At 69.1% G+C, this 50,449-nt stretch carries 42 protein-coding genes and 3 pseudogenes; 22 read left to right on the plus strand and 23 right to left on the minus strand.

Annotated elements, in window-relative coordinates; translation table 11 throughout:
• Positions 1-45: 45 nt before the first annotated feature.
• The 4 genes from ABZ807_RS27095 to ABZ807_RS27110 form a co-directional block, all read right to left on the minus strand.
• Positions 46-507 carry a transposase family protein gene (locus tag ABZ807_RS27095; RefSeq protein WP_357163729.1) on the minus strand — a complete coding sequence of 154 codons (462 nt, stop codon included), beginning with the start codon at positions 505-507 and terminating at the stop codon, positions 46-48.
• Positions 508-637: 130 nt separating this feature from the next.
• Positions 638-922 carry a hypothetical protein gene (locus ABZ807_RS27100; RefSeq protein ID WP_357163732.1) on the minus strand — a complete coding sequence of 95 codons (285 nt, stop codon included), beginning with the start codon at positions 920-922 and terminating at the stop codon, positions 638-640.
• On the minus strand, positions 919-1,347 hold the full coding sequence (locus ABZ807_RS27105) for a hypothetical protein (protein WP_357163735.1): 429 nt from the start codon (positions 1,345-1,347) through the stop codon (positions 919-921). Before ABZ807_RS27105 ends, ABZ807_RS27100 begins: the two co-directional genes overlap by 4 nt.
• A 32-nt stretch (positions 1,348-1,379) precedes the next feature.
• Positions 1,380-1,763 carry a hypothetical protein gene (locus ABZ807_RS27110; protein WP_357163738.1) on the minus strand — a complete coding sequence of 128 codons (384 nt, stop codon included), beginning with the start codon at positions 1,761-1,763 and terminating at the stop codon, positions 1,380-1,382.
• A 164-nt stretch (positions 1,764-1,927) separates the two neighbouring features.
• Here ABZ807_RS27110 and ABZ807_RS27115 point away from each other — a divergent pair, with 164 nt between their 5' ends.
• Positions 1,928-2,326, plus strand: coding sequence for a hypothetical protein (locus ABZ807_RS27115; protein WP_357163741.1), 399 nt, complete (start codon positions 1,928-1,930; stop codon positions 2,324-2,326).
• 376 nt (positions 2,327-2,702) lie between these two features.
• On the opposite strand, the gene ABZ807_RS27120 is transcribed toward ABZ807_RS27115, so the two are convergent.
• Entirely contained in the window at positions 2,703-3,884 is a 1,182-nt protein-coding gene (locus tag ABZ807_RS27120; RefSeq protein ID WP_357163744.1) for a hypothetical protein, read from the minus strand.
• A 207-nt stretch (positions 3,885-4,091) separates the two neighbouring features.
• On the opposite strand from ABZ807_RS27120, the gene ABZ807_RS27125 reads away from it, so the two are divergent.
• The 5 genes and pseudogenes from ABZ807_RS27125 (at position 4,092) to ABZ807_RS27145 (ending at position 9,668) form a co-directional block, all read left to right on the plus strand.
• Complete coding sequence (locus ABZ807_RS27125; protein WP_357163747.1) at positions 4,092-4,556, plus strand: hypothetical protein; 465 nt, start codon at positions 4,092-4,094, stop codon at positions 4,554-4,556.
• Between the two features lie 561 nt (positions 4,557-5,117).
• Positions 5,118-6,628 (plus strand): annotated as a pseudogene (istA, locus tag ABZ807_RS27130) (IS21 family transposase); the annotation flags it as partial.
• Positions 6,629-6,861: 233 nt separating this feature from the next.
• Positions 6,862-7,632, plus strand: coding sequence for an IS21-like element helper ATPase IstB (gene istB, locus ABZ807_RS27135; protein ID WP_357163750.1), 771 nt, complete (start codon positions 6,862-6,864; stop codon positions 7,630-7,632).
• 234 nt (positions 7,633-7,866) lie between these two features.
• Positions 7,867-8,454 (plus strand): YcxB family protein, encoded by a 588-nt coding sequence (locus ABZ807_RS27140; protein ID WP_357163753.1) that lies wholly within the window; start codon positions 7,867-7,869, stop codon positions 8,452-8,454.
• A gap of 647 nt (positions 8,455-9,101) precedes the next feature.
• Positions 9,102-9,668, plus strand: a complete 567-nt coding sequence (locus ABZ807_RS27145) for an NUDIX hydrolase (protein ID WP_357163756.1) — start codon at positions 9,102-9,104, stop codon at positions 9,666-9,668.
• A gap of 3 nt (positions 9,669-9,671) precedes the next feature.
• Here the strand turns inward: ABZ807_RS27145 and ABZ807_RS27150 are convergent, their stop codons facing one another.
• Entirely contained in the window at positions 9,672-11,099 is a 1,428-nt protein-coding gene (locus ABZ807_RS27150; protein WP_357163848.1) for a helix-turn-helix domain-containing protein, read from the minus strand.
• A gap of 114 nt (positions 11,100-11,213) precedes the next feature.
• Here ABZ807_RS27150 and ABZ807_RS27155 point away from each other — a divergent pair, with 114 nt between their 5' ends.
• Entirely contained in the window at positions 11,214-11,588 is a 375-nt protein-coding gene (locus ABZ807_RS27155; protein WP_357163759.1) for a hypothetical protein, read from the plus strand.
• Positions 11,589-11,937: 349 nt separating this feature from the next.
• On the opposite strand, the gene ABZ807_RS27160 is transcribed toward ABZ807_RS27155, so the two are convergent.
• The gene (locus ABZ807_RS27160) at positions 11,938-13,185 is read right to left on the minus strand and encodes a MalY/PatB family protein (protein WP_357163762.1); all 1,248 of its coding nucleotides are present in this window, start codon (positions 13,183-13,185) and stop codon (positions 11,938-11,940) included.
• 741 nt (positions 13,186-13,926) lie between these two features.
• Between ABZ807_RS27160 and ABZ807_RS27165 the strand changes: the two genes are divergently transcribed.
• On the plus strand, positions 13,927-15,111 hold the full coding sequence (locus ABZ807_RS27165; protein WP_357163765.1) for a hypothetical protein: 1,185 nt from the start codon (positions 13,927-13,929) through the stop codon (positions 15,109-15,111).
• A 115-nt stretch (positions 15,112-15,226) separates the two neighbouring features.
• Here ABZ807_RS27165 and ABZ807_RS27170 read toward each other — a convergent pair whose 3' ends face one another.
• Entirely contained in the window at positions 15,227-16,408 is a 1,182-nt protein-coding gene (locus ABZ807_RS27170) for a low temperature requirement protein A (protein WP_357163768.1), read from the minus strand.
• An 844-nt stretch (positions 16,409-17,252) separates the two neighbouring features.
• On the opposite strand from ABZ807_RS27170, the gene ABZ807_RS27175 reads away from it, so the two are divergent.
• Together ABZ807_RS27175 and ABZ807_RS27180 are read left to right on the plus strand one after the other, a co-directional pair.
• Positions 17,253-19,739 (plus strand): M14 family zinc carboxypeptidase, encoded by a 2,487-nt coding sequence (locus ABZ807_RS27175; protein WP_357163771.1) that lies wholly within the window; start codon positions 17,253-17,255, stop codon positions 19,737-19,739.
• A 583-nt stretch (positions 19,740-20,322) separates the two neighbouring features.
• Entirely contained in the window at positions 20,323-22,476 is a 2,154-nt protein-coding gene (locus tag ABZ807_RS27180) for an MMPL family transporter (RefSeq protein WP_357163774.1), read from the plus strand.
• A 120-nt stretch (positions 22,477-22,596) separates the two neighbouring features.
• On the opposite strand, the gene ABZ807_RS27185 is transcribed toward ABZ807_RS27180, so the two are convergent.
• Positions 22,597-24,129, minus strand: a complete 1,533-nt coding sequence (locus tag ABZ807_RS27185) for a hypothetical protein (protein WP_357163777.1) — start codon at positions 24,127-24,129, stop codon at positions 22,597-22,599.
• Positions 24,130-24,307: 178 nt separating this feature from the next.
• Between ABZ807_RS27185 and ABZ807_RS27190 the strand changes: the two genes are divergently transcribed.
• Complete coding sequence (locus ABZ807_RS27190; protein WP_357163780.1) at positions 24,308-24,886, plus strand: LemA family protein; 579 nt, start codon at positions 24,308-24,310, stop codon at positions 24,884-24,886.
• A gap of 27 nt (positions 24,887-24,913) precedes the next feature.
• Positions 24,914-26,362: a hypothetical protein gene (locus ABZ807_RS27195; RefSeq protein ID WP_357163783.1), complete on the plus strand. Its 1,449-nt coding sequence runs from the start codon at positions 24,914-24,916 to the stop codon at positions 26,360-26,362.
• A gap of 76 nt (positions 26,363-26,438) precedes the next feature.
• On the opposite strand, the gene ABZ807_RS27200 is transcribed toward ABZ807_RS27195, so the two are convergent.
• From ABZ807_RS27200 to ABZ807_RS27220, 5 genes and pseudogenes are all read right to left on the minus strand, one after another.
• Positions 26,439-27,071 carry an ElyC/SanA/YdcF family protein gene (locus ABZ807_RS27200; protein ID WP_357163786.1) on the minus strand — a complete coding sequence of 211 codons (633 nt, stop codon included), beginning with the start codon at positions 27,069-27,071 and terminating at the stop codon, positions 26,439-26,441.
• Between the two features lie 343 nt (positions 27,072-27,414).
• A complete protein-coding gene (locus ABZ807_RS27205; RefSeq protein ID WP_357163789.1) occupies positions 27,415-28,041 on the minus strand; it encodes an ATP-binding cassette domain-containing protein in 627 nt (208 codons plus the stop codon).
• A gap of 462 nt (positions 28,042-28,503) precedes the next feature.
• Entirely contained in the window at positions 28,504-30,240 is a 1,737-nt protein-coding gene (locus ABZ807_RS27210; RefSeq protein ID WP_357163851.1) for an N-acetylmuramoyl-L-alanine amidase, read from the minus strand.
• 87 nt (positions 30,241-30,327) lie between these two features.
• A pseudogene (locus ABZ807_RS27215) lies at positions 30,328-30,432 on the minus strand (GNAT family N-acetyltransferase); the annotation flags it as partial.
• 214 nt (positions 30,433-30,646) lie between these two features.
• Entirely contained in the window at positions 30,647-31,327 is a 681-nt protein-coding gene (locus ABZ807_RS27220) for a DUF305 domain-containing protein (RefSeq protein WP_357163792.1), read from the minus strand.
• A 298-nt stretch (positions 31,328-31,625) separates the two neighbouring features.
• Between ABZ807_RS27220 and ABZ807_RS27225 the strand changes: the two genes are divergently transcribed.
• Positions 31,626-33,398, plus strand: a complete 1,773-nt coding sequence (locus tag ABZ807_RS27225; RefSeq protein WP_357163795.1) for a hypothetical protein — start codon at positions 31,626-31,628, stop codon at positions 33,396-33,398.
• 62 nt (positions 33,399-33,460) lie between these two features.
• Here the strand turns inward: ABZ807_RS27225 and ABZ807_RS27230 are convergent, their stop codons facing one another.
• The 3 genes from ABZ807_RS27230 to ABZ807_RS27240 form a co-directional block, all read right to left on the minus strand.
• Complete coding sequence (locus ABZ807_RS27230; RefSeq protein ID WP_357163798.1) at positions 33,461-33,922, minus strand: zinc-binding dehydrogenase; 462 nt, start codon at positions 33,920-33,922, stop codon at positions 33,461-33,463.
• Positions 33,808-34,113: an alcohol dehydrogenase catalytic domain-containing protein gene (locus ABZ807_RS27235; protein WP_357163801.1), complete on the minus strand. Its 306-nt coding sequence runs from the start codon at positions 34,111-34,113 to the stop codon at positions 33,808-33,810. The genes ABZ807_RS27230 and ABZ807_RS27235 overlap by 115 nt, the downstream gene beginning before the upstream one ends.
• A 151-nt stretch (positions 34,114-34,264) precedes the next feature.
• Positions 34,265-35,467 (minus strand): serine hydrolase, encoded by a 1,203-nt coding sequence (locus tag ABZ807_RS27240; RefSeq protein ID WP_357163804.1) that lies wholly within the window; start codon positions 35,465-35,467, stop codon positions 34,265-34,267.
• 151 nt (positions 35,468-35,618) lie between these two features.
• Here ABZ807_RS27240 and ABZ807_RS27245 point away from each other — a divergent pair, with 151 nt between their 5' ends.
• The 3 genes from ABZ807_RS27245 (at position 35,619) to ABZ807_RS27255 (ending at position 39,109) form a co-directional block, all read left to right on the plus strand.
• Positions 35,619-36,200: an IS607 family transposase gene (locus ABZ807_RS27245; RefSeq protein WP_357163807.1), complete on the plus strand. Its 582-nt coding sequence runs from the start codon at positions 35,619-35,621 to the stop codon at positions 36,198-36,200.
• Complete coding sequence (gene tnpB / locus ABZ807_RS27250; protein ID WP_357163810.1) at positions 36,197-37,576, plus strand: IS607 family element RNA-guided endonuclease TnpB; 1,380 nt, start codon at positions 36,197-36,199, stop codon at positions 37,574-37,576. Before ABZ807_RS27245 ends, tnpB begins: the two co-directional genes overlap by 4 nt.
• 126 nt (positions 37,577-37,702) lie before the next feature.
• Positions 37,703-39,109: an acyltransferase gene (locus tag ABZ807_RS27255; RefSeq protein ID WP_357163813.1), complete on the plus strand. Its 1,407-nt coding sequence runs from the start codon at positions 37,703-37,705 to the stop codon at positions 39,107-39,109.
• On the opposite strand, the gene ABZ807_RS27260 is transcribed toward ABZ807_RS27255, so the two are convergent.
• The 6 genes and pseudogenes from ABZ807_RS27260 to ABZ807_RS27285 all read right to left on the minus strand — a co-directional run bounded on the left by ABZ807_RS27260 (position 39,101) and on the right by ABZ807_RS27285 (position 42,733).
• Entirely contained in the window at positions 39,101-39,268 is a 168-nt protein-coding gene (locus ABZ807_RS27260) for a hypothetical protein (RefSeq protein ID WP_357163815.1), read from the minus strand. The genes ABZ807_RS27255 and ABZ807_RS27260 overlap by 9 nt on opposite strands.
• A gap of 120 nt (positions 39,269-39,388) precedes the next feature.
• Positions 39,389-39,619: pseudogene (locus ABZ807_RS27265) on the minus strand (MFS transporter); the annotation flags it as partial.
• Positions 39,620-39,775: 156 nt separating this feature from the next.
• A complete protein-coding gene (locus ABZ807_RS27270; RefSeq protein ID WP_357163818.1) occupies positions 39,776-40,969 on the minus strand; it encodes a molybdopterin molybdotransferase MoeA in 1,194 nt (397 codons plus the stop codon).
• The gene (locus tag ABZ807_RS27275) at positions 40,966-41,223 is read right to left on the minus strand and encodes a DUF6457 domain-containing protein (protein ID WP_357163821.1); all 258 of its coding nucleotides are present in this window, start codon (positions 41,221-41,223) and stop codon (positions 40,966-40,968) included. Before ABZ807_RS27275 ends, ABZ807_RS27270 begins: the two co-directional genes overlap by 4 nt.
• A 127-nt stretch (positions 41,224-41,350) precedes the next feature.
• A complete protein-coding gene (locus ABZ807_RS27280; protein ID WP_357163824.1) occupies positions 41,351-41,791 on the minus strand; it encodes a hemerythrin domain-containing protein in 441 nt (146 codons plus the stop codon).
• 135 nt (positions 41,792-41,926) lie between these two features.
• Complete coding sequence (locus tag ABZ807_RS27285) at positions 41,927-42,733, minus strand: DUF2249 domain-containing protein (RefSeq protein ID WP_357163827.1); 807 nt, start codon at positions 42,731-42,733, stop codon at positions 41,927-41,929.
• A 22-nt stretch (positions 42,734-42,755) separates the two neighbouring features.
• Between ABZ807_RS27285 and ABZ807_RS27290 the strand changes: the two genes are divergently transcribed.
• The 6 genes from ABZ807_RS27290 (at position 42,756) to ABZ807_RS27315 (ending at position 50,023) form a co-directional block, all read left to right on the plus strand.
• Positions 42,756-43,484, plus strand: a complete 729-nt coding sequence (locus ABZ807_RS27290; RefSeq protein ID WP_357163830.1) for a helix-turn-helix domain-containing protein — start codon at positions 42,756-42,758, stop codon at positions 43,482-43,484.
• Positions 43,481-44,608 carry a hypothetical protein gene (locus ABZ807_RS27295; protein ID WP_357163833.1) on the plus strand — a complete coding sequence of 376 codons (1,128 nt, stop codon included), beginning with the start codon at positions 43,481-43,483 and terminating at the stop codon, positions 44,606-44,608. The genes ABZ807_RS27290 and ABZ807_RS27295 overlap by 4 nt, the downstream gene beginning before the upstream one ends.
• Positions 44,608-45,888, plus strand: a complete 1,281-nt coding sequence (locus ABZ807_RS27300; protein WP_357163836.1) for a hypothetical protein — start codon at positions 44,608-44,610, stop codon at positions 45,886-45,888. Before ABZ807_RS27295 ends, ABZ807_RS27300 begins: the two co-directional genes overlap by 1 nt.
• A gap of 2 nt (positions 45,889-45,890) precedes the next feature.
• Positions 45,891-47,237, plus strand: coding sequence for a multicopper oxidase domain-containing protein (locus ABZ807_RS27305; protein WP_357163839.1), 1,347 nt, complete (start codon positions 45,891-45,893; stop codon positions 47,235-47,237).
• A 4-nt stretch (positions 47,238-47,241) separates the two neighbouring features.
• Positions 47,242-47,997 carry a YwiC-like family protein gene (locus ABZ807_RS27310; protein WP_357163842.1) on the plus strand — a complete coding sequence of 252 codons (756 nt, stop codon included), beginning with the start codon at positions 47,242-47,244 and terminating at the stop codon, positions 47,995-47,997.
• Between the two features lie 142 nt (positions 47,998-48,139).
• Positions 48,140-50,023 (plus strand): Xaa-Pro dipeptidyl-peptidase, encoded by a 1,884-nt coding sequence (locus tag ABZ807_RS27315; protein WP_357163845.1) that lies wholly within the window; start codon positions 48,140-48,142, stop codon positions 50,021-50,023.
• Positions 50,024-50,449: the final 426 nt, after the last annotated feature.

Consider the following 50,449-nt stretch of genomic DNA (forward strand, 5'->3'; position numbering starts at 1 on the left):
GCAGACCGCGTGAAACGTTGAACTGGCTCAAACCGATCGAAGTGTTCAGCGATTTGGTAAGGAACGCAGTGTCGCCATGATCACTTGAATCCGCCCCCGGTGCTTGCCGGAATACCACGCGTCAATCGTGTCGCCCTTGACGCTGATGGTGGTCTCGGCCACCCGGTCGCAGTCGAACAGCTTCCCGTCCAGGATCACGTACGACCAGCCGTCGGCGGCGACCCGCCGCAGCGCGGTGTGCAGATCCTGCGCTTGGCCGGCGAGCACGGTGATGCCTTCGTGCAGGTAGCGGTAGGCGGTGGCCCGGGAGATCCCGAACCCGGCGCCGAGCAGGGCCACGTCCTCGCCCTTGCGGAACCAGATCAACACCAGCAACGCCTGCTTGAAGCAGGTCAACGCCCGGGTCCCGGTCCGAGTGCCGCGGGCGCGACGTTCAGCGGCGAGCAGCCGGCCGAGGTGCTGCACGAGTTCCCTGGGAACGTCGACCATGGCACGATATGCGATCACGTGGAGTCCTCGGGTTGATGGATCTTGTGGTGAGAACTCATCTACCGTGGGCTCCACGCCCATTTCCAGCAGCACCCGGATCGTCCGGCTCGTCCGTGTCGCACCAATCAACACTTTTGCGTTGCTGAGATCACCTCAGTGCTGCGGCACGTCGAATAGCTAGGACGAAAGGAGAATCCTCATCCTGGGTTTCTTCGTCGAGGTCATCGAATGGGATCGAGGAATCATGGGAAACTCCTCGAATGTGCATCCAGGCCACCCAAGCATCGTGAACATCCGGCGCTGTCACGGTTTCACCCTTGGCCCGCAAGAGAACGGCATATATCAAGAACAGGTCGCTGGAGTCGGGGGGAACTAGCGATTCGTCAACTTGCGACCGTATCAACAAGGCGTCATTGCTCAAGTAATCCGTCATCCGGCAATTCTCCCGACGACTAGGAGCAGGTATAGGCAGGAGAAGAGCCAAGGAACCGTTCGTTCGATGGCGCCTAGCTCTGCATACCTTGGGCGCCATTTCTTGATGGGGTCCTGCTTCAGAATTTCCCACTCATCCGCGAAAACCCTCACGGGTAGCTGTTCTTCAAGGGTACTGATGACGCGAAATTTGGCTGAGTTTAGTTCGCGGTAACTGCGGAGCTGAAGCCACCAGGATGCAGACAGGATGAGCCCGGCAGCACCTATCGCCACGACTATCCATAGCGGGGCTGCCGATAGGGAGGGCATGGCGATCCCTAGAACCGCCACGAATGTCGTCTGCGCCGTCAAGAAGAAGGCATTGGAGGTGGCACGCCGTACAGAAATGCGATCCGCCATTTCGGCCGCCATCTTGTAGAGATCCACAACTATCGGATCAGTTACACGATGTGGCTCCGTCAACGAGCCCCGCCGATAAGTCGCTTCAAGTTATCCCAAGTCCACTTGTAGATCTTATCCGTCGACTCGGCAGCCCTTGGCTTCTTGGCAGCACCGTCCTTGTAGCCCTGAAGCAGGAAGTAGGGGATACCTTCGTCGCGCGCAATCTGGACCTCTTTGGAGACGCCGACAGCCGTGTCGGTGTGGAGGCCGCAAATTACTGGAACCACGTCGCTCGCTCGTATCCGCTTCCGCGCCCTCTCCTCCCAATCGGCTGATGCAATCTTGATTGACCAGTCGTGAATCTCGAAGGGCGAATCGGGCAACTTTGCCTGGCCGACGAGAAACTCCTTCAGAGTGACGTCGTGATCATAGTCGAAGCTGATAAACGCGCGCTTTGCCACTTCCGCTCCAAAAGCCACACATTGTTCCATCACGGACTTGCTGGTTATCGGCCTAAGGCCGACCGAAGTACCGTACCGGACCATGGCCGACGTCCAGGCGATGCTGTCGGGTGCCGGACAGAGGCCCGTAACGCTGGGCTTCCACTCCACTACGTTCGACGCTCATGAAGGGTCTGGGACGATACTGGGGCTATCTGGCGTTCGTCATCCTCATCACGGCTTGGTGGACACGCGCCGCCGGCCCGGTGGCGCTGCTTGTGTTGTCGTTGTTGGTGACGGCGTTCTTCCTGTTTCAAGCCCCGGTTTGGTGCTGCGCAGTCAACCGTGACGGGTCCCTGTGCCGGAACAACTCTTCTGGCCTCTTGCTCGGATGCAGCAAGCGGCAGCGCAAGTGGCAGAAGCTCAGGATGACCATCGTTCCGCATGCCTGGCGGCAGATGAACCGCGGGCTCTGGGCGTCGCCGAGAGAGGCATTGACGACTCTCGGCGCTGTCGTGGCTATCGTGTCCGCACTTGCCGCAACGGCTATCAGTGTTGCCGGGCAGGTGTCTGGTAAAGCGTGAGTGGTTCGACCGCCGCCGGTGCCTCACCGTGCGCGAAGATGAGACGGCGTAGGCCGCACTGCTATCGCCCGAGGCGGATGCGGTCGGCGGGGTACAGCTCGCGGGAGCCGTCGACGCGCGCTGGTGGCGGGCTAGCGGCTCTAAGTTTCGCTTCAACGTCTGACCCTCGGGCTGGGTGACCAACTGGGTGACGACCGGGGCGGCCGACGCCGGACGCCCACGGACGACGGTGGACTGTTCCGGCAGCTCACCCCGGCTACTCGCCCAGCTCGTCGACGGCTGATCATTCTTTCGGGACGAAACAGTCGTACTCCGCCAGCGTGAGAGCCGGTTGACATCCATAGGAGCATCAGTGATGGCTACAAGTAGGTTCTTGTTATCCGTCCTCGTTTCCGCTAAATGCATTGTTGACGGCGTGTCTCAGTGCATTGTTGTCCCCGAACCCATACCAGGTGACGAGCTCCGTGGGATGTTTCACGTATCTGGCGTCTTCCTCAAAAAATGCTGCGGCGTTGGAGAACGGAATATTCGTCACAATTACGCAGCCCGAGTCGAACGATTTCGCAGCGTCAAGCGCCTCCGCTATATCTGTGATCGTAAACTTCCCGCGCTCGCGATACTTGACAATGATGCCCGCACGACCCTCGGGCGACGCCACAAGTAGATCTACACCAGAGTCCGCGCGAGGTCGGCCTACCTCGAACCTTAGATATGTGAGCATGTCGGCAACCATCGCCTCATAGATAGTTGCCGGATGTAAAAGGGTAAGGACGGTACTCGAAAGGACCGCGAGGTAGTCCTGGGCGTCCAGAGAACTTATCTCATTTGGAGAGTGCAGGGCGGAGTTTCTTAGATGGCGCAACCTATCGATTGCAACTGTGACACCTGAGCCAATCAGACCCTTACTTGCAAGTTGGCGTGTAATTGCAAGGACCGAATTGCCGCCAGCTTCAAGTGGACGAACTCGGGCTGCATAGGCGAAGTCTTCCAGCGTCTGTTCGAGAAGGGAGAAACCCATCAATACTGCGCTTTGGGGGGAGGTCTTCGATACCTTCTTGAACTCATTCAGTAGCTCAGACGCGTGTTGCCTGAGTTTGCCCGAGGAGGTCATCAGCATGCCGAATTCGCGAGGGCGGCCTCGCCGATGAGCGGGCTCGGGTTTTCGTTCGGTGACGACCTCTGGCTTGCCCTCTTGTCGGGGCTCAGGCTCAGGCTCCGGCTCCCGTTCAGGCTCCGGCTCAGGCTCAGGCTCAGGCTCCGGCTCCCGTTCAGGCTCCGGCTCCCGTTCAGGCTCCGGCTCAGGCTCCGGCTCCGGCACCCGTTCAGGCTCCGGCTCTCGCGCTGCGCCAAGGTCAGCCGGCTGCTCCGGGGCGATCGCCTCCTGGGCTTCTCGGATGCCGATATCCCACTCAGCCTCAACCGGCCCAGCCCTTAGCTTCGTGAGCGGCTGGTTAAGCAGCGTATTGATCTTGCTGCGAAACAGGAGGACGATGATGATGGCGGTCAGGGGCCATACCAACGTTTGGATGAGGGCCGCTATAAATTGACGCCAGTTCACGGGTGGGATCGTATCCCCCGGCGACCCGCTGCGGCGCGCCCGCTCTGCCGCGCAGCGAGTACCAAGACGTTCAGCCGCGCGAGCCCCCAGCGTTGGCATCCGACCGCCACGGGTACCTAAGTCGGCGTGCCCGAACGTGCGGGGAAATTCACCGGGCCGTCGCTGGGCCGTCTGGGCCGCCGTCGGGCCGTCAAATGACGACCAAAGATGACCGACGACGACCAGCAGCACCCGAAGAACCAGCAGGCCAGCCACCACTTGTTGGCGGCTGACCTGGTGGGCGACGGACGAGTCGACCTGTACGCCGGATTCTGGGTCTTGGATCTCGGGCACGGTGCTGCAACGATGCGACGGTCGGGAGGCGGCCGTGGTTGGACGTCTCTTGGGCCAGTGACGAAGGAGCCGGAGTTGCGTCTGCCCCGTAAGCCTCACCCAGTTGACCGGCCGAGCCTCTTGATCGTCATGATCATATGTGCCGCCCTCGGAGTACTCGCGGTGAGCGGATGGAACGGCGATGGGGGGCGGTTCCAGCCGATCGCGGCGGTCCTCGCCATCGTGCTGTTCGCGTGCTTCCTGATCCTGTTCGCTGTCTTCTGGGCTGGGTGGCTGATGCGGGGACACGAGTTGTGGCGCGAGGAGCGGCAAGAAACGAGAGGCGGCGACAGCGACTGAGAGTGGTCAGGCAGGCGAGCGGGCGCATCCGGCTGTGCTCCGGCGGGTTGCTGCGCAGGCGGAAGCTCATGCTCGATCCGCGCCCACACCTGCAAAGGTTGCGGCGACAGCACCCGAGGCGTGTTGCCCCAGCCACAGACTGGACTCGGCCGTCACGACAGCCAGGGCGACACGAAGACGGCCATCCCTCGTTGTGTGCCTCTTAATCCGCTGGTCCAGGGGATGCCCGGTGTAGCAGCGCCTGTAGCAACGTCGACGGACGACGGCGCACGATCACGTGCTCTTGGCGGGTTGGACCGGGAAGGGCCGGCCGGGGATGGACGCGGTCGGCAGGCTGCCCAGAACTTACAAACGAGGGGTCGGAGGTGCTAGCGGACACTGAAAAATCCTTGTTGACGGACAGTTGAGTCCCTGCTCGCGGACAGCAGAATTCCTGCTGGGCGGTCAGGTGATCTCCGTCTCGGCCACGTGAAAGTGGATCTCTCCGGCCGGTTGGCTGCGGGTTGCTGACCTTGCAACCGACCGACCGGAGAGACCGTGACCAAGTCTGACAGGGAGATCATGGAGATCCTGGAGTCGTACGACCTGACCAGGTGTCCGCATTCCGCGGCGCAGCTGGCGGGGTGTGATGCGAAGACGGTGCGCCGGTATGTGGCGCTGCGCGATGCCGGCGGCGGAGATCCATTGCTGGTCCGGACGGCGCCGCGGCCGAAGCTGATCGACGTGTTCATGCCGAAAGTGGAAGAGCTCGTGGAGGCGTCGAAGGCGAAGATCCGCGCGGACAAGGTGCATGAACGCCTGCTGGCGATGGGGTTCACCGGCACGGAACGCACGACCCGGCGGGCGGTGCGTCAGGTCAAGGTCGCGTGGCGGGCCGGGCGGCGGCGTGCGTATCGGCCCTGGCTGGCCGAGCCTGGGCTCTGGCTGCAGTTCGACTGGGGTGACGGGCCCCGGGTCGCCGGCCGCAAGACGTATCTGTTCTGCGCCTGGCTGGCGTGGTCACGGTTCCGGGTGGTGATCCCGGTTTACGACCAGACGATGGGCTCGTTGATCGCCTGCCTGGATGCGACCCTGCGCCAGGTCGGGGGTGTGCCGGCGTATCTGCTGGGCGACAACGCGAAGACGGTCACCGTCGAGCACGTCGCCGGGGTGGCGGTCAGACACCCGACGGTCGTCGCGGCCGCACGGCACTACGGCACGACGGTCCAGTCGTGCGAGCCGTTCGACCCCGAGTCCAAGGGCGGGGTCGAGGCCACGGTGAAGATCGCCAAGGCGGATCTGGTGCCCACGGACGCGAACCTGCGCGGCGCGTATGCGACGTTCGCCGAGCTGAGCGCCGCATGCGAGCAGTGGTGCGAGCACATCAACGCCCGCGTTCATCGTGAGACCGGCGCCGCGCCGGTGGATCGGCTCGCGGTCGAACGCGGCCATCTGCACGTGCTGCCCGCCGACCCGCACACGGCGGCGCTGGGCGAGGAACGCCTGGTCAGCGAGGATCAGACGGTCCGGTTCGGGTCGGTGCGGTACTCCACGCCGCCCGGACATGTCGGCACGAGGGTGTGGTGCCGTGCCGTGGGCACCGAACTGGTGATCGTCGCCATGACTGCGACGGGCACGGCCGAGATCGCCCGGCATCAGCTGTCCACGCCGGGTAATCCGCGCATCATCGATGCGCACTACCCGCACCACCCGGGCGGCAACCACCCGCGTCCGCCTCGCCCACGGGCCCGCACGAAAGCCGAGGCCGATTTCCTGGCCATCGGCGACGGCGCCCACGCCTGGCTGATCGAGGCCGCCGCGACCGGCACCAGCCGGGTCCGGGCGAAGATGGCCCGCGCCGTCGAGTTCGCCACCATCCTCGGCACCGGCACGGTCGACCAGGCCCTCGGCCTGGCCGCGGCGGCCGGCCGGTTCGACGAACACGACCTCGGCTCGATCCTGGACCACCTCGCCACCCGAGGCGAGCCCGGTGACCTGGTCCGCGTCGACGAGACCTACTCCGCGCAACCCGGCACCGCCTCCTGGGAAAGGTTCGGCCGATGACCCCCACACCCCCCACCCCGGCCCAGTCCACCCCGACATCCGCCGACGCGGGCGTGGTCCTCGACCTCGACGAGGCCGCAGACCTGGCCCGGCTGCTCGACCTGATCGAGGACTGGCTACGTCACGCCGACGACGACGCCCACGCGGACCTGGCCGGCTTCCTCGACGGCAGCGGCCACGGCCACCTCGCCGCGGCCGGCCTGGCCGCCACCGTCGAACAGAGCGCCCTGTCCCTTCACCGCCGACTCAGAAAGGCCCACCGGTGACCCGCCCCGCCCCGGCCCTGCCCGACGACCTGGACAAACTTCTGCGCCGGATGCGGCTGCCCTACCTGCGCGCCGCCGCGCCCGACGTGATCGCCACCGCCAAGGCCCAACGGTGGGACCCCGCCGAAGTCCTCCGGGTGCTGATCAACGAAGAGGTCATCGGCCGCGACGCCGCCACCCGACGGATGCGCCGCAAGACCGCGAACTTCCCCACCGGCAAAACATTCGGCACCTGGCGGCCCGACGAGTCGTCCATCCCCACGCCCACCCAGCAAGCGTTGTCCACCCTGGAATGGATCAGCCGAGCCGAAAACCTGGCCGTGGCCGGCCCGTCGGGCACCGGCAAGTCCCACTTCGTCGAAGCCCTCGCACAGCAGGCGATCGAGGCCGACCTACGCGTCGCCTGGTTCACCCTCGAAACACTCACCGCCACGATCGGCCGGGCCAAAGCCGACGGCTCGACCGCCCGCACCATCACCCGGATCTGCCGCAGCGACCTGATCGTGGTCGACGACATCGGAATGCTGCCCGCCGGTCAGGACGCCGCCGAAGCGTTCTACCGCATCGTCGACGCCGCCTACGAACGCCGCTCGATCGCCGTGACCAGCAACATCCACCCATCCGGCTTCGACACGATCATGCCCAAGACCCTCGCGACCGCAACGGTGGACCGGCTCCTGCACCACGCCCACCTGATCACCACCGAAGGCGACTCACACCGCCTCCAGCAAGCCCTCACCGGCAAGGGAGTGAAAGCCTTGACCTAACCCCCACCGGAGATCACCTGACCGTCAGCACGGAATTCTGCTGTCCGCCCACAAGGAAAACCTAAGGCCATCGGACAGGACTTCGTCCTGACCCTTGACAGGAGGTGGGGTGGAGCTGCCTCACCGCGCATCGACGATGAGGACCAGGTCCAGGCCGTCACCAGCCCGTCAAGGCAGACCGAGGCGACCAATGATGACCACAGGGATGCGCGGCGGTGAGTACGCTTCTCGGTCATGCCCTCGGAGAACGTCACGGCTCATCCCGTGCAGCTGCACTACACCCTCACGTCGGACGATCTACTGGACGGCTTTGCCGCCCAGAACCGCAGCATTCCGCGTCCCTGGTATCTGCGGTGGCTGAGCGCCCTACTGACGGTCGGCTTGCTCGCTGTCGTCTTCGTTTCCTCTGCGGTGTCTGGGAATGTGGCGGCGGGCACCGCTGTGGTAGGTGCCGTCGTCGTGTTCGTCGTGGTGGTGCCCGTCGTCGTCGGGTTCAGCCTGCTGCTGCGCCGGCTCTTCGGCGGCTCCCGCTGGATCTACCGGCTTCCTGTTCGGCAGATCATGCGCGGCAATCCTGCGCTGTCCCAGCCCATGCAGGCCACGGTTACCGACACCGGGGTGTATCTCAGCAGCGCCGCCGGACAATCGACGACAAGTTGGGCTCAGTACCCGCTGCACGTGGAGACGGATCGATCGTTCGTCCTGCTTGCGTCGGAGCGGCGCGGCGGGGCAGTGCTCGTACTGCCGAAGCGGGGGCTTGATGCGGCGGGCCTGGCACCGCTGCGGTCGTTGCTCTCCGCCCACTCCCGCCGGCTTTCCTGACCCGGACAGCGCCGTATCTGGGCGGACCTGTTGAGCAGGACCGGCGAGGCTGACCGCTCCTGTGCCGACTCCTGCCGGTGTGGGCTGCCGAAGAGGTCGTTGGTGCCGCGCGACCCGTAGGACGTGCCAGACCTGTGCCAGGTCGACAGGTCATGCCAGGGATTGACGGGCACTGACGGAGAGAGTGGTTGGCTGGCCGCAGGTCAGCGCCACGCCAGAGCAGGAAAGTTCGAGAGATCCCCCTGGCATTGTGGGGGTCACGCTTTGCCTGACATCCGCAGCTGACATCAACGGAGCCGACCGCCGGCGAACACTAGCGGACGGATGAGGGGGAGGTCGCGGACGTCCCGAACGACGGCGGACGCCGTGACGATCGCCGGACGCGCCTTGTAAGCGAGGCGTCAGGCAGCGAGGCAGCAAGAAGGCAGCGAGAGCATCGGTGCGGGTCGACCCCGAACGTGAACAGACGACGCCCGGCACTTGCTCGTCGACGCGGGTCGTCACCAGCTGGCACCAGCCGACAGCTTGAGTCCGCATCCCCCCGACGGGGATCGGCGTCGGGTGTTCGTCTGGGGCCTCGCATCGGGAGATGCGCCCAAGAGGTGCCGCCTACGGCGTGGTGTGGGTTCGGCGCGGATACTGGCGGGGTGGTGGAGAAGCAGGCGACGGAGTTGACCCGGTGGACTGTTCACGGCGAGCGGGTGGTGGACGACACCAGGCGGGCGCGGCTGAGCATCGCCGAGGTGGAGTTGCCGGACGGGGTGCGTTTCGAGCAGTACGTGATCCGGGCTCCCCGGTCGGCCATGGTTGCCGTACTCGATGATCGGGAGCGGCTGTTGTTGATGCGGCGGCATCGGTTCGTGTTCGACCGGTGGGTGTGGGAGTTGCCCGGTGGCTACGTCGATGGCGAGGAGCTTCCGGCGGTGTGTGCGGTGCGGGAGGTCGAGGAGGAGACGGGCTGGCGGCCTCAGGGGGTGGAGCCGTTGCTGTCCTTCCAACCGTGGGTCGGTACTGCCGACGCTGAGAACTTGCTCTTCCTGGCCCGGCAGGCTGAGCACATTGGTACGCCCGTGGACGTGAACGAGGCAGAGCAGGTCGCCTGGATTCCGCTCGACGAGGCGTACGGGCTGGTGTCCCGGGGTGAGATCGTCGGTGCTGGCACGGTGATTGCGGTGCTGGAGCTGGTGGCGCGGAGGGTTCGGGGGGAGCTGTGATGGTCAGCGTCGGGGGCCGAGGGTGGCGTCGATGCGGCCGGTGAAGTGCTGGACGGTGGGTAGTCGCCGGTGTGGGGCGAGTTGGGTTTGCAGGTCGCGGAGGTAGCGGACGGCTCTGGCGGATCGTAGTTGGGTGGTGAGGGTCAGGGCTTCTGCGCCGATGGTGCAGGCCTGGTCGGGTTCGCCCTGTTGGGCGTGGACGCTGGCGAGTAGTGCGAGGTTGAAGGCTTTGCCGCGTACGTAGCGGTTGTCCATGCGTAGGGATCGGGCGGCGAAGCGTTCGGCGTGGGTGTTGCGGCCGAGGGCGTGGAAGCAGTGTCCGAACTTGGCCGACAGGTATGCCTCGTCGAAGTAGCTGAGCCATTGTGGGTCGGTGCTGCGGTCGGCCCGGTCGAGGGCTTGTTCTGCCTGGTGCAGGGCGGCGGCGCAGGCCCGTTCGTCGTTGGCTTTGGCCAGGGCGTGGGCTTCCATGACGTGGGCTTCGGCGGTCAGGACGGTAATCCCGGCGCGGCGGGCGGTCTGGCCGGCGGCGCGGGCTAGGTCGAGGCCGGTGGTGGTGTGGCCGAGGTAGGTGGCCTGGTGGCTCATCGCGGCGAGGATCTCCGCGCCGAGGCCGTCGTCTCCGGCGGCGTGGGCGAAGTCTAGGGCGAGGGTGAGGTACCGCTGGGCGATGCCGTGTTCGGCCGTGTCGTATGCCTGCCATCCGGCGAGTTGGGCCAGTTCGGCGGCGGCGCTGAGCAGCCGTTGACCGGTGGGGTGGTCGTACCGGCCGTCGGTGAGCAGCGGGGTCACCTCCTGGTGGAGGTAGCGGGCGACGGTGTCGCGGGCGTGCCCGCCGCCGTACTGGTTGTCTAGCCGGCGGTAGGTAGCGGTCATCGCGCGGATGGTGTCAATCTCCGGTTGACCGACCGTGCTGCGTCCGGGTTGGGTGACCGGGGCCGGGTCGGGTGCGGTAAACCAGCGCAGCGCCGGCAGGGTGTAGCCGGCGGAGCTGAAGGCCACCTGCCGGAGTACGTCTCGACGGTTCACGTCACCTCGCCAAAGCTCTGCGGCACTACGTACGTCGTCTTGCCAGGTCCGGTTGACCGGCAGCTCGCTGGGTCGACTGGGGGTGAGCCGGCCGGGGTCGGCCGGCGGCGCGGCCTGTCGGGGTGCCAGGCCCATCGTGATCCGCGCCTGGTCGGGCATCCGGCATCCGTCGGCGATTCGCTCCAGGACGTCGATCGAGGTGACCTTGCGTCCGGCCATGATCCGGCTGACGTAGCCCTGTTCCAGCCCGACGGCGGCCCCGATCCGGCTCTGACTCGCTCCGGTGAGACGGGTGATCCAGCGGAACAGGCCGCCGATGTCGCGGGCGGCCAAGGCGGTCAGTACCTCGCCGTGCGACCACGCATCCTCCGGTATTCGCAGTGGATCGAGCGGATCGAGCAGCACGGCGGCTCCCAGCGTCGCGTTCCGACTACTCAAGGTGTTCAGGCCGACAGCCTAGGGCGACCGTTTGCGCTGGTCGAGCCGTCCCATGTCACCGTGACATGACTGCTGGCCATGGAGCGGCCCGTCGACGGACGGGATGGTCGGCGCATGTCCTTCGATGTCGAGAACCCGCCCGTGGAGCCGCCCGCCGAGTGCCAGCACCGCCTGCTGTGGCGACTGGCCCGCGCCCTCTGGGAGGCCCACCGGCCCGACAGCGCCGGCTTCTGCGTGGTCGCTGGCTGCTGGCACACGAACCAACGCGACCCCTGCCGGCTGGCCCAGCTCGCCCAGGAAGGGATGCGAACCGCCTGCGGCGAAGCCACCCCCGCCTCGCCGCCCTGGATCGCCGTCACCCGCGAGCGCCTGGCGGCCGGGGACATCGACCCCGCGGACGCCGTCGCCGAAGCCCTCTGGCATCGCCGCCACACCCCCAGGACGGGGCGGTGACCGATGGGAGCCCTCTACACCTCAGCAGCCTTCCGCGAGTACGCCAAGGCGCAGGTGGCCCATGCGGACATCCTGCTGGCCAAACACGCCGAGTCGGCCCTAAGCCTGTGCCGGTGCGGCCGACTCCACCCCTGTGACGACCGCCAGCACTGGCTACGGATGCGAGCCCACTTCGGGCGGTTCCTCGTCGAGCAGCGGTACAGCAGCGAAGTACAGCAACCCCACCCACCGAACCCGACTCGAAGCGACCCCAGCAGGCCGGACGACCTCGCATGACACCCGATCCGACCGCCCTGCCGAGAGTTCACACCGAAGAGGTCACTGGTTCGCGGCACCTGGGACCGAGGGCTCATCCCGCCGACGGGCGATGCGTGTCGACTGCCCGGCCCATGCGGGCGACGGCGTCGGTGAGGATCGCGGGCGAGGTGGCGAAGTTGAGCCGGACGAAGCCCGCCCCGCCGGTGCCGAAGACGTGCCCGGAGCTGAGAGCGACCCGTGCGCGATCCAGGAACATCTTTGCGGGCCCGTCGACGTCGCTGGCCACGCCGGGTTCGCCGTCCGACTGTCCGGTGTCGATGCCCAGCGCCGTGCAGTCCAGCCAGGCGAGGTAGGTGCCCTCGGGCCGGTGGTACCTGACGGACGGCAGGTGCTTTGCCAGCAGCGTTTCCAGCAGCGAGCGGTTGGTGTCGAGGCCGTCGAGGAGGAGGTCGAGCCACTGCCCGCCGGCGCGGAACGCGGCGGTGTGCGCGATGACGCCCAGGTGGCTGGGCCCGTGGCTGACCTCTTCCGGCATGCGGTTGAGGTCGACGGCGGCCTGCGGCCCGGCGACCGCGAGGGCCGCCTTGAGGCCGGCGAGGTTCCACGCCTTCGAGGCGGAGATCAGGGCGAACGCGTTCTCGGCGCCGGCCACCGTGAGGTACGGGGTGAAGTGCGCCCCGGGGAGCACCAGGGGGGCGTGGATCTCGTCGGAGATCACCCGCAGGCCGTGCCGGCACGCCAGTTCGGCGACGGCCTCGAGCTCGTCACGGCGGTGGACGACGCCGGTCGGGTTGTGCGGGTTGCATATCAGGAACGCCGGCCGGCGGCCGCAGGCCCGGGCCCGGCGGAAGGCCTCGTCGAGAGCGGCGAGGTCCATGCGCTGGTCGGGTCCGAGTGGGGCCTCGATCACCTGCCGGTCGGCATGGCTGACGAAGGCGTAGAAGGGCGGGTAGACGGGGGAGCAGACCACCACCGCGTCTCCGGGGTCGGTCACGAGCCGGAGTACCTCGACGACGCCCATCATCACGTCGGGTACGACCGTGGCGTGGTCGACACGGAAGTTGTGCCAGCCCCAGCGCCGGGCGGCGAAGTCGCTGAGCGCCTCGGCGTACGCCGTCCCGTGCGCGTATCCGGTGTCACCGAGGTCGATCGCGCGGCGGAGCGCGTCGGCCACGGAGGGAGCGAGGGGTACGTCCATCTCCGCGACCCAGAGGGGGAGCACGTCGGGCGGGTGCATGCGCCACTTCACGCTGGTGCGCTGCCGGAGTTCGTCCAGCGTGAGCAGGGTGAGCGGATTCTGGGCCGCGGAGCCGTCGGCGACGGGGGCAGGGCTTGCCATGCCGCCCACCCTAGGCCGTATGTCGACATCGCCGTCCGGCCCGGTGCCGACGAGCGCGCGGCCCGGTGCTGTCGCTGTCGCTGCGCCGGCCACTGACCCTCCGGTCAGCGATGTCGGGACGGGCGGACACGTAGCCGGCTCTGATCGTGAAACTGCGTCCGTACCGGCGGCCCTCACGTTGACCGCGCTTCCGGCTGTAGGCCTGGACGAGGTGGCCAGCGCGCCAGGCAGCCATGACGACCCTCCACGGCGAGGCGGGAAGGAACCGGGCGAGCGCGGCGGCGACCGGTTGCCGCGTTAGCTTCGAGGAGGGGTGCATTTCGATGGCCGGTGCGCAGACCTTGGTGTTGGGGGCGACCGACGGTCAGGGCGGCGCCGCCACCGAGGCGTGCGGCCAGGAAAGCCTGCGACAGCGCGGCGTGGTCGGGCAGGAGCGCGGTCAGAACGGGCAGTTTGCACCTCCATGCTGGCTACCCGCTCACCTTTGAGGGTCGCTGACTGCTTTACCCGGGTTGCGGGCCATACCTCAACACCTGCTTCCGCCTGCCGATTTTGCACAAATTGAATCGCCGTTTGGACGTGCCTGCGTGAAATGGCGCGGTCGCAGTTTTGGGCGTATGAGCACTATGCTGCCGCCATACCGGAAGGCCGACGGCCGGCGCGAAAACGACGGATGGAAGCGCTGGCCTTGACCCGGTCGTCCGAGAATGCCCCCATACGTCCGAAGCGACGTGGAGAGACATGACCAAGAAGATGCGAGGTTTGGCCGCTGTCCTGCTCATTGCCCTTTCTGCTGCGATGATCATAGGACGAATCACCGGTGCGAGCCCGTTCGACATCAACTTCGGGGCGGCGTGGCCCAAACTTGAAGCCATGTCCGACCCGGATCTGACGAACAACGGGCAGACGGCCGCGGCGGCCGATCTATTCAGCGGGACCGCAACCCTCGCCCAGCCGAGTGGGTCCCCGTTTCCCGACGCCATCGGCGGTCACGCCGAGAGCACCTCGGTCATCTGGAACGGCCAGTACCTCATGTATTACCGGACCTTCATCAGCCCGGCGGGGACCACCTGCTCCATTCCGCAAGGCGTGGCGATGGCGACTTCGAGCGACAGCGGAGCCACCTGGACACCGGTGAACGGAGGACGTCCGTTGCCTGCCCTGCAGACGGTGCAGCAGGGCCAGAGTTGCAGCTTTGACGACAGCGTCAACAGCACCTGGGTGTACGCACCCGACGTCATCGCCGACGGATCCCGCCTCGTAATGGTGTTTGAGCAGCGTGACCACGACCCGAACTACGTCGCTCCCGGGCAGGGACGGAGCCTGCACTCCATTCGATACGTCACCAGCACCGACGGGCGCAACTGGTCGAACAGCATGCTCCTGCTTCGACCTGGAGCGGTCGGTGCGTGGGACGATGAGGTCGGGACGCCCGATATCGAAAAGGATGGGACCGGCTACCTCCTGACGTTCCACGGGCACGACGCGACTGGGCGTCTGAAGCAGATGCGCGGGGCAATTTGGCTCGACGCGCTGGCTGGTGAATACACCGGCGCCCGTCAGAAGATCAACCTGTCGCCGACGCCGGACTGGGCCAACTTTGGAGTAGGTAGGGCGGACATGACTCGCGGGCCCGACGGCTACTGGTACATCGTCTTCGAGGCATTCTCGGGCGCCAGCGGAGAGTGCGGTCGTACGGACACCAAGACGGTGGTCGGCATCGCGCGTAGCACTGACGCCATAACCTGGTCGGTGGCACCAACGCCGTTGATCTACGGCCGCGACGGGCTCAGCTGCGGTTACGACATGCCCTCCTGGCAGATCCTCGGCAGTGTTCGAAGCATCGTCACGCCCGACGACCCGCCGGAGGGTGGCAGCCTGGTGCGCTGGGAAATTGTCAGCAAAGCAGCGCTGGGCGAGCCGTAAGCTCCTTAATGAACTTGCGGGTGCCCTCGCGCCACGCGTTGAACTCGTCCGACCGGCCACTCGCGAGGATCCACAACAACCACCGGGTACCCGGTGAACGTTGGTGGACACCGCACTAGCCGGGCGGTGACGGCGGCTCGGGTGGGCGCCCGCGGGTGCGGGCCGCGTCGGCGATGGCGATCGCGGTGAGGACTGCGATGGCGGCGATGGCCGCGAGTAGGGGCGGCATGAGGAGCATCGGCGGTGTCAGGGCGGCCAGCACGAGGACGCCGATCGGCTGATCTCGGGACACGCGGGCGAAGACGGCGAATTCGAAGCCGGCACGACCGGCCAGGAACAGCGCGGGTCCGCCGAGGATGACGGCGACCCAGGCTGGTTGGGTGTGCCCGAGCGGATGGGCGATGACGAGTTCGTTGCCGACGGAGCTGGCGACGATGCCGGCCAGCATGACCAGGTGGGCGACGAACGCCGATCGGGCAAGGCGGTCCGGGTCGCGGGCGGCAGCGATGGCGGCGGGTAGCAGTTCCCCGGCCCGGTGGACGTAGATCCGCCAGAAGAGCGCCGTGCCGGCGAACGACACCACGAACGCTGTCGTCCGATCAGCCGCGAAGCCGCTGTCGCTGAGGGTCGACGCGGTGACCAGGATCAGCTCGCCGAGCGCGATGATGAAGAGCTGCCGGATTCGCTCGGCCAGGTGCTCGGCCAGAATCGGGTACTCCGTTTTGGGCGAGCGACCCAGCCCCGGCGTCGGGTAGCGGAGCATGCCGCTCGTGTAGTCCACCGCAACCGCCAGCGTCCACAGGGCCCCGCGCGCCGTACCCGGCACGAGGGCACCCGCGATCCACGGCACCGCCGACACGCTGAACCAGAACAGCAGCCGCATGCTTCTGCGTTGCAACTCGTGGCCACGCAGGGCGAGGGCGAGGAAGAGTTGGCGACCGATGTGGATGGTGACGTATGCGCCGGCGAAGGCCAGACCTCGCTCGCCGAACGCGTCGGGCAGCGCGACCACCATCACCAAGGTGCCGAGCATGGTCGCGGTGACCAGCAGCTGTATCGCCGGCCGTCGCGGGTCATACAGGTCGGTTATCCACGCTGTGACGGCCCAGACCCACCACATGGCCACCAGCAGTACCAGCGTGCGGAAGGCGCCGCTCCACCTGAGATCCTCGGTCAGCCCGTGCGAGAGCTGGGCGAGCGCGACGACAAACACGAGGTCGAAGAACAGGTCCAGGAAGTTTCCCGGTCGCGGATCCCCGGGTCTTCGCAGCAGCTTCGCACCGCGCGTGGTCGTCATCGGCTCGCCCGTTCTGCCATCTTTCTCCCAGATTAGAGGGCATTCGTACCACGTGCAGCGCGTTGACGACGGGTGTGCGGCCGCCGTACCTGGGCGGACGACGGTGGAGGCCGGCCCGGCGCCCACGCCGTGCCCACGTGTGTCGCGATCCTCGCCCGGCATGTGGGCGGGGCACAGCGGTCGGACGTTGGCCCACAGCCAGGAGCCACACGACCCACCCGGAGCCGGCCGGACAGGCCGGGACGTGAGGGACGCTCGTCGTACGAGCGCCCGCCGAGCACCCACTCGTCACTGGGCGTCACTGACAGCGCGACGACGGTTATCCGGTTTGGGATGAAGCAGGGTCTGGTGCCGTAGTCGTCCGCACCCATGGGCAGACCCGGCACCCGGTCGCGCCTTTCGCCGCCGGCTGCGACCGACGGGGCGCGGCGAAGCTCAAGATTTTCTCAACTGCGCACGCCAAGATCCATTCAGGTTCACTGACGCCGTTAGTCTCTCCGCATCCGATTGCGCGGCCGCCCTGCCGGAGACCCGTGTCCAGGTAAGACGTTGCTCGAAGAGGGGCTCGGGCGAATTGAAGGCTGTCGTGAGGCCAGGGTGGAGGGAGGGCCCGCTTCCTGATCACGGCGGTCGCGCTCCCGGCCTTCCGACCCTCTGCCCACGCGCGAACGCCCAGCCGCACCCAGCTCGCTCACGGCCCTCCCGAACGTTTTCACGACGGCGACCATCGTCGTACCCAGGCAGCCCGGTAGCGAGCTCAGTACGACCGTCCTGAATGCAACGGCCGACCCACACAAGGGTCGGCCACCACCTCAACCACACGCCACAAGCAGAAGGAGGGGAGATGCGACGCACACAACTGCGCATCGCGCTTCTCGCGCTGCCCGCCCTGGTGGGGAGCGTCCTCATGGGGACCGCGCCTGCGCCCGCAGGCGCGGAACCCGCGGAGTCGACAGCCACGGCGGGCTCGGGGCGATCCCACCTCGAGAATCCGGAGCTGGCACGCCTCGTACGCATCCAGCTGACCGGCGCCGACATGCTGGACAAGGTCGTCGCCGCCGGCTTCGACATCGAGCACGGCCTCAAGCGCGTGCCGACCGGCATCGAAGGCGAGGCGGTGGTGACCGCCGAGCAGATCGCCGAACTCGAGGCGATGGGCGTCAAGATCCTCGGCGACGACGAGAGCTTCGCATGGAGCGACGAGACCGACAGCCGCATCCAAGCCTTCGGCGCAAAGGCTGTCCAGCCGTTCAGCCACGAGGAGACGGTACGGATCGCCCGCGCCGACTGGTTCACCACAAAGGGCCAGGGTTTCCTCTACGTCGAGGCCCGTACCACCGAAGGGCAGCAGACGAACCCGATCGTCACCATGCAGCTCGAGAACGACTCGGGCCCGGGCCAGTCGTTCGGCTTCGCCCGGACGATGAGCCGGTTCGTTGACTCCGGGCAGTACATGTTCCACCGGAACCTGTTCAAGCTCGACGCACGCCCGAACCAGATCCGGGTCACGAGCTCGACCGGCGGCGTCGCCACCGGCTTTGTCTCCAACTGGCTGGAGGACGGTGCGCCGCCGCTGACGGCGAACCCGGCCTACAAGTGGAACTTCGTCGACGGCTACAAGCACCCGCAGCAGCTCTACAGCCGCGCCGAGGAGATCGCCCGCCAGTACCCGGACATCGCCGAGATCGTCTACCTGCCGAACAAGACGAACGGCTACCAGCGCAAGGCGGAAGCCACGATCGGCGGTACCGGGCAGGCTGCGGTCGTGGTCAGCTCGGCGGCGTGGGGCCACGAGGGTGGCAACGACATCACCGTCGAGTTCGTGGACCGGCCGGGGGCAAACCTCCCGCTTGCGGTCGAGGTGGTGGGCAAGGCGGTCCGTGTCCTCCTCGCGAAGGACGCCTCCGGTGGGCTCGCGAGTACGGCCGCTCAGGTGGCGGCGGCGCTGCGGACCCATTCCCAGGGCCTGATTGACCGGGCGCACCCGTACCGCACCAACGCGGGCACCGGCATCGTCGCGTCGACGTCCGGCCCGGTCGCGCTGACCGACTTCCTCGACCAGAAGCGCGCCGGCGCACCGGAGGGCGAGGTGCCGCGCGGCTCGGCCACGATTCCCGTGCTGCGGATCGGCAAGCACCGCGACGGCAGGAACCCAGGCGTCCTGATCCAGGCGCAGGACCACGCCCGCGAGTGGGTGCCCGCGACGACCTCGCTGGAGTCGGCCGAGCGTCTGGTGCACAACTACAAGTCCGACTGGGAGACGAAGAAGATCGTCGACAACACCGACGTCTTCCTCATCCTGTCCAACAACCCCGATGGGGCGAACTACAGCTTCTACAACTTCGCCTCGCAGCGCCGGAACATGACGAACCACTGCCCGGACGACAACGCCGATCCGGCCCGGCGTAACTCCTGGGGCGTCGACCTGAACCGGAACTACCGGGTCGGGTCGGCCCACGACGGCTACTCGGGCGGGTCGACCAGCTGCGTCAGCGACACCTACCAGGGGCCGGAGAAGCTGTCCGAGCCGGAGTCGAAGAACATCATCTGGCTGGTCGAAAAGTACCGGAACATCAAGTTCATGATGTCGGTGCACTCCAACGGCGGCCAGCTGTTCTGGCAGCCAGGCGCCTACATCGCGGACGGGCGGATCACCACGCCGCGCCCGCCGCTGGGTGACGAGGCGTTCTACTGGCAGTCGGCCGCCCGGATCCTGTCGCAGGTCAAGGCGCACCGGCAGACCGTCGTCACGCCGGAGAACGTCGGCGGCTCGTCCGACGTCCTCTACTCCTCCGCGGGCAACGTGCGCGAGGATCTGTACCACACCTACGGGATCTACGCCTTCGGCTGGGAGGTCGGCGGCTCGATCTACAACCCGGCCACCGGTAACTGGCAGGGCGGCTCGTTCCAGCCGGCGTGGGTGGGTAACCCGGAGCTCGTCAGCGGCCACGCCGAGACGATGGAGTACGCCAACGGGATCATGGAGATGTTCCGGGTCGCGGCGGACTGGGGCAAGGACAACAAGAAGCCGACGTCCAAGCTCGTTCCCGGCGCCGGGAAGTACACCGGGTCCGTCGACGTGCACTTCGAGACGAGCGAGCCGGCCACCATCTACTACACCACGGACGGCAGCCGGCCCACGCTCGAGTCGCCGCGCTACGCGGCGACCGAGTTCCGTGAGCCGGGGCAGGCGTTCCACGTGACCGGGACCACGACGTTCCGCTGGTTCTCGGTCGACACCGCCGGCAACATCGAGCAGAACTACGACCCGACGAACAACGACACGCGCAACAACTACCGCACGGCGACGATCACGGTCGTCGAGCAGTAGTCGTGCCGTGCGCCAAGCCGCACATCCGGTGATCATTGCCTCGTCAGTGAGGGTTCGCCCGCACTGACGAGGCATGGTCGCGCATGCTCAACCTGGCTGGCGCGGTGGCAATCCAGCATGAGGTAGATCGGCTCTCGGTGACCTCTTCGGCGGCCCCGATGGAGTCAGCTGCCCTGTAGCCATCCTCGCCTGCGAGGAAGGCGCAGATGAAGCAGCGGCCGGAGCGGACGTGCTGCTCGTAGGCTTCGTGGTCCATCGGTACGCGAGCACCAAGGTCGCCCATCTCGGGGATCGTACTTGAGGACTGGCGCCCGACGGACCGCCGGGCCTGGGATCTGCTCGCGGTCCGGCCCTGCCGCCGTCCCCATTCGGGCCTCCGCAGCAACGCCGGGGAGGAGGCGCGGAAGGGCCGGGGGCCGCCGCAATGGCCAGGCGCGGGCGCGTGTCCAGGTCAGAACGTCGAGATAGGAGCGCTGGTCGAGGTTAGGATGCACAAGGGGTGGCGAAGGCTGCCCGCAGGGTGAGGGGCGCCGATGGGCGCCCTGGGCCCCAGATGTCGGTGTGCCGAACACTCGGGGGAACCATGTTCGAGCGGCTGGGTAGATTCGTTGTAGTCCGGGCGTGGTGGGTGATTGTCGGCTGGGTGCTCGCGGCAACCGCCATCATCCTCGCCACACCGTCGCTGAGCGACATCACCTCCGCCGATCAGGGCAGCTTCCTGCCCCGCTCGTACGAGTCCGTGCAGGCCATCGAACTCGGGAAGAAGGCGTTTCCGCAGCAGGCCACAGCGACGGCGACCATCGTGGTCAAGCGCGCCGACGGGCAGTCGCTCACGCCGGCCGACGAGGCGACGGTGGGCCAGCTCGCCCAGTCGCTCAAGGCCAGGAACATCTTGCGCACCTCCGGCTACCTCACCGGCCCGCAGGCCGTGGCGGCGGACAGGTCGGTGCAGGTGGTGAACGTCGGGCTTGATGCGGTAACCCCGGACGACCCGGCGCTGCTCGACGCCGTACGCGATCTGCGGGTGGCTATCGGTCCGGAGCTGGCGGGCAGCGGGCTGACCGCGGGTGTGGCCGGCGACGTAGCGAGCTTCGTCGACAACGAGGACACCTTCAACAAGGCATTTGCCGTGGTCGGCATCGCGACGATCATCCTGATCATCGGGCTGATCCTGATCATCTTCCGCAGCCCCATCGCCGCGCTGCTGCCCGTGGTGGTCATCGGCGTTGTCATGGCCGTCACGAGCGGGCTCGTCGCCGCGGCGGGTGAGGCGTTCGATCTCAATGTGAGTCAGGATCTGCAGACGGTGCTGCTGATCGTGCTGTTCGGCATCGGCACCGACTACATTCTGTTCCTGCTCTTCCGCTATCGCGAGCGGCTGCGTGCCGGTGACGACAAGCGTACGGCGATGATGGTCTCCGTCGAGCGGGTCGGCGAGGTCGTCACGTCGGCCGCCGGAGCGGTCATCGTCGCGTTCCTCGTGCTGCTCCTCGCTTCCCTTGGCTTCTTCGGCTCACTCGGCCCGGCGCTCGCGATCGCCGTCGGCGTCATGCTGGTCACCTCGCTCACGCTCATCCCGGCGGTCGTCTCGTTGCTCGGCCGATACGTCTTCTGGCCCTCCAATGCGTGGCGGCGTGCCCCTAGGGCCACTGTGTCGCGCCGTCTCGGGACCATCATCGGGCGCCGTCCGGCGCTCGTCGCGGCGGCATCCGGCGCCCTGCTGGTCGCGCTCGCCGCAGGCGTGTTGACCTACAAGGCCGACTACGACTTCAGCGCCGGCTTCCCGCAGGACACCGAGTCGGCGAAGGCCGCCGCGGACATGCAGCGCGGGTTCGCCGCCGGTGCGCTCGCCCCGACCGAGGTCTACCTGACTACCGGCGACGGGTCAGCGCTGACCGAGCGACAGGTCAGCGACTTCGCGGCGGCCGCGGCGGGCGCCCCGGGAGTGGGCCGGGCGCAGCCCCCGGAGCAAAGCAGCGACCCGAGTGTGGCCCGGGTCAACCTGTTGCTCAATGAAAACCCGGTCTCCAACGAGGCGATCACGCTCGTCCGCGAGGAACTGCGCGACGCCCTGCACGCGGCGGCCCCGCCCGGCACCCGGGCGGTGGTCGGCGGACCCACCGCGATATTCGCGGACATCAACTCGGCGAACAACCGCGACCTGTCGGTGATCCTGCCGGTGGCGGCCGCCCTGATCGCGCTTATCCTCGCGCTGCTGCTGCGCAGCCTGGTCGCGCCGATCTACCTCGTGATAGCGGTGCTGCTCAACTTCGCCGCCACGCTGGGCGCCACGGTCTATCTCTTCCAAGGGCTGCAGGACAAGCCCGGGGTCACCTTCCAGCTGCCGATCATCCTCTACCTCTTCGTGGTGGCGATCGGGACCGACTACAACATCCTGATGATCGCCCGACTGCGTGAGGAGGCGCGGGAGGGCAATGAGCCGCACGAGGCCGCCGCAATCGGAGTGGAACACGCCGGCCCGACAGTCGCGGCGGCGGGGCTGATCCTTGCCGGGACGTTCGGGGTGCTGATGCTCGCGCCGATCTCGTTCCTGCAGCAGATGGGCTTCGCGGTGGCGATCGGCATCGTGCTGTCGGCGTTCGTCATGTCGATGTTCTTCGTCCCCGCCCTGACCGCTCTGATCGGGCACCGGGCGTGGTGGCCGGGCCACGGCGACGAGCGGCCGGCCGGTGGGTCGCAGGCACAGCCGGAGCCGGCGAGCCCGGCGAACGCGTAGCGGGCGGCGGGTCACACGGGGCGAGTATTCCGCAGGTCTCCGGCCAACGGTCGCCGATCCCGCAGGGCTGGAAGGCCGGGGGAGGACTCGCCGCGTACGCCGGGACATCACCGGATCAACTCAGCCCCGGCACAGGGGCACGTCCGGCTCGACGACGGTCCGGTTGACGATGTCCTTCTTGAGGAAGTCCGCCTCCTTCGGGATGCTGACCTTCAGTACCCTCTCGATCGCCTTGGCCAGCGGTTCTGACATATTGATGCCTTCACCGGCTCGCACGGTCAGGACGAGCGTGGATCCCCGGCATTTCACGGCTGGTCCGGCCAGTGGCAGTCCCACCCGGCCGGCCGCCGAGCCGTTGGTCAATCCGATCGAGGCCACGACACCGACGAACGGCCCGGCGCCCGCGACCGGCAGGCCGATCATGAATCCGAAGCGGAACTCCGCCGCCACGACGATGGCCTCGACGCCGATCGACACGCCGCGCAGCGACTCCACGATGCTCTTCTTCACCGAGAAGGTAGGCGTCAGGAGGGATGAGCCGACGTACCCGATAGGGCCGTCGAGCCCCCATTGGCCGGTGGCCTTCAGGTTGCCGTTCTTCGCCGTGAACGCCGTTTCGACGAGGAACTTGAACGTCTGCTTGAGGGTCGCGGGGAAGCCCCCGATGATGATGGGCTGCTTGACCTCGATGGGAAACTCGATCTTCGCCTTCTTGTTGTCGCTCAGCCCGCCCTCCGCGCCGGCGGCGATTGTAATGGCCAGTCCCTGGACCCCGTCGATGCGGAACGCCGGGTGCGGAACGACGCCGTTCGTCACCCGGATGTCTCCCCAGACACGCAGGTTCTTGACGAGCAGCTGGATATCGAAGTCGACCTTGAGGCGCGCCGCAGCCGTCGAGTGCTCTGCGGACAACCCCAGCTTCGAGTTGTCCTTGTACGCCGACACGTCCCAGTCGCCGACCTTGCGCTGGATGCTCCTGGCCGCCGGGTCGGGCCCTGGCCCGCGCGCCGGGGCGAGGATGATTGGCGGCGCGGCGAGCCGGAAATCGGTCGACCTGATGGCGTTCAAACCCAGTCCGGTTGCCTTCGCGGCATCCGGCATGACCGGCGTCGTCCCGGCCGGGGCCCCGTTGACGACCTCCCCGAGCAGATCGGGGAGCGGGCTGAAGGTCTGCGACTCGAGATCCAGCGCCTGATCAATCTTGAAATGGCCGTCCCGCACCACATCGGTCAACTCCACCGGGGCCAGGGTGACGGCCTTGTCGCCGCCCGCCGGCTCAACCTTCGCCACCCGGCCAAGTGCCTCGTTCGTGGCGAACATGATCTTACCGGGCGCAAGGTCGGCTACACCCTTGGCGTCGCCATCGATCACGTAGGTGAACCCGTCCTCGCTCACCGAGCGGATGACATTGCTGCCGCCAGATACGAGCACAACGTCCGGCTGATAGACCACCGACCCGTCCGGCTTTGGGGCGTACCCGTACTGACTGCCGGCCGCACCGGACCCGCCGGAACCGGCCTTGCCGCATCCGGCGGCCAGTACGACGAGGCACATCAGTGCCGCGATGCCGCCGAGCAGGCGTCGAACCACACCGTAACCAGGCGTGCCATCGTGGCCGCTGTCGCGTTCCGTCAGGAACGGATGTGTCGTCATGTGCCAAACGCTAGGCCCTCGGGGCCGCCGCCGAATCCGGTGTTTCCCTATGCATGATGAGTCGGCACGCATGCTGCCGTCGGATCGGTGACAGTGCGTTGCACCGCACCGGTACCTGATCAACGATGCTTGCCTACGGGTCGATCCCCCGATAGGTGTTGGGCGAAGGGTGGCATCGGTGAGCTCAGGGATCCTGCTTCTGGCCGTGCTGGCTGTGCCGGTGTTGATCGTTGTGGTGGTGATCGGCTGGGCGGTAGCCGCCTACAACCGGCTGGTCCGGTTGCGTACCCAGGTACAAGCGTCCTGGGCGCAGGTCGACGTGCAGCTCAAGCGGCGGCGCTCGCTGATCCCCAACCTGGTGGAGACGGTCAAGGGCTACGCGGCGCACGAGCGCGGCACTCTGGAGGCGGTCGTCGCGGCCCGGTCCGCCGCGGCGGGCAGCGCCGGCCGGGGCCCGCAGGAGCAGGCCGGCGCGGAGAGCGTGCTGACCCAGGCGTTGGGCCGGCTGTTCGCCCTCGCCGAAGCGTATCCGCAGCTCAAGGCCAACGAGAATTTCCTGGCCCTGCAGTCCGAACTGTCCGGCACCGAGGACAGGATCGCCTACGCGCGGCAGTTCTACAACAGCGCCGTGCAGTCGCTCAACGCGGCGGTGCAGTCGGTGCCGACCAACGTCATCGCCAGCATCGGCGGCTTCCACATCGAGCCGTACTTCGAGGCGGCGGGTGACGAGCGTGCGGACGTGTCGGTCCGGTTCTGACCGGACGGCGCGGGATCGGGTGACACAATGATCAACCTGATGGTGGAGTTGGGTCTGCCGGCAGTGAGCCTGGCGCTGTGGCTGGCCGCGTACGCCGGCGCCCGGGTGCTGACCCGTCCCGCCGCGGTACCCGCCGGCCCGGCCATGATGGACCTGCCCGGCGCGGAGCCGCCGGCCGTGGTGAGCCTGCTGGCCAACCGGTGGGAGTTCACCGTCGACGCGGCGGAGTCCACGTTGTTGGACCTGGCCGCGCGCGGCCACCTCGAGCTGCGCCAGGCCGGCGCGGATCCGCGGCACACCACGGTGCACGTCACTGGCGGGCCTCCGGCGCAACTGACCGCGTACGAGAAGCAGGTTTTCGACCGCGTCGTGGAGCGCGCGGTCGGTGGCGTGGTCCCGTTGACCGCGCTGGGCTTCGCCGATGCCAGCCGCTCCGCTACCTGGACCCGCCGATTCCGGCTCGCCGTGATCGCCGACGCCCGCCGGTCAGGCCTGTCCCGGCGGCGGTTCTCGCCGGCCATCGTGACCGCCCTGTCCGTGCTCGCCGGCTTCGCCGCCGCCGGCGTCACCACCGGAGCGGCGCACTACCTGCACCGCGACAACGGTGACTTCGGCGCTGTTCCCGGATTGTTCCTGGTCGTCACCGCAGCCCTGTGCGGCGTCGCGGCGAAGGTCGGTGGCGAGCGCGACACCGCAGCCGGTCGGGCGGTCGCGGCCCGCTGGCTGGGCGTACGCGCCTGGCTGGCCGCGCACGAGTCGTTCGCCGATCTCCCGCCCGCGGCGGTGGCCGTCTGGGGCCGGTATCTGCCCTACGGCGCCGCGCTCGGCGTCACCCGGGTGGCGAGTCAGGTCATCGACCTCGGGATGGCGGACCGCAAGCGGATCTGGTCGTCCTACACCGGGGGGTGGCGGCAGGTCAGCGTGACCTATCCCCGCATGCTGCCCCGCTACGGGCAGCGGCTCGGCTGGATTGTCTTCCGGGTGGCCATCGCCGCCCTCATCGGCTGGACCTTCGCCTCGCCCAGGGACCTGTGGCACAGGTTGTTCGACGCGGATGTGGTAACCGTCGGGTTCACCGTGGTCGGGCTCGCGCTGCTCGGGTACGCGGTCTACACCGGGGTGCGGGTGCTGCTCGACGCCGTCGCGCCGGCGACGATCACCGGCGAAGTGTTGTGGCACCAGGTGTGGCAGACGCGCGAGGTCGGCAGCGACACCAGTCGGCGTCGTATCCCGAGCCTCTACCATCTGGCCGTCGACGATGGACGCCTCGACCGGACGCGAGCGTGGATCCTGCCGGCGGAGATCGCCGACCGCTGCCGGGTCGGCGACGTACTCACCGCCCGGGTCCGGCCGTGGACCCGGCGGGTTCTCGGCGTCGACGTGCGGCGGCGCGGATCCGACTGGTCGCAGCAGGAGGTGACCGCAGCCAGCGGCGAGGCGTCGACTGGGCTTCCCCCTGAGATGTGGACACCCTGAGACTGGACGCTGCTCCAGAGGAAGGGGTGTCCCGATCTCGACTCCCGTCGCGCCCGGCTGCCGGTGTCGGCCGTCGTCAGCCGTCCCGGAGGGCGTCGTCGATGCCGGTCTCGCGGCGGCCGAGATGGACCGGGTCCCGGCCGGTGAGCAGGTCCAGCGCCGCCTTCACGCAGGCGCCGTGCTCGCGGGTGGAGCTGATCCACCACTGCCGGGCGTACCGCTTGGCGGTCTCGTCGCCCACGCCGTTGGCGTCGATGCCGAGGCGCCGGCACAGCGCCACAGCCCGGGGCAGGTGGAAGGACTGGGTCACCACGGTCGCGCGCGTCACCCCGAAGATCCGCTTCGCCCGAGCGCACGAGTCGTACGTGTCGAAGCCGGCATGGTCCAGCACCACCTTCTGTGCCGGCACGCCCCGGTCGACCAGCCAGCGCAGCATCGCGTCGGGCTCGTTGTAGTCGGCGTTCATGTTGTCGCCGGACACCAGGATCGCCCGAACCTTGCCGCCGTCGAACAGCCGCTGCGCGATCTCCAGCCGGGCGGCGAGGAACGGTGATGGCGTGCCGTCCGCGCCCACCTTGGTGCCCAGGACCAGGGCGACCGGCGCGTCCGGCACGCCGGCCTCGCTGTAGATGTGGCCATCCGCGCCACCGCGGATCCACGCCACGCTGGCCACTGTGCCGCCGCTCACCAGCACCGCACCGACGACCATCGCGAGGAGCGTACGGCGGACGACCCGCCTGTGCTCCCCGTACCACCGTCCGACCGTGGCGAATCGCCTCCGCATGCCGCGGGATTATTCCTGTTCTGCCGCCCCGCCGGTACTGACGGGCGCCGGCCGACCTCTACCCGGGGTGTGTCGTTGCCGGGGGGTCAGGGGATCGTCGGTTCGAATCCGGCCGTCCCGACACAGCTCAGAAGGCGCACCCGATCGATGGGCGTGCTCTCTTGTCGTCACTGGGTGGTCGACTGAGGGGCCAGCCCTCAGCGTCGAAGAACCCGTCCACGGCAACGGCACCACTCAGGAGCGCCGGTCGCAGTTGGTGCGGCGAACGCTATTGGTGACGGTAGACGCCCAACGATGACTGGGCCGTGGCCCGCGAGAACCTGATCGTCGTCCTCCGCGGCGCCATCGTCCGCGGGGGCCTGGCTGTCTTCACGGCGTCGCCCGGTGCGCCGCGAAGCCGGGCTCTGCCGTCGAGGCGGCTGACGCGGCGTTCGAGCCGCAGCGGCTGGGACGCCCGCTGCGGTGAGAGTCCGGCGGGGTAGGAGTCGCGGATGCGAGCGATCTCGGCGGTGGTCAGTGGACGGGCAGGCTGCGCAGTAGCACGCCGTCGATGTCGGCAGCCTTTGGCAGGCACCCGGCTCAGGTCCACCATCAGCTGCAGGTTCTCCCGCCCGGTCAGCAACTCGTCCACCGCCGCGAACTGACCGGTGACCCCGATCGCCGCGCGCACCGCCTTGGCCTGGGTCGCGACATCATGTCCGGCGACGCGTACCGTCCCACCGTCGGCTTTCACCAACGTGGTCAGCACGTTCACCGTCGTCGTCTTACCCGCCCCGTTCGGGCCGAGGAGGGAGAAGACCGTGCCCGCACGGACATCCAGATCGATGCCGTCGAGCACGACCTTGTCCTTGTAGGCCTTGCGCAGTCCTGAGACTGCAATCGCTGGACTTGTCATGCAACCACCATGGGCGCCCGGCCTGTCACCCGCCTGACACGACCCTGACACGGCGTTCTACCTCGGCACATCGAATGGCCATCAGCCCCGCGCGCCTGCCGGGTTCCAGCGGCTGACCCTGCGCCGGCACCTGGTACCGATCGGGGAAGGTCCGAATACCAGGTGTGCGAGAGGTGCCGGTGCGGCTACCTCAAGAAGGTCAGCGTCGACGGGGCCGCCCCAAGGACTACGGGATCGGCACCGCGCCATACTCAAGCTGTACCAGCAGGACCAGGGCCTCGCCTGGTACGCCATCAACCAGTACGACACCGCCGGCACGGGAGCCGGCGTCCGCCCGCTGGTCGCGGAGACGCCGGCTCCAGTCCGCGGGATACGTCAGTACTCGGCGACGAAGTAGCCCGCCCGACGAGGACGCCGCTCGCCGTCGGCGCGTGGCGGCCACCAGCGCCGCCCACGCGTCGGTCAGCGCGTCCCCCTCTCCGCCTTGAAGGTCGGCAGGGTGGTGTCGCCGACGACGGCCTGCGCGGTGGTGGTGGCGGTCCACCCCAGCCGGTGCACGCCGCGGATCTGCAGGGTGTGTGCGCCGGGCGTCACCGTGACCCTGGCCGAGCGGGCGGTGCCCGCCGTGGTGACCACCACCTTCCCATCCACCAGTACCTCGAAGCTGTTGATGAGGGCACTCGGCGTGCCCACCGACCAGGAGGCGGTGAACGAGCCCCGGGTGTGGTAGGTGGTGCCGGACTTGCGGCCGGTGAGGCCGGTGAGTGCCAGGCCAGACATCATGGCCGCCTTGGTCCGGATCCCGCTCAGCTGGGCGTAGAGCGAGTCGCCCGGGCACTCCGTGGCCACCGCGTCCCGGTGACCGGAGATGCGGTTCATCACCACGGACTCGCCGAGGTCGTACTTGCCGTCGACCCCGGACACCAGGGTGACCCTGCCGTACGGGTCGTTCCCGTACTGGCCGAGCTTGGACGCCGCGACGTGCGCGATGGCGTCCTGGACGACGGTGGGCGCGCCGGAGGTGATGTACGTCCCGAGTACGGCGATTGCGGCGGTGTCGGTGTTGAAGCCGTAGGTGTGCGCCCCGGTTACCGGCTTGTCGATGCCGCCCTTGCGGCCCTCGAAGACCACGCCGCACTTGTCGACGAGGAAGTTGTAGCCGATGTCGTTCCAGCCGTTGCTCTTGACGTGGTAGACCTCGATGCCCCGGACGATGGCCGCCGAGTCGGCGCAGCTGTAGCTGTTGGTGCCGGCCGTGTGGTGCACGAAGAACGCCTTGACCGTGGTCCCGTACGTCGGCGGGTAGAGCACGATCGACTCGTCGGCCTTCCACCCGGCGCGGGTGACCACCTTCGGCGTGAGGATCGGGTTCGGGGCCGTGGTGGGGCTGGGCGACGCGCTGGGGGAGCTGGTCGTGGGCGCGGGCGCCGAGGTGGTGGTGGGCGCGGGCGCGGTGGTCTCGGCCGGTGCCGGGGCGGTGGTTTCGGTCGGTGTCGGGGCGGTGGTCTCGGCCGGCGCCGTCGTGGTGGTGCTGTCGGTCGGTGCCGGCTCGGTCGTCGTGGTGTCGGTCGGCGTCGGGTCGGTGGGGGTGGGTTCCAGGGCCTGCACCTCGGCGACCGGCTGGAGGTGCCCAGGGCGGACCTGCCCGGCGCCGGCCGCGCCGGCCTTGTGGCGCTTCGGCTGGCCCGGATCGACCAGTTCCAGGCGCAGTCCGGCGGGGAGCCGGTCGCTGCTGCGGCCGCCGGCGGCCTTGGCGCGTACCTCGACCCCGTCGGAGGGACCGACCCAGAGCGGGTCCGTGCCGCCGCGCGCCTTTCCGGAGGTCGCCTCCGCGCCGGGCTCCGGTCCGAAGTGGTTGTCCAGATCCAGCGGCAGCCAGTCCGACCAGCCGCCATCGACCGCCCGGGTACGGACGGAGATGGCGCCCTTGAAATCGATCTTCGGGTTCGCCCAGGTCACCCCGACCATGGCGAAGTGGTCGGTGTCCCGCTGCGGGATGGTCATTTCGCGGTCGTTGGCGGCCGGAAAGTCCACGGTGTGCAGCGCCGTGGTGACCGGCGCGTCTGCGGCGGCCCATTCGGTCCCGTCCTCGCCGAAGCCCACCGCGACCAGGCTGACCGTTCCGGCCACGGCGGTGGCCACCAGCGCGGCCCCGATGCCGGCCGTCCGGCGGCTCCAGCGGATCCCCGTCAATTTCACAGTTGAGTCCCTCCGAAATGATCTCACTGGAGGGATCAGCGCAATCAATGTCCAGACCGTTACACGCGTGGGCTGATCCGGCGAATCGGGGGTGTGCGGGCTGCCGTCCTCGACGTACTCGGCGCCGCTGACGGTGAAGCCGTGCCCGGCGTAGCAGCCCGCCAGGTGGGTCTGGGCCTCCAGCACCCAGGGCACGCCGGCCACTCGACGAGCAGTGGCAGGCGGCAGCCCTGTCATACGCCAACCGGTCGAGCAGCCCCTCAAGTATGGTCCACTGTACGTATATGCAGGTAAAAGGCCCGTTGCCGGAGTAGCCGGTAACTGGCCTCGCCGTTCCTGCCCCTTACTTTGGGAGCAATTTGGGGGCAGCGCCCGTGGGTCGTATCCACTACCTGCGATCCAGGGACTACTTCGCGGTGGCTAGCGCCTCACGCATCCGGTTGATCTCGGCCCCCTGCTCCACGGTGACGCTGCTGGCCATCTCGTTGATGATGCCATCGGTGCCGAGCCCCAGCACCTCGCCCGCCATGTCGACTGCGCCTTGATGATGTTCGATCATCATGGTGACGAACATTCGGTCGAACTCGGCGCCTCGGGCGGCGGTGAGAAGATTCAGTGCCTCCGTCGACTGCATGCCGGCCATGCTGTGCTGGTGGCGGCCACCAGATTTCCGGTCCAGGCCCCGGTCCGTCAGCCAGGTTTCCAGCGTCTTGATCTCCGGTTCCTGGGCCGCCAGGATCCGGTCGGCGATGATCTTGAGTTGCGGGTTCTCTCCCCGGTCCGCCACCAGCCTCGCCATCACGAGCGCCTGCTCGTGGTGCGGAATCATCATCGTGACGAACCGGACGTCGGCGTTGTTGTGTGACGGGCGCGGCAAGGGCGACACCTCGTTCGCCGGGGCGGTCTTCGCCGGCTCGCCGGGACGCCCCGGCATCAGCACCGGTGCGGTGGCGTCCGGCAGGCCGGGCAGGGCGAGCGATTCCGGCGGGCTCGCCTTCGTCGCCGGTTTTGGGTCGTCCTCGGGCAACCAGAGGGCCGCCGCGGCCCCAACGGCCAGCAGGGCGAGCACGGCCAGCTCGATCAGCACAAACGCCCGCGAGCGCCCGAAAAACGCCCGGATCCGTACACCTAGCACAACCTGACTCCCGCCGTCCGCCGAAGGTTGGCCGGGATGGTAGCGCGGGCCTGACCTGCGACGGGAGTTTCGTGAGCAGTGAAAGGTGTCATTGGCCCCACCTGCGGCAATTCGTGCCGTCGCACCGCCGCTCGTGTTGCCGAACCGAGATCGTAATCCGGCGCCGACTGTGGTCTGCATCACAATTTCCGGGTCGGGGCCAGGTTATCGTGCCGCTACCCTGCTCACCCATGACGAAGGGTGTCACTACATGTCCGAATCAACCCCACGAGGGAGCCGAGGGCTGGCTATCAGCCTGGCCGCCACAGGTGCCCTTCTCCTCACGGCCGTCGTGGCGGCGCCCGCGAGCGGCGCCACCGAATCGGCGGAAGGTGTAGACGTCTGCGAGTCGTTCCGGGCTGCCGGAGACAACTTCGCCGAGTACTGCATCGCTGAGGAGGCGGCCAACGAGGTGGCCGCCACGTACACCATTCCGGGTGTCGACGAGATCTCCAGCAGCCCCAACATCGAACTGATCTCCAACATCCCGAAGTTCGGCGGGTTCGCCGCCGAGGGCGCGTACAACTCGGACCTGGCCTTCCAGGGCAAGTACGCCTTCGCTGGCAACTACGAGGGCTTCAACGTCTACGACATCAGCAACCCGAGCTCGCCCCAGGTGGTCAGCCAGGTGGTCTGCCCCGGCTCGCAGGGCGACCCGTCGGTCATCGGCAACCTGCTGTTCTTCGCGGTCGACCAGTCGCGGACCAACGACTCGTGCAGCAGCGCGGTCGGATCCGTGACCCAGGCGACCTCCTGGGAGGGCGTCCGGATCTTCGATATCAGCGACAAGGCGAACCCGCAGTACATCAAGTCGGTCCGGACCGACTGCGGCTCGCACACCCAGACGCTGGTGCCGAGCAAGGACGGGAAGACCGCCTACATCTACGTCCAGTCGTACGGTCCTCCCGCGAACGGCAGCGGGTTCTACTGCAAGCCGCCGCACGACAAGATCTCGATCATCAAGGTACCGCTGGACAACCCGACCAGCGCCTCCGTGGTGGCCACCCCGGTCCTCTTCCCGGGAACCACCGGCGCGAACTCCACCAGCGGCTGCCACGACATCACCGTCTACCCGGAGCTGGACCTGGCCGCCGGCGCCTGCATGGGTGACGGCGTCCTGTTCGACATCTCCGACCGGGAGAACCCGGTGATCCTCAGCCAGGTCCGGGACACGAACTTCGCGTTCTGGCACTCGGCCACGTTCAACAACGCCGGCACCAAGGTGGTCTTCACCGACGAGCTTGGCGGCGGTAGCAGCGCGATCTGCACCAGCAGCTACCGGGCGAACCAGGGCGCGGACGCGATCTACGACATCGTCGGCTCCGGTGCCAACCGCCAACTGGTCTTCAAGAGCTACTTCAAGATCCCGCGGCTGAACACCACCCGCGAGAACTGCGTGGCCCACAACGGGTCGCTGATCCCGGCGATGGGCCGCGACATCATGGTCCAGGCGTGGTACCAGGGCGGCGTCTCGGTCTGGGACTTCACCGACTCGGCCAACCCGGTCGAGATCGCCTACTGGGAGCGGGGCCCGCTCTCGACCACCCGCAACATCCTGGGTGGGGCTTGGTCGACCTACTACCACAACGGGTACATCTACTCGAACGACATCCAGAAGGGCTTCGACGTCCTCAAGCTGGACGACCCGCGTACGAACAACGCGCGGGCCGTGGCCTTCGGTGAGCTGAACGTGCAGACCCAGCCCAGCTACCCGGCCTGCACCACGGTCATCAGCAACCGCGTGAACGGTGGCCTGGACGTCAATTCCGGCATCACCTGCCTCGACGGCGTGACCGTCAACGGTGCGACCAAGGTCGCTCCGGGTGCCGGCCTGATCGCCTTCAACTCGACCCTCAACGGCTCGGTCACCGCGACCGGCGCTTCCGTGGTGTCGATCGTGGAGAGCAATGTCAACGGCTCGGTGAACGCCATCGGCGCCACCCTGCGGGACAGCAAGGTCACCGGATCGGTGGCGACGAGCTGATCCACGGCCCGTCAACGGCACAAAAGCTCCGGCCCAGCGGATTCCGCTGGGCCGGAGCCCTCTTACTCCACGCTGCCCTGACCTGCGGGCTTGCCTTTCCTGCAGGTCAGAGTCGGTGCAGCGTCCTGCTTCACACCGAAGAGGTCACTGGTTCGAACCCGGTACGCCCACCGTCCGCGCCGTCGCAGGCCTTCGATCGAGGCGGTGCAGGTGGCGTGACTGCCCAACGCGTCGAGCGACAGGTGGGCGCCGCCGCCGGTTGCCTCCCGAACGGCGGCGGCCACCGCGCCGGGTCCGGTGAGGGCTCTGCCGTCCAGACAGATCGTGGCCCCGCAGCTTCTGGCCAGCTCGAGTGCGCCGGGGGCGACGTCGATGGCCACGACCTGCGCGCCGCACGCGACAGCGATCATCACCGCGGAGAGGCCTCCGCCGCCGCAGCCGTGCACCGCCACCCACTCGCCCGCGGCGACCCGCCCCTGGCTGACCACGGCCCGGAACGCCGTGGCGAAACGGCAGCCGGGCACTGCCCACAGGCGCAGACGAAGGGCGCGGTGACCCGGTCGCCGGGCCGCCAGCCGCGTACGCCAGCGCCGACCGCCGTGACGACGCCGGCGTACTCGTGGCCGGGGACGTGTGGCGGGCGGATGTCCGGATCGTGTCCCTGCCAACCGTGCCAGTCGCTGCGGCACAACCCACCCCGCCGGACCCGCGGCATTTGCCGTCAAAGGTCTGTCGAGCACGTACCGGCCCGGCCGGGTCGGTACGAAGCTGAAGTCGCGCACGACCACCGAGGTGGCCACCGGAGCGAGCACCCGGACCAGGCCGGTCAGATCCCGGGACACGCGCGGATGTGGGGAGTGGGCTCCCTACCGTTGGCTGGCTCCTCGCCGCGCATCCTTGCGCCGCCACGGGGTCGCCAGGATCAGGACGGTCAGTACGAGGGCAGCGCCGATGCCGAGGCCGGTGGGCACGGAGAATGATGACGATTTCCCGGCCCCGCCATGTTGCTCGCCTTTGACGGGGACCGCGGGATGGTCGTGCTTCGTGTCGTCGGGTGCGACCAGGCGGCCGACGGACGCGTCGGGAGGAAGTGCGAAGCCCCAGTTGAGCAGGGCTGCCGCCTCTCCCAGACTCCCCAGCGGCGCGGTCTCCGCTCCGAGCAAGGTCACCGCGAGCCGTCGGCCGTCGCGTTCAGCCACGCCGACGTACGTCTGCCGGGCCAGGTCGGTGAAGCCCGTCTTCCCCCCGAGCGTTCCGGGGTAGTGGCCCAGCAGCGTGTTGTCGTGGGTGATCTCGAATGCCGGGTTTCCCGGCTGTGCCGGTATCTGCGCCACCGTGGTTGCCATGTATCGCCGAAAGTCTTCCCGGGCGAAGGTGGCCCGCGCGATCAGCGCGAGGTCGTACGCGCTGGTGTACTGGTCGGGGCCGTCCAGGCCCGAGGGCGTTGCGGCGTGGGTCTGGTTCGCGCCCAGCCGCCGCGCCTCGTCGTTCATCGCCTGCACTCCGTCCTGTCCACCGCCGCCGCCGACGCGAGCCAGCACGTTGGCCGCGTCGTTTCCCGATTTGAGGAGAAGCCCCAGCCACAGGCTCTCGATCGAGTACCGGCCACCCTCGACCACTCCCATCAGCGAGCTGGCCGGATCGAGATTCTGCAGATCCGCCCGGGTCACCTCAACCATCTGAGCCGGATCGAGGCGGGGCATCAGGGCCGCCGCCAGCAGCAGCTTCTGCACGCTGGCTGGTGTTCGGTGCTCGTGGGGGCCGCACCCGCCCAGGACCTCACCGCTGTTCAGGTCCGCCACGAGCCACGAGGTGGCCGTCACTGCCGGCGCCATCGGCGCACCCGCAGGAATGGCCAGTCCTGACGTCGCCAGCGCCTGCCCCCCGACCGCCCCCTGGCCGGGGTCGACCGGTGGCGGCGACGGTCTGGCGGGCGGGGGCACCGGCGGCTTCACGGCTGGGCATGGCAGGTACGGCGCGGCTGCCGCCCGCGTTGCTGGCACGACTGAGACAGCGGGGAGAACCAGGATGGCGCTGAGCGTGACGGCAGTAACCCGAAAGTTGGTCACGTTAACGTACGGTAATCCCTGGCAAGGCCGGGGCGGTCCGATTGGCGAAACCCCGCAGGTGCACCACGGTGCGTGAGTTCTGTCAGGAAGGGGTGGCAACTGCTGACGTCTCAGTTTGCTTTAGTGCTCGTAGGGCGGCTACAGTGACGTGGTGAATTTGAAGGAATGGGCGGCAGCGACCGGAATCTCGTATGCGACCGCGCGGCGCCGCTATGAGTCCGGCTCTCTGCCCGTTCCCACGTACCGGCTCGGTCGGCTGATCATGGTGGGTGAGCCGGTCACCGGCGCAACGTCAGTTGATGCCGGTGAGGTCGTGGTGTACGCACGGGTGTCATCGGCCGATCAGAAAGCCGACCTGGACCGGCAGGTTGCCCGGGTCACCGAATGGGCTACCGGCCAGCACCTCGCCGTCGCCCGGGTGGTGACCGAGGTTGGCTGCGCACTCAACGGGCACCGCGAGAAGTTCCTCGCACTGCTGCGTGACCCGGCCGTGTCAACGATCGTGGTCGAGCACCGAGACCGGTGTGTTCGCTTCGGCGCGGAGTACGTCGAAGCTGCCCTCGCCGCGCAGGGCCGCCGGCTGCTGGTGGTCGACCCGGCCGAGATCGACGACGACCTCGTGCGCGACGTCACCGAGATCCTGACCTCGCTGTGCGCCCGCCTGTACGGGCCCCGCGCGGCAGCGAACCGTGCCCGCCGGGCGGTCGAGGCCGCCACCGAGGACCCGGCGTGAAGACGATCCAGGCGTACCGGTACGCCTTCGACCTCACCCCGCCGCAGGAACGCGATGTGCGCGCGCATGCCGGGGCAGCTCGCGTCGCACACAACTGGGCGCTCGCCCGGGTCAAGGCCGTGATGGACCAACGCGCCGCCGAACGCACCTACGGCATCCCGGACGACCGGCTCACCGAGAGCGTGTCATGGTCGCTGCCCGCTCTACGTAAGGCGTGGAACGCCGCGAAGGACGACATCGCCCCATGGTGGCGGGAGTGCTCGAAGGAGGCGTTCAACACCGGCCTGGACGCCCTGGCGCGTGGGTTGAAGAACTGGGCCGACTCCCGCACGGGTAACCGTAAGGGCCGACCGCCCGGTTTCCCGAGGTTCAAGTCCCGCCGCCGCACCACCCCCAGCGTGCGGTTCACCACCGGCACCATCCGCGTTGAACCCGACCGTAAGCATGTGGTGTTGCCCCGGCTGGGCCGGTTGAAGCTGCACGAGTCGGCCCGAAAGCTCGCCCGCCGCCTCGACAACGGCACCGCCCGGATCATGTCCGCCACAGTGCGACGTGACGGCGGACGCTGGCACGTCTCGTTCACCGTGGAGGTCGAGCGCGCCGAACGTGTATCGGCCCGGCGAGACAGCGTGGTCGGTGTTGACGTCGGCATCAAGCACCTGGCCGTACTGTCCACCGGCGAGCTGGTCGACAACCCGCGTCACCTCGTGCAGGCGCACGGCAGGATGCGAACGCTGGGACGGGCCCTGTCGCGTAAGACCGGCCCGGACCGGCGCACCGGACGGCGCGCGTCGAACCGGTGGCAGCGGGCCGCGAACCGGCTCGCACGCGTTCACGCCCGAGTGGCAAACCTGCGCCGCGACGGCCTGCATAAACTCACCACCCGCCTCACGGCCGAGCACGCCACGATCGTGATCGAAGACCTCAACGTGACCGGCATGCTCGCCAACCGGCGACTCGCGAAGCACATTGCCGACGCCGGATTCGCCGAGATTCGCCGCCAACTGGCGTACAAGACTGAGTGGAACGGTGGTCGGCTTGTCGTGGCCGACCGCTGGTACCCGTCATCCAAGACCTGCTCGGGTTGTGGTGCAGCGAAAGCCAAGCTGGCCCTGTCCGAGCGTGAATACCACTGCGAAACGTGCGGCCTGGTCATGGACCGCGACCGCAACGCCGCCGCGAACCTGGCCGCCCTGGCGGCGCAGTTCGACACCGCCGGGAGTGGCCCGGTGGCAGGACGTGGAGCCGACCAGAAGACCCGCGTACGCGGGCAGGTGGCCGTGAAGCGTCAACCCGGCACGGCATCCGCCGGTCAGACCGGGACCGTCCCACCGCAAGGCGGGACTACCAATCGTGTGCTCACTAAAGCGCACTGAAAGGTAACGGCTGCAGAGAACCCGCCCCACGCCGCTCGCCGGTGAACTAGCGTGGCCTCAGGGTCAGGGTGATGTTGCTGCGGTTGCGTACCTCCTTCCGGCAGCCGTTTGGCTCAGGAGCAACTTATGGGTCGCCTGCGAAAACTCGCCGAGCTGACGCCGCCCGGGCGGGTCCGTTACGTCGATCTGCTCCGGGCGTTGGCGATCACCCTGGTCGTGCTGGGCCACTGGATCGACACTGTCATCGTCTACGACCATCCCGGCCATCTCACCGGCTACTCCGCACTATCCGAACTGCACGGGCTCCGACCGCTCACCTGGATCTTCCAGGTCATCCCGGTCTTCTTCCTGGTCGGCGGCTTCGCCAACGCCGCCTCATTGACCAGCCACCGGGCACGCGGTGGCACCGCCACCGAGTGGTTGTTGGACCGCAGCACCCGGCTGATCCGCCCGACCACCGTGCTGCTCGTCATCCTTGCTGCCGGCAGTCTGCTGGCGCGCCTGATCGGCGTAGATCCGGCCGAAATCAGGACAGCAGTCTCGTTCGCCACCCTCCCGCTGTGGTTCCTCACCGCCTACGTCGCCGTGGTGGGGCTCACCCCGATCATGCATCCACTGCACCGTCGCTACGGGTTCGCCGTACCGCTGGTGCTGGTGGTGTTGGTGGCCGCCGGCGATCTCGGACGGCTCTTCGGCCCCGGTCCATTGTCCGGTGGCAACTTCCTCTTCGGCTGGCTGGCCATCCACCAGATCGGCTTTGCCTGGTACGACGGAGTCACCACGGCGGCAGGAGCAACCGACGACGCGAAGGCTGACCTGCGGAGCGGGCGCAGCGGACTGTTCGCTCACCGGCTGCCATTGAACCGGCCAGCCGGGGCAGCCCTACTGATCGTGGGTCTGGTCGCGTTGCTGCTGCTCAGCGTCGTCGGCCCCTATCCGGTCAGCATGCTCACCGTGCCCGGCGAACGGCTGGACAACACTTCGCCACCGAGCCTGGCGCTACTCGCCCTGGCCACCCTCCAGCTCGGGGTGATCCTGCTTCTGTACCGCCCAGCCGAACGCTGGCTGCGGCGCCAACGTCCCTGGCGGGCGGTGGTCGCGGTGAACGCCGTCGTCCTGACCATCTTTCTGTGGCACCTGAGCGCCGTGCTGCTACTGACCGGCGCGCTCGTTGCGGCGCACTGGCTGCCCGCCCCTCCCGTCGGCACCGCGAGCTGGTGGGCCTGGCGGGTGCCCTGGGTGCTGACGCTGACCGTGATTCTGCTGGCACTCGTCGGCATCTTCGGCCCGATCGAGGCACGCACCGGGCGCCACGAGGACCGCGAACGGAAGGAGACGGGCCGGTCGAGTGCCGTCCGCACCATGCTCGTCGCCGGCGGTTACGCGGCTGTGGTACTCGGCCTACTGATCAACAGCATGGTCCGAATGTCGACACCCGAGCCGCTGGGGATACCACCGATCACATTGGTGGCCTACCTGGCCGGGGCCGGCACCCTACGGCTACTCAGATCAGCCGGGCGACACCTACCTTGACCCGCTGCCACAAGCATCAGGCACCGCCTTCCGGCACCGCGTCCAGCCTACGGCCAGCGCTTGATCGCGGATTCCTCGGTTGTGCAGGCTCATGATCGCGAGCTGGGCGGCGATGTCGGCGGCCGCCGTCGAGCCGGGCTCGGTGTAGATCGTCGTCATCGCTGTGATGCGGTAGGTGACACCGCTCGCCGCTGTCGCGATGCGACGTTCGCCACCCCCTGGCTGAAGTCCGGCTCCGAGCGTTTGCGGCGAGGTGGCTCAGCGTCTTCCGCCCGACGGTCAGGCGACGCGCCTGGCGAGGCCGCCCATCTTCACCGCGGTGAATACCGCGGCGGCCAGCGCGACATCGGAGAGCAGCATCAGGCCGATGGCGTACGAGCCCTGCGACCCGTACACCCAGCCCATCACCAGCGGTGGGACGAAACCGCCGAGGCCGCCGGCGGCACCTACCAGGCCGGTGACCGCACCTACCTGGTCGGCGGGGGCGACCTTGCCGACGAGGGCGAACACCGCGCGGATCGTGGTGCCGAGGCCGGGGCGGCCTCAAGGATTTGCGGATTCCGCTCTACCGGTTTGAGCCGCGACCCGCCGATCCGGCCCGGGCAGGGCCGGAAGTCCCGCCCCGGCACACGTCGACCGGCCAGATGCTGCCGGCCCGGGCGGGAGCTATGGCAGGGTGAGCAGGCCCACGCCGTCGCCGGGCTGCCACCCTGGGAACACGACAGCGAAGGCATCGGCGGTTGCGGCTGCGCCCAGGTAGCCGGGATGGACGCCCTCGACGAGCCGCAGCTGTCCGTCCCGGCGTCGTACGGGCACGATGCGGGTGTTCCGGTCGTCCAGACGCAGTGGACCGGCCAGCACCGCCGCGTCGAGCTCGGCCAGGGACCGACCGGCGAGAGCCGCGAGCAGGGGGTCGACCAGAGTGAGCGCGGCGACCAGCGCGGCGTAGGGGTTGCCCGGCAGCCCGACGATCCATCTCGGCCCGACCTGCGCCAGGACCTGAGGGTGTCCCGGGCGGCACGCCACGCCGTCGACGTGCACCACGGCGCGGAGGCGTCGCAACGAGGAGTGCAGTCCGTCCGCGGGGCCCACCGACGACGCCCCACAGACGATCGTCACGTCGGCGTCGGCAACGCTGTCCGCGATCGCCTCGGCGAACCGGTCGGGGTGGTCGCCGACCATCCGGGAGTCCAGCACAACCGCTCCCCAGGCCGACAGGAGCGGGCCGAGCATCGGTCCGATGGCGTCCCGGACCCTGCCCCACCGGGGCAGACCGGCGTGAACCAGCTCGTCTCCGCTGATCACCAGCCGCACCCGGGCCCGGGCGCGGACAGTGAGCATGTCGAGTCCCACGCTGGCGGCCAGCCCCACCGTCGTCGGGCTGACGCGCGAGCCGGCCGGTGCGAGTTCCTGTCCGGGCTGGGCGTACTCACCGGCGCGGCGGATGTGCCGGCGGTCGCCCGGGGTCGCACGCACAACGTCACCGGTCCGGTCGGCGGCCTCGTAGGGCACGACGCGGTCCGCACCGTCCGGCACGGGAGCGCCGGTGGCGACCTCGACGGCGGTGTGCGCGACCAGGGATGCGGCGGTGTGGGTACGCCCGGCGAGGATACGGTCGACGACCCGCCACGGACCGTCACCGCGGACCGCGTACCCGTCCATGGCGGAGTTGTCGAAACCGGGCAGCGGAACCGCCGCACGTAGCGGAGCCGCCAGGGCACGTCCGGTCGCGGCCGCGAGCGGCACCGACTCCTCCGGCAGCGCCGCCGGCAGCGTTTGCGCCAGCATCCGGGCCGCCGCCCACTCCGTGGCCGGTCGCGCGGCATGGTCGTGGCGAGGGCGGCCGGGTGCGATCGTCACGGCGCCTCCCGGGCCTGCGCGTCCTGCGGAACCAGCGCGGCGACTGCGACGCGGGCGGCGGTGGGGTCGGCGCCGCGGCCGACGGCCACCCCGATGAGGTACGCGGCCAGCGGCGCCGCCGGCCGCTGGACCCCGTGTGCCACCTCTCGGACGACGTTCAGCACGGCGCGGGTGTCTTCGGCCGACAGCGTGTCGAGGTCGAGTGCCGCTGCGGCCCGAGCGAGCCACTCATCCAGCTGGGGACCCGGGATCATCAGTTCTTCTCCTTCGTCAGTGATGAGTGCGGCTCACTGCCCGGCTCCCTCCCAGACCCGAAGGAGGTGTCCGCCGCCGCCGACATTGAGCCCACGGGCGACGGGCGGCGGGTCGGTCGTGGTCGACCTACCCGGGCGTGCCGGCCGTCGGGGTGATCCGGTCCCAGGCCGGGATTGGCAGCGCGATCACCGCGGCCGGGAAGAGCCCGTGCTCCTCGTTGTCGATGTGCCGGTGCAGCCGGTCGAGGGCGGCCAGCACCGCCGGCCAGTCCGGTGCCGTCCGGTCGACGGCACCGAGCACGCCGTGGATGTCGTCGTGCTCGGCGCAGAGCTTCGCCACGGCCTCGGCCAGGCTGCCCTCGGCCCGCAACTCCGCGAAGAGTCCCTGCTCCTCGGTGCTGGTGTGCGGCACCAGCAGGGCGAGCAGGGCGTCCAGCGCCGGCAGGGCATCGTCACCGCCGGCCCGCACCGCGGTGCGGAGCCGGCCCGCGGCGTTCGCGATCGCCTCGTGCTCGGCGGAGAGCCGGCCGATCAGCGGGAACTCCCGACAGCCGCAGTAGTTGCACACGAGCGCTCATCTCCTCACCGGCGTGGTCCTCGAGGGCCATGGTGCGTACGGCGTCGGCACCGCCGGCAGGGCCGGACGGCCCGGTACGCCGGGACGGCAGGCCCTGACCCACCGTCCCGGCGCCCGGCAGACTGCTCACACGGTGACCGGCTCGCGGGACAGCCGGACCTGCCACACGTCCGGTCCGTCCTGCAGCCACTCGGCGGTCATGCCACCGTCGTAGCGGGCCTCGACCTCGGCCAGCAGCGGCCGGGGCGCGTGCGGGGCGACCAGCACCAGCGCCCCGCCAGCGGGCAGCGCGTCCAGCGCCGCCAGCACCTGTGCGTGGCGCAGGTCGTGCGGCAGCAGCCGGACGTCCAGCCGGGGATCGATGCTCAACGTCGGGGCCGGAGCGTCGGCGGGGGCCCGGTCGCCCCCGCAACCGCAGGTACCCCCGCCGCAGCCGCCCTTCACCGACACCTCCGAGGAGCCGAGCAGATCGTGCATGCCGTCCAGCAACGTCGCCAGCGAGACGTCGGCCGCGTCCACCAGCAGCGGGACGACCAGGTCGTTCTCCTTGGCGAGGTGGATGGCGAAGAGCGCGGCGAGGGCGCGCGCGGCGGCGGCGAGGCGCACCGGCCGGTCGGTGGCCTCCAGCTCCGTGACCAGACCGGTGATGGCGCGGTGCTCGTCGAGCATCCCCCGCACCAGCAGTGCGGCCTCGGCCCGGTCACCGGCGGCGGGGTACAGCGCGGCCTCCTCGGCGTACGCGTGCGGCACCAGCTCGTCGCGGAGCCAGCCGACCAGCTCGTCCCGGTGCCGGATGGCCCGGGCCTCGTCGCCGCGGTCGGCCGTGTCCAGCAGGTCGCCCACGTGCCGTTCGAGGACGGCCGCGAGCTGGGCGTGGTGCTGGACGATGGCCTGCGCAGCCTGGCGGTCAGCCGTGGAGCGTGAGGCGGACATGGAACCCTCCAAGGTTTTGCGGATGAACGACGTTGTAACGTTACCTATCGTGGAAACCCAGAGAACAGGGCCGATCGGCGAGACGATCGACTCCCACCGCCACCGGGCGCTCGGCACCGCCAGCCGGGCCTCGATCCTGGAGATGGTGCGCGCCGCCGACGCCGGCATGACCATCGCGGAGGTGGGGGAGCGGACCGGACTACACCTCTCCACCGCCCGCACCCACCTCGACCGCCTGGTCGACGCCGGGCTGGTGGTCAAGGCGCGGGCCAGCGGCGGCCAGCCCGGACGGCCCGCCTGGCGCTACCGGGCGGCCGTGGCGGAGGCACCCGCCCCGGCGCCGTACCGGGCGCTCGCCGCCGCCCTGCTCGACCACCTGTCCCGCCGCGACCGCGGCGACGTCCGGGCCGAGGCCACCCGCGCCGGCCACGGATGGGGACGCCACCTCGCCGCCGCCACCCCGCCCGGCGAAGACCCGGTCGACACCCTGCTCGACGTCCTGCGCGGGCTGGGCTTCAACCCCCGTCGGCACGAGACGGCCGACGGGGCGACCGAGGTCCACCTGCACACCTGTCCCTTCCTGGAGCTGGTCAACCGCAACCCCGACGCGATCTGCGCGCTGCACGTCGGCGTGGTGCGGGGCGTGCTCGACCACGCCGGCGCCCCGCCGGCCGGCGCCGTCCTGGAACCCTTCGGCGCGCCCGACGCCTGCGTGGTGCGGCTGGCCCTCCCGTCGCACGAGCCGGCATGAGCTCCCGGCCGATCGGCGTCCGCTGGCGGCTTCCCGTCCTCGCCGCCGGCGGTTTCGCCCTGCTGACCGGCCTCTACGCCGCACTGCTCCTGCTCGGCCTGCCGGTGCCCGCGCCGCACGCGCCGCTGGAACAGGTGCACGGCCCACTGATGGTGCTCGGCTTCGTCGGCACCCTGGTGGCCCTGGAACGCGCGGTGGCGCTCGGGACCCGATGGGCCCTGCTCGCGCCCGCCTGCTCCGGCGCCGGGGGGCTGGCGCTGGTGCTGACCGGGCCGAGCCTGCCCGGCCGCCTGCTGCTCATGCTCGCCTCGGTGCTGTTGCTGCTGATCTACCAGCGGCTGTGGCGGCGGCAACCCGGCCCGGCCCTGCTGGCCCAGGCCGCCGGCGCGCTGAGCTGGTACGCCGCCACCCTGCTCTGGCTCGCCGGCCTCAGTGTGCCCGAGATCGTGCCCTGGCTGACCGCCTTCGTGGTGGCCACCATCGCCGGGGAGCGGCTCGAACTCGCCCACGTCACCCTGCCCCGGAACGGTGCCCGCTGGTTCCTCGCCGCACTCGCCGCGCTGATCGCCGGGGCCACCGCCACCGCGCTGTGGCCGGCCATCGGGGCGTACCTCTTCGGGGTCGGCCTGCTCGCGACGGTGGCCTGGCTGGCGGTATGTGACGTCGCCCGCCACACGGTGCGTGCCGCCGGCCTGCCCCGCTACGTCGCCGCCGGGCTGCTCACCGGTTACGCCTGGCTGGCGCTGGCCGGCCTGCTCTGGGCCGGCGCCGGCCCCGTCACCGACGGCGCCCGCTACGACGCCACCCTGCATCTGGTCTTCCTGGGCTTCACCATGTCGATGATCTTCGCGCACGCCCCAGTGATCCTGCCTGCGGTGCTCCGCCGCCCGCTGCCCTACCGACCCTGGCTGTACGCCCCGCTGGCCCTGCTGCACGCCACCCTGGCGGCCCGGATCCTGGTGGGCGACGCGTTCGACGTGCAGTCCGTGTGGCGCTGGGCCGGCGTCGGCAACGTCCTCGCGGTGCTCGGCTTCGTCGGCTGCGTCATCGCCGCGACGCTCGGCGCCGGCCGGCAGCAGACCCGGACGGCGGCCGCCCCGCCGATCGTGGCGGCGGTGCGGTGATGGCCCACCCGCTCGGCATCTCTGCCTCGACCGGCCCCGCGTCCGCGTCCGGCGAGTCGACCCCTGCCGCGCCGACCGGCCCGGCTGCCGCCGGCACCGGGCGGGCCGCCTGGCACGGGCGGGTCGCGGCGCTGCCGTTGGCCTACCTGGCCGGGCTCGTCGTGCTCGCCTTCGCCCATCCCTTCCTCCCGGCCTGGCGCTGGACGGCCATCCACCTGCTGCTGCTCGGCGCGGTCAGCAACGCCATCGTGGTGTGGAGCGCCCATTTCGCCGCGGCGGTGCTGCGCACCCCCGCCCCGGATCGTCGGCGCGCCGAGGCGGCCCGGCTCGCCACGCTCAACGCGGGCGTGCTGGCGGTCCTCGTCGGCGGGACGGTCGACCGACCGTGGCTGGGCGTGGGTGGCGCCGCACTGGTCTTCGCCGCGGTGGCCGCCCACCTGGTCGGGCTCGCCCGCCGGCTGCGCCGCGCCCTCCCGGCCCGCTTCGCCGTCACGGTCCACTACTACCTGGCGGCGGCCATGGCCCTGCTCGCCGGCGTGCCGGTCGGCGCCTGGATGCTGGTAAGCGACGACAGGCTCCGCCCCCGGCTGCTGCTCTTCCACGCGCATGTCAACCTGCTCGGCTGGGTGACGCTGACCGTCCTCGGGACGCTGCTGACCCTCTGGCCCACCGTGCTGCGCACCCGGATGGCCGACGGGGCGGTCCACGCCGCCACCGTCGCGCTGCCAGTGGCGGTGACCGGTCTGGTCCTGCTCGGCGTCGGCGTGCTCGCCTGGTGGCGGGTCGTCGCCGCAGCCGGGTTGGCCCTGTTCACCCTCGCCGCGCTGTCGGCCCTGCGCCCCGCGCTGGCCGTCGCGCGTGTCCGCCCCCCGTACGCCTTCGCGGGCTGGTCGCTCGCGGCAGCCGCCACCTGGCTCCTGGTCGCCCTCGCCGTGGACGCCGCGATGCTGCTGTCCGCCACCGACCCCGCCGCCGCCGCGGACCAGTTCCACGCCGTGCTGCTCCCACTGCTGGTCGGCTTCGTCGCGCAGGTCCTCATCGGATCGCTGACCCACCTGCTGCCCATGGTGCTCGGCGGCGGACCCGGGCCGCTGCGCCGTCGCACCGCCCTCCTGGAGCGGCACGGCCCGCAACGCGTCGCGATGGCCAACGCCGCCCTGGTGGTCTTCGCCCTGCCCACCCCATCGTTCGTCCGCATCACCACCGCACTGCTGATCCTCGCCGCGCTGGTGCAGTTCCTGGTGCCGGCCGCCCGGGTCCTGCTCACCACCAGGAGGTAACCGTGTCCGCGCACCCCGAGGCCCGTGCTCCCCGCCCACTCGGCGGGGCCGCCGTCGGTCTCGCCCTCGTCCTCGTTGCCGTCCTCGTCGGGGTGGCCGCGCAACGTGTCTCCGACGGCGCGCCAGCCCCGGCCGCCGCGGATGCCGTCGCACCGACCGGACACACCACCACGGTCACCGTGGTGGCCGACGGGATGCGCTTCCACCCCGATTTGATCGACGTGCCACCGGGTGACCGACTGGTCATCGAGCTCGTCAACCGTGACCACCGCCGGCACGACCTCGTCCTCGACTCCGGGGCGAAGACGCCGCTGATCGCGCGGGGCGGCACCGCCCGCCTCGACGCGGGCGTCATCGGAGCGGCAACCCAGGGCTGGTGCTCGCTGCCCGGCCACCGGCAGGCCGGTATGACGCTGCAGATCAAGCTGACGGGAGCGGTGGCAGCGGGATCCCGGACCGGGCCGGCCGGCCCGACGACACCGCGTCTCGATCCGATGGCCGACCCCGGCGCGGCCTTCGTCGCCCGGGACGCCGCCGCGCCGGCCACCCCGCCCGGCCGGCTGCACCGGCGCGAGCTGCACATCAGGGAGGTCCAGCGGGAGGTCGCGCCCGGTGTACGGCAGCGGCTGTGGACCTTCGACGGCAGCGTGCCCGGACCGGTGCTGCGCGGCAGGGTCGGCGACACCTTCGAGATCACCCTGGTCAACGAGGGCACCATGGACCACGGCATCGACTTGCACGCCGGCGCCGTCGCCCCGGACGTGGTGATGCGCCCGATCGACCCCGGCCAGCGGCTCACCTACCGCTTCACCGCCACCCGGGCCGGCATCTGGATGTACCACTGCTCGACCATGCCGATGCTGCACCACATCGGCAACGGAATGTACGGCGCGGTCATCATCGACCCGCCCGACCTGCCCCGCGTCGACCGCGAGTACGTCCTCGTGCAGTCCGAGCTCTACCTCGGCCCGGACGGCGAGCCCGGCGACCTTGCCAAGATGCAGGCGGAGCGCCCCGACGCCGTCGTCTTCAACGGCTACTCCGCCCAGTACGCCCACCGACCGCTACCCGCTCGCGCCGGCGAACGGGTCCGCGTCTGGCTGCTCGACGCCGGCCCCAACCGGGACAGCTCCTTTCATGTCGTCGGCACGCAGTTCGACGCTGTCTACCGGGAGGGGCGCTGGGAGAGCCGACCGACCGACCCCGGCGGAGCCCAGGTGCTGGCACTCGCTCCGGCCGCTGGCGGCTTCGTGGAAATGGTCTTCCCAGCGCCCGGGCACTACCCCTTCGTCAGCCACGCCATGGTCGACGCCGAGCGCGGCGCCCGTGGCGCCTTCGAGGTGAGGTGACGCCATGTCCACCGCCGTCAACACCGCCCGACCGGTGAAGCCTCGTCGCCGGATCCGCCGCTTCGTGCCGCCGCAGCACGGAGCCTGGGCGATGCTCCTGCTGCCGTACGCCGTCGGCGTCGCGCTGGTCGGCCCGCGCTGGCCGCACCTGCCGCTGCTCGGGGCCTGGCTGGCCGGTTACCTGCTGTCGTACTACGCCTTCCAGGCGATCAAGACCCGTCGACCGCGCCGCTTCGCCGATCAACTGCTGGCCTACGGCCTGGTGACGGCACCACTCGCGGTGGCCGTGCTGCTCGCTCGGCCAACGGTGCTCTGGTACGCCCCGATCTACGCCGTGCTGCTGACGGTCAACGCCGGGTACGCCTGGCGGCGGCGGGAGCGGGCCCTGCTCAACGACCTCGCCTCCGCAGCGCAGAGCTGTCTGCTGGTCTTCGTCGTGGCCACCATCTCCGGGGTGCCCCTCGCCGATGTCGTCCCCGCGTTCCTGGCCCTGGTGCTGTACCTGGTCGGCACCGTCCTCTATGTCAAGACCATGATCCGGGAACGTGGGGATGCCGGCTACCTCCGCCTCTCCATGGGCTTCCACGTGGTCGCTCTGATCGCGGCGGCCTGGCTCGACATGCTGCTCGCCCCGGTCTTCCTGCTGCTCCTGGCCCGGGCGGTGACCCTGCCGGCGCGGCGGCTCCGGCCGGTGCAGGTAGGGGTGATCGAGACCGTCTGCTGCCTGCTCGTCCTCGTCGTGGTGCTGATCGCGCTCTAGGAAGTCATTGTGGACGGAACGCTTGTCGCCGCCGTGAGGTCATCGACGGGAACGCCGGCCGGACTTAGCATGTGGGCGAATGGACCTTCGGGGTCCATCTCTGGCCGACTCCGGCCACCAGCCCGACCGAACGGAGACGCGCGTGCGTCGACCCCCCTATCTGGCGCTGCTCGGCGTCGGCCTGTCCGGCGCACTGGTGCTGAGCGCAGCCCCGGCACCAGCGGCGGCCCAGCCTGCGGCCACCACACCACCAGGCATTGTGGTCAGTGACGGAATGACCCAACCGGTGTTCTCGCTCGCCGACGCGATCGAGGAGCGGGTGTACGTACAGACCCTCGTCGACACCGACCACGACGGCCGCCTCGACCGGGTGGCGATCGACATCTCCCGGCCCCGGGAAACCGCCACCCAGGGCCTCAAGGTGCCGGTCATCTTCGAGCACAGCCCGTATCGCAAGGGCACCTGGGGCAGCGTGCCGTACCCGAGTGTGCTGGTGGACGACCTGCCGCAGAACGGCGCGACTGGCCGCTCCGGTATGCGGACGCTCGACGTGGAAACCCAGCGTGCGGTGGCGAAGGCCAACCTGCCCGGCTCGCTGGACGACTACTACGTGCCGCGCGGGTACGCGGTGGTGCTCGGCCAGAGCGTCGGCACCGGCGACTCGGACGGCTGCCCGACCAGCGGCGACCAGGCGGAGACGCTCGGCACCAGGGCGGTCATCGACTGGCTGAACGGGCGGGCGGAGGGGTACGACGCGAACGGCGAACCGGTCACCGCCGGCTGGACGACCGGTGCGGTCGGCATGACCGGCGTCTCCTACAACGGAACGCTGCCCAACCAGGTGGCCACCACCGGGGTCAAGGGACTCAAGACCATCGTGCCGGTCTCCGCGATCAGCAGTTGGTACGACTACTACCGGGCCAACGGTCTGGTCGTCGCGCCCGGGACGTACCAGGGCGAGGACACCGACATCCTGGCCCAGTACACCGCCGGCCGGGCTCGGGCCGAGGGGCCCTGCGCCGACGAGATCGCCAGGATCACCCAGGAGCAGGATCGGGTCACCGGCGACTACTCGAAGTTCTGGCAGGATCGCGACTACCTCGACGCCCGGGACGTGGAGGCGAGCGTCTTCGTCGTGCACGGTCTCAACGACTGGAACGTGAAGACCGAGCACTTCGCTGGCTGGTGGGACGAGCTGGCCAAGCGTGACGTTCCGCGCAAGATCTGGCTGCACCAGGGTGGGCACGGTGGCCCGGGCAGCAACGCGTCAGTGACCCTGCCCGATGGCCGGACCTGGACCTACAAGCAGACCGAGAACCGCTGGTTCGACTACTGGTTGTGGAACGTGGGCAACGGGATCATGGACGAGCCGACCGCGGTGCTGCAGCGGGAGGACCGGGTGTACACCACGTACGCCAACTGGCCCGACCCGGACGCCCATGAGGTCGCGCTGACGCTGGCCGCGACCGACGCCATAGACCCGGGCACGCTCACCTCGGCCAAGCCGCCGAAGGTCAAGGTCGAGCAGAGCTTTGTCGACGAGGGGCGGACCATCCACCCGCGCACCCTGGTGGCCAACCCGGACACGGCGAGCCCGAACCGACTCGCCTACCGCTCCCCGGCGCTGACCCAGAACGTCCGCATCTCCGGACGTCCGGAGATGCGGCTGCGGATGGCGATCGACAACAAGCCGGACGCGAACCTCACCGCGTACCTGGTCGACTACGGCCCGGCCGGCTCGACCGCCGCGCCGATCGTGGTGACCCGGGGTTGGATGGACCCGCAGAACCGCAAGGACTCGTCCCGCACCAAGGCGGTCAAGCAGGGCAAGCTGTACGACTACCGGTGGACCCTGGAGCCGAAGGACTACATCTTCCAGGCGGACCACCGGATCGGCGTGGTCGTCTTCTCCAGCGACCAGGAGTACACCCTGCTGCCGCTCGGCGGCACCGAGTTGCGGGTCGCGCCGAATGACAGCGAGCTGCGTCTGCCGGTGGTCGGGGGACAGGCCGTACTCGGGTTCTGAGTCGGTCCTGCCGAACCGGTGAGACTGACCGGTAGCTCCAACTGACCTGCGGGTTGGCCGAAGCATCCATCGAAGTGGGGCAGTCCGAGGCATCGGACTGCCCCACTTCGCGCTCATTCCCGTAGCTCTGTTTCCTGTCAAGGGTTTTCGCGGCCCTCATTACCGGGAGTGTCCACAGCGGCTCGATCGGGCGGGCGCGACAGGAGTAGGACCTGCTGGTCGAAATGTTTCGCCACTCGTCGGATGATCGGCCGCGGGCCGCACCGTAGCGTCGGTGCAATTCACCTCGCACCGGACTGATTGCTGAACGTGACAGCGAGGCGAGCGCTGCGATCGGCGCGGCGGATCGCTGCGGCGGTCGTGGATCGGCGCTGCATGCTGTCTTTTCCGACCCCCGAAGGGAGCAGTTGTGCCCCTGATTCCTCG

Source organism: Micromonospora sp. NPDC047548 (assembly GCF_040642975.1).
Classification (GTDB): Bacteria; Actinomycetota; Actinomycetes; order Mycobacteriales; family Micromonosporaceae; genus Micromonospora.

Bases quoted from the DNA above. Each gene is read 5' to 3' on its own strand.
- ABZ807_RS27100 (WP_357163732.1), bottom strand. From the start codon at position 922: ATGACGGATTACTTGAGCAATGACGCCTTGTTGATACGGTCGCAAGTT.
- ABZ807_RS27115 (WP_357163741.1), top strand. From the start codon at position 1,928: ATGAAGGGTCTGGGACGATACTGGGGCTATCTGGCGTTCGTCATCCTC.
- ABZ807_RS27125 (WP_357163747.1), top strand. From the start codon at position 4,092: ATGACCGACGACGACCAGCAGCACCCGAAGAACCAGCAGGCCAGCCAC.
- ABZ807_RS27140 (WP_357163753.1), top strand. From the start codon at position 7,867: ATGCCCTCGGAGAACGTCACGGCTCATCCCGTGCAGCTGCACTACACC.
- ABZ807_RS27155 (WP_357163759.1), top strand. From the start codon at position 11,214: ATGGAGCGGCCCGTCGACGGACGGGATGGTCGGCGCATGTCCTTCGAT.
- ABZ807_RS27160 (WP_357163762.1), bottom strand. From the start codon at position 13,185: ATGGCAAGCCCTGCCCCCGTCGCCGACGGCTCCGCGGCCCAGAATCCG.
- ABZ807_RS27165 (WP_357163765.1), top strand. From the start codon at position 13,927: ATGACCAAGAAGATGCGAGGTTTGGCCGCTGTCCTGCTCATTGCCCTT.
- ABZ807_RS27170 (WP_357163768.1), bottom strand. From the start codon at position 16,408: ATGACGACCACGCGCGGTGCGAAGCTGCTGCGAAGACCCGGGGATCCG.
- ABZ807_RS27175 (WP_357163771.1), top strand. From the start codon at position 17,253: ATGCGACGCACACAACTGCGCATCGCGCTTCTCGCGCTGCCCGCCCTG.
- ABZ807_RS27180 (WP_357163774.1), top strand. From the start codon at position 20,323: ATGTTCGAGCGGCTGGGTAGATTCGTTGTAGTCCGGGCGTGGTGGGTG.
- ABZ807_RS27185 (WP_357163777.1), bottom strand. From the start codon at position 24,129: ATGACGACACATCCGTTCCTGACGGAACGCGACAGCGGCCACGATGGC.
- ABZ807_RS27195 (WP_357163783.1), top strand. From the start codon at position 24,914: ATGATCAACCTGATGGTGGAGTTGGGTCTGCCGGCAGTGAGCCTGGCG.
- ABZ807_RS27200 (WP_357163786.1), bottom strand. From the start codon at position 27,071: ATGGTCGTCGGTGCGGTGCTGGTGAGCGGCGGCACAGTGGCCAGCGTG.
- ABZ807_RS27205 (WP_357163789.1), bottom strand. From the start codon at position 28,041: ATGACAAGTCCAGCGATTGCAGTCTCAGGACTGCGCAAGGCCTACAAG.
- ABZ807_RS27225 (WP_357163795.1), top strand. From the start codon at position 31,626: ATGTCCGAATCAACCCCACGAGGGAGCCGAGGGCTGGCTATCAGCCTG.
- ABZ807_RS27235 (WP_357163801.1), bottom strand. From the start codon at position 34,113: ATGCCGCGGGTCCGGCGGGGTGGGTTGTGCCGCAGCGACTGGCACGGT.
- ABZ807_RS27255 (WP_357163813.1), top strand. From the start codon at position 37,703: ATGGGTCGCCTGCGAAAACTCGCCGAGCTGACGCCGCCCGGGCGGGTC.
- ABZ807_RS27260 (WP_357163815.1), bottom strand. From the start codon at position 39,268: ATGACGACGATCTACACCGAGCCCGGCTCGACGGCGGCCGCCGACATC.
- ABZ807_RS27275 (WP_357163821.1), bottom strand. From the start codon at position 41,223: ATGATCCCGGGTCCCCAGCTGGATGAGTGGCTCGCTCGGGCCGCAGCG.
- ABZ807_RS27285 (WP_357163827.1), bottom strand. From the start codon at position 42,733: ATGTCCGCCTCACGCTCCACGGCTGACCGCCAGGCTGCGCAGGCCATC.
- ABZ807_RS27290 (WP_357163830.1), top strand. From the start codon at position 42,756: ATGAACGACGTTGTAACGTTACCTATCGTGGAAACCCAGAGAACAGGG.
- ABZ807_RS27295 (WP_357163833.1), top strand. From the start codon at position 43,481: ATGAGCTCCCGGCCGATCGGCGTCCGCTGGCGGCTTCCCGTCCTCGCC.
- ABZ807_RS27300 (WP_357163836.1), top strand. From the start codon at position 44,608: ATGGCCCACCCGCTCGGCATCTCTGCCTCGACCGGCCCCGCGTCCGCG.
- ABZ807_RS27310 (WP_357163842.1), top strand. From the start codon at position 47,242: ATGTCCACCGCCGTCAACACCGCCCGACCGGTGAAGCCTCGTCGCCGG.